The sequence below is a fragment of the Streptomyces sp. ICC4 genome (genome assembly GCF_003287915.1).
Classification (GTDB): Bacteria; Actinomycetota; Actinomycetes; order Streptomycetales; family Streptomycetaceae; genus Streptomyces; species Streptomyces tritrimontium.
This window is the reverse complement of the sequence record NZ_CP030286.1, coordinates 5,926,871-5,982,815: the sequence shown is the minus strand read 5'-3', so window position 1 is coordinate 5,982,815 and position 55,945 is coordinate 5,926,871. Positions and strand designations below refer to the sequence as shown.

Sequence of the window (55,945 nt, the reverse complement as noted above, 5' to 3'; positions counted from 1 at the left end):
GGCTGAGGTCATGGGCTCAGCGTACGATCCGGCTCCGCGCGCGGCCCGCGCCGTCCGCCCTTCGGAGCAATCCTTCGAACAGGCGCCCGCCCTCCGCTCGCATTGCGGGCAGACGATGTGGGACAGGTCGCCCGCGTGGGTCTGGTCGATATCGGACCGCCCGGAAGGGCTGTATGAGCCGGCCGGTTGAGAGCGGCGCGGGTGGGCTGGGCGTGGGGCGTTCCTGGATGCGTGGGCATGCCCGGGGGAGGGGCGGGCGCTGTGCCACCCGCCCCTCCCCCGGGGCCGTCGGTTCAGGCCGTCGCAGGCTGCTTCTCCGCCTCAGGCAGCGGCGGCGGCTTGAGGCGGCCGGTGCGGTGCAGCCCGTGCAGCGCGGCGGCGCACGCGAGGCCGAGGGCGGCCAGCGCGGTCCACGGCAGCGCGGACATTCCGGAGGCGCGGGCAGCGTCCAGGGCCGCGCCGATCCCCAGGTTTCCCAGGGCGATGCCGATGCCGCAGATGGTGTTGTACAGCCCGTAGTGGGTGGCGACGAGCCGGTCGCCGGAGAGTCGCACGATGGTGTCCATCTCGAAGGGGTAGGCGATCATCGTGCCCACGGCGAGCAGCAGCGCCGCGAGTGTCGAGGGCACGGCCGCGAGCAGCCAACGCCCTGCCCCGCCGTCCGGCACGGGGACGGCCGTGGCGATGAGCAGCGGTATGAACGCGGTGCCCATGGCGAGCAGTCCCCAGGTGAGCGCGCGGCCCGGTTCCATCCGGGCCTTGCACCAGGCCGTCACCTTGGTCTGGAAGAGGATCGTGCTGAGCCCGGATACGGCGAAGAGCATCGCCGCGGCGGCTGTACCGAACGTCCCGTCGCCGCCGAGGCGCCGGACTTCCAAGGGCAGGGCGAGATACACCTGGAACGTGAGCACGTACGAGCCGATCATGGCTACGGAGAAGAGCAGGAACGGGCGGTTGGCCAGGATGCCGCGCCACTGGGTGAGCACGCTCTCGCGCGGGCCCTCCGCCCGGTCCTTCGCGTCGTTGCCCCGGCGGGCGGGCAGGGCACGGATCTGCACGATGCTCAGCAGGGCGAAGATCGCGGCGGCGACCAGGCAGGTGACGCGGAAGTCGACCCCGGTCAGCACCATGCCCACCAAGGGGCCCAGCAGGATGCCGGCCTGGTAGAAGACGTTGAACAGGGCGAAGGCCTCGACTCGGCGTTCACCCGCGTCCGCGGCCAGGTACGCTCGGGTCGCGGGGTTGAACAGGGCCCCGGCCAGGCCTGTCGCGGCGGAGGCGGCGATCAGTGCGGGCACGGAGTCGACCATGCCGAGGGTTGCGAAGCCTACGATGCGCAGCGCGAGCCCGGCAATGATCATCGGCTTGTAGCCGAAGCGGTCGGCCAGTGTCCCGCCGATCAGGAACATGCCCTGCTGGCTGAAGTTGCGTACGCCCAGGACGAGTCCGACGACCCAGCCCGCCAGACCGAGCGATCCGGAGAGATGCTGCGCGAGGTACGGCATCAGCATGTAGAAGCCGAGGTTGATGGTGAACTGATTCACCATCAACAGCTGGACGCTGCGCTCATAGGAACGTACTTGTACCAGGGTGCTCCTCACCGGGCGTCCTCCTCCACCGCGGCGGAGTCCGGGTTCGCCTCGGACTCGTCGGTGAGGGTGAGCGGGTCGACCACGGTGGTGCACCGGGTCCAGCGGGTGACCTCCTTCTCGTCCATCCGGCCCACGGTCTCCGGCTCGAGGGCCGGCGGGCCGTCGAGCAGTCCGTGGGCGGCGCAGTAGTCGTCGTCGTACACCGTGCCCAGGTAGCGCTGCGGCCCGTCCGGGAAGACCGCCGCGATACGGGTGTCCGCCGGCAGCGTACGGGCAAGCCACCCCGCGACCAGGGCGACCGCGCCCACGCTCCAGCCGCCGGTGGCGTAGTGGGAGGCCGCGAGCTGCCGGCAGGTCCACACCGCTTCGCCCGGGGCGACCCAGTGCACCTCGGAGAAGTTCTCGTACGCGACATTGCGCGGGTAGATGCTGGAGCCGAGGCCGCGCATCAGGCGGGAGCGGGCCGGCTGGCCGAAGATCGTCGAGCCGATGGTGTCCACTCCCACGAGCGTCAGTCCCGGGTAGAGCTGCTGCAGGACGCGGGAGACACCTGCGGAGTGACCACCGGTCCCCACACTGCACACCAGGACGTCGATGTGGCCGAGTTCGGCCGCCAGCTCCAGTGCCAGCGGGGTGTACGCGGTGGTGTTGTCGGGGTTGTTGTACTGGTCCGGGCACCAGGAGCCCGGGTGCTGCTGCATCAGCCGGGTCACCCGGTCGCGGCGGGCCTGCTGCCAGCCGCCGGTCGGGTGGGGTTCGGAGACGAGGTTGACCTGGGCGCCGTACGCGGTCAACAGCCGGTTCATGGACATTTCGAGCCCGGGGTCGGTGACCAGGGTGACCGAATGGCCGTAGACCATGCCGGCCAGGGCCAAGCCGAGGCCGAGGGTGCCGCTGGTGGATTCGATGATCCGGGCGCCGGGGAGCAGATCGCCGCGGGCACGGGCCCGCTCGACCATGTGCAGGGCCGGACGGTCCTTGATCCCGCCGGGGTTGAAGCCCTCCAGCTTCGCCCAGAAACCGCGGCCTTCCCGGGTGAACGGCTCAGTTACCCGGAGGAGCGGTGTGTTGCCGACCAGCCCGGACAGGGAGGACCGGGCGGACGGGTTGTCAGCAGTGGGAAGAGTGGTCATCTTCTCGGCTCTCATGCGTAGATGGCTGCTTCTGTGCGCATCTCGCCGGCTGCTGCGGTCAGAGGCGGGAGGGCGATTCCTCCAGCGTCCAGCGGGCAGCAACGGGCGGCGGCCGGTAGGTGCGGCCGCACGAATGAGCTCTAGATTCGCCACCGACAGACGCTTATTGATCCGAAACGCTTTGAGTTCAGGCTCGTTGACGGTGTGTGAGTGATCTGGTGGGGGATGCGCGGGCCTGGTCGCCGGATGCGCAGGAGGCCGCGCGGTTGCTGGCGGTGTCCGCGCTGGTGGTTCCTCGACCTGCTCCGCTCCCGCCCCGCCGGCCGCGAACGCCTCACCTGGCTCGCCCGCACCCCCTCCTTCGCCCCCATGGAGTACTCCAAGCTCGGCCTGGAACACTTCACCCCCGACTACACCCGCTACTTCCACGCCCTGCCCGAACCGGTCCGCGACCGGCTCGTCCCCGCCCAATGGCAACTCCACAAGGGCATCGACACCGACACCATCGCCGCCATCCACGAAGAGCTCTACCGCCGCACCCTCGACGGAGGCTGGCCCGACGCCGTCCTCACCCCCGGAGTCAGCGTCCGCACCGCAGGCCGAGTCGCCACCACCAAGGTCGAACTCCACCTCGAACACGTGGAACAAGGCACCCGCTCCCGCCTCACCACCGACGCCGTCGTCCTCGCCACCGGCTACAAGGAGCGCCCCCTCAGTCGCCTCCTCGCCGGCCTCGACCCCTACCTGCGCAAGGACTCCTCCGGCCGCCCCCGCATCGACGACCGCTACCGGATGGTCCTCGACCCCACCGTCACCGGCAGCATCTTCGTCCAGAACGGCGAACGCCACACCCACGGCGTCGGAGCCCCCGACCTCGGCCTCGCCGCCTGGCGCAGCGCCGCCATCCTCAACACCCTCACGGGCAAAGAGGCCTACCCCCAGCCCACCCGCACCGCCTTCACCACCTTCGGCCTCGAACAGCGGGAGCACACCCGCCCCCAACCCCTCGGCGAACTGCTCCCGCTGGTCGAGCACCCCTAGGAAGAAACGTTTAGAAGACAGGTATCCCGGCCCGGGTCAGCCGCCAGTCCACTGACGCGAACTGCGCCGGGTCCACCGTCCCCTTCGCCTTCACCCACTGGATGATCGTGTTACGGATCTCATCCGAATTCGCCCACAACTGCTTCGCCTGCGGCACGTGCGGGAAGTTGCCGCCACCCGAAGCCCGGTAGTTGTTCACCGCCAACACGAACTGCGCCGCCGGATCCACCGGCTTGCCCTGGAACGACAACCCCGTGATCCGCGAACCCACCGGCTCCGACACGTCGATGTCATAGGTCAGCCCGTACACGGCGTCGTAGTTGTAGTCCGGCGTGCCCTCCGCGTTCGTCAGCTTCGCCGGATCCACCACCTCACCCGGAGCCGTCCGCACGAAGTACCTCGCCGAATACTCCAGATACGCCTTCACCTGCGCACCCGTCAGCAGCCGCGCCTCCAGCGTGTTCTCGAACGGATACAGGCCCGCCGCATCCTTGAGCGTCACCTGGCCGGCCGGGATCGACGCCGTCCGCGAGAAACAGGAAGCCTGCGACAGCACCGGCAGCCCCGCCCACTCCGTACCCGCCAGCGCACCTTTCACCGTCTCCGCCTGCACATGGCTGATCAGATCGATGATCGCCACGTCCTTGACCGGACCCTCCGCCGAAGACATCGCCTGTGTCGACGTACCGATCACCTGGTTCACATACGCCACGACCTTGCGGTGCTCGTCCGACAGCAGCCGCACGATCTTCGGGTCCTCCACCGCCGCATTCGAGTTCACCACCCGGGCCGACACCTTCGCCACCGACCAGCAGCCCTTCGCCCACGTCAGCTCGAAGTCGAACAGCGTCAGCCGCTGACCCCACTTCAACGGCTCCGACAGCACCACGTCCTTGCCGGTCGCCTTGTTCCGCACCCGGTACTCCGGGATCTCCGTGTGCGCGTGCCCCACCAAGATCGCGTCGATCCCCGGCACCTGCTCCGCCACCAGACCCGCCGCGTTCTCGACGTACGGAAGCTGGTCCCCGTAACTCGACGTACCGCTCGACCCCGAATGCGCCGACACGATCACCACGTCCGCCCCCAGCGACCGCAGCCGCGGCACGTACTTCGCCGCCTGCTCCTCAAGACCCGGGAACGTCATCTTCCCCTGCACGTTCGCCTTGTCCCAGATCGCGATCCCCGGATTCGTCAGCCCCAGCACCGCCACCTTCACGTCCCGCCCGTGCGGAGTCCGCAACCGGTGCATGCTGTACGGAGGGAACGCCGGCCGCAACGTCTTCGCATCCAGCGCGTTCGCCCCCAGCAGCGGGAAGTCGCACTGCTCCTCGAACTTGCGCAGCACCGGAATGCCGTAGTTGAACTCGTGGTTCCCCAGCGCCGCCGCGTCATACCCGATCGCGTTCATCGCCTGCGCCATCGGATGCACCGGACCACGCCGCGCGGTGATCGGATCCACCTTCGCGTAGTAATACGACAACTGCGTGCCCTGAATGGTGTCACCCGCATCGATCAGCAGCGTGTTGCGCCGCCCCTTCTGCGCCCGCACCTCATTGACCAGCGTCGAGATCTTCGCCAGACCGATGTCGTTGTGCGCCTTGTCGTCGAACTCCTTGTCCGTGAAGTAGTCCCAGTTGAAGACGTTCCCGTGCAGGTCCGTCGTCCCCATCACCGTGAACGCGTACGTCTTCGGCCCCCCGGCCGAAGCCGCGCCCGCGACCCCGTCAGCCGCGGCGGCCGGGGTGCTCGTGGCCCCCGCCAGCGCCACGGCCGCACCCGTGGCAGCCGAAGTGCCCAGGAATGTCCTACGGTCGAATGCCATGCCATCTCCCCTTGTGAGGTGCGCGCGTACAGGTAGTGCAACGCGCGTAGATTCTGACCCAGCAGTAACAAGCCGCAACACCCCCCACAGGTTTCGATCCGATGACCACACCCCCACGAGCGTCAGTGCGACAGTGAAGCCATGACCCAGGACGCATCGCAGCCCTACGGAACCCCCGAAGTCCCCCGCGTCGCAGTCCGCGGCGAAGCCCGCCTCGAAGTCGACCCCGAGATTGCCCGCATCGGCATCACCGTCAGCGCCCGCGGCACCGACCGGCGCACCGCCCTCGAAGACCTCACCCGCCGCAACAACGCCGTCCTCGACCTCGTCAAAAGCTACGGCGACCCCGTCGAAAAACTCGAAACCGGCGCCTTCTCCATCACCCCCGAACTCACCCGCCACGGCCGCGGCGAACGCATCCGCGCCTACCACGGACGCGTACACCTCACCGCCGAACTCAACGACTTCACCACCCTGGGCGAACTCACCACCCGCCTCGCCGACCTCGAACTCACCCAGGTCGACGGCCCCTGGTGGGCCCTGCGCCCCACCTCACCCGCCCACGGCGAAGCCCGCCGCCAAGCCGTACTCGAAGCCGTCCAGCGCGCCCGCGAATACGCCACCGCACTCGGCGCCAACCTCGCCGCCCTCGTCGAACTCGCCGACCTCGGCGCCGAAAACACCCCCGCCCCCTTCCAAGCAGCCGGCGCCGGCATGCGCACCATGGCCTTCAGCGGCACCGAAGACGCAGGCCCCCCCGCCCTCGACCTCGAACCCCAGCGCCAAACCGTCTACGCACAAGTGAACGCACGCTTCACCATGACCCCTCCCCAGCTGTGAACCCCTGACCGCGAAACCCCAGCAAACCGGCGCCCGGGGGTGCTCATCAGAGCACCCCCATGCACATTCAACAATTGTCAACAACCTTTTGCTCAAAGGTTGTTGAGTGGACACCCGGAACCAATTTCCTACTCCCTGGTAGGGGCATACCCTCGCCCCATGCGCCGAGCGAAAATCGTATGTACCCTGGGCCCCGCCACCGACTCATACGACCAGATCAAAGCCCTGGTCGAAGCCGGAATGGACATCGCCCGCTTCAACCTCAGCCACGGCAACTACGCCGAACACGAGGAGCGTTACCAGCACGTCCGCAAAGCATCCGACGAAACCGGCCGCAGCGTCGGCGTCCTCGCAGACCTTCAAGGCCCGAAGATCCGCCTGGGCCGCTTCCGCGAAGGACCCGTACTCCTTGAACGCGGCGACGAATTCACCATCACCGTCGAAGACCACGAAGGCGACCGCCACACCTGCGGCACCACCTACAAAGGCCTCGCCGAAGACGTCACCACCGGCGAACGCATCCTCGTAGACGACGGCCGCGTCACCCTCGAAGTCACCGCAGTCGACGGACCCCGCGTCCACACCCGCGTCATCGAAGGCGGCATGGTCTCCGACCACAAGGGACTCAACCTCCCCGGCGTCGCAGTCTCCGTCCCCGCCCTCTCCGAAAAAGACATCGACGACCTCCGCTGGGCCCTGCGCACCGGCGCCGACGTCATCGCCCTCTCCTTCGTCCGCAGCGGCCGCGACATCGAAGACGTCCACCGCATCATGGACGAAGAAGGCCGACGCCTCCCCGTCATCGCCAAGGTCGAAAAGCCCCAAGCCGTCGAAAACATCGACGACATCGTCGCCGCCTTCGACGGCATCATGGTCGCCCGCGGCGACCTCGGCGTCGAAATGCCCCTCGAACAAGTCCCCATCGTCCAGAAGCGCGCCGTCAAGCTCGCCAAGCGCAACGCCAAACCCGTCATCGTCGCCACCCAAATGCTCGACTCGATGATCGAAAACTCCCGACCCACCCGCGCCGAAGCATCCGACGTCGCCAACGCCATCATCGACGGCACCGACGCCGTCATGCTCTCCGGCGAAACCAGCGTCGGCAAATACCCCATCGAAACCGTCCGCACCATGGCCCGCATCGTCGAAGCCGCCGAAGAAGACATTCTCGCCAAGGGCCTCCCCCCACTCACCGACCGCAACAAGCCCCGCACCCAAGGCGGAGCAGTCGCCCGCGCAGCCGCCGAAATGGGCGACTTCCTCGGCGCCAAATTCCTCGTCGCCTTCACCCAGAGCGGAGACACCGTCCGCCGGCTCTCCCGCTACCGCTCACCCATCCCCCTCCTCGCCTTCACCCCCGACGCCTCCACCCGCTCCCAGCTCAACCTCACCTGGGGCGTCGAAACCTTCCTCGGCCCCCACGTCGACTCCACCGACGCCATGGTCGCCCAAGTCGAAGAAGAACTCCTGCGCATCGGCCGCTGCGTACCCGGCGACATCGTCGTCATCACCGCAGGCTCACCCCCCGGCGTCAGCGGATCCACCAACCTCGTCCGCATCCACCACATCGGCGACGCCGTCCGCTGACACCCACCCCGACGACGACAACACCTCACGTATAAGACGCACCGCGTCGGGCAACTCCAACCGGATCCCACCCGAACCCGGGCAATGCCCGCCCGACGCGGTCACCCGCGCCTGCGCACCCAGCTCCCGCACACACCGCAACACGTGCTCACCGGTCTTCTCCCCGGTCACCGCGTCATCCGCCGCATGCACCACCCGGAACTCCCGCGCCGCCCTGCGGATCTTCCGCCAGTCGAACTCCGGAGTGAAGAACGGCGCCAGCGCCTCATACCCCACCTCCCCGGACATCGACGCCACGAACACCACCCCCGCGAACGCCCCCTCGGCCTCCGTGTCGTGCCGCTGAAGCAACCGCAGCACATTCACCCCGCCCAGGCTGTGCCCCACCAACACCGTCTCGCCCGCAGGCACACCCCCGGGGCCAGACGCCGCCTCCTCCTCCAACTCCTTCAGCCACACATCCGCCTCAGGCGCGAACGGCTCCGGGAAGTTCGGAATCCGCACCTCATGCCCCTCGGCGGCGAACTCCTCACCCACCGCCGAATACCAGTGGTCCCCGGCACCCATCCCGTACCCGTGCGCGATCACGATCTTGCCCATGGCTCCACCCCCTGATCAGCCCGCTCCATCAATCAAAACGCTACGCCGCGTTTTGATAAAACGGTAGGGCTTATCTTGAAGCCGTGTCAATCACTCCTTCGGGCAACCCCCGCACCGGCGGCCGCCTCCGCAACGAAGACGCCCACCACTCCGTCCTCGAAGCCACCGCCGCGCTCCTCGTCGAGAGCGGCTACGGAGCCCTCACCATCGAAGGCGTCGCCAAACGCGCCAACGTCGCCAAAAGCACCGTCTACCGCTGGTGGAAGTCCAAGCCCGCCCTCGTCATGGACGCCTACGCCCACGAAACCGCCACCCGCGTCCCCGAACCCGACACCGGCACCCTCGCGGGCGACCTCACCGCCTTCGTCACCGACCTCTACCGCATCGGCCACGACCCCGTCCGCACCAAAGCCCTCACCGGCCTCATGGCGGAAGCCCAACTCGACCCCGCCTTCGCCGAACCCTTCCGCGCCTGGGCCGCCACCCGCCGCGAGATCGTCGCGACCCTGTTGACGAGGGCCGTCACCCGCGAGGAACTCCCCGCCACCACGGACCTCGACCACGCGGTCGACTTGGTCTTCGGCCCGTTCTGGTACCGCCTCCTCATCGCTCACGCCCCCCTCGACCCAGCCGACGCGGAAGCCCACGTGACCACCGTCCTGCACGGCCTCACGGGCCGCGCGTGAGCGGGCCCAGGCCCGCGCCGGACATCGGCGGCCGACACGCCAAGTCACCTTGACCTCAAGGTGACTTGAGGTCGTAGGCTCGCAGTATGACGATCAAGGAATACTCACAGGACCAGCTCGCGGCCCAACCCATCGGCTACTGGGCCCGAGAAGCCGCCAACCTCGCCATAGGCGGCCTCCGCGCCGCCCTCGCCGAGGAGAACCTCACCCAGCCCCACTGGTGGACCCTCAACCACGTGGCCGCCACCCCCGCCCAGTGGAAGCGCGCCGCCCTCACCGAGAAGCTGACCCCGTACGACGACCAGGACACCGACTTCGATGCCGTCTACGACGACCTCACGGCCCGAGGCTGGCTCACGGAGGCGGACGGCACCCTCACCCTCACCGAAGCGGGCGAAGCCGGCCGCGTGCGCGCGCACGACCGCAACGCGAAGGTCCACGAGCGGATGCGGGAGGGTGTTGACGACGCCCAGTACGCGGCGACGATCGACGCCCTGCGGCGCGTGGTGGCCAACCTGGGCGGCAGCGGGGACCTGCCCGGCTAGTACTTCGGCCCGATGTGGGCGTCCATGAGCGCGACGGACGCCTTGCGGGCGATGGACACGTTGAAGGGGTCGCTTCCCCGGGCCAGGACCGTCCACTGGACGCCGACCTTGGCGAGGGTGTCGGTGCAGAGCTTCCGGATGTCGTCCGACTTGTTGGTGAAGAAGTACCGCGGGTACTCGTAGCGCTTGCCGTTACGGACGGTCCAGTTCGTGATCCGACACCCGTCGGAGTGGATCAGCCCCCGCACGAACTCCCACGGGTGGGCATCGACGATGCCCTGCTGTCAGTCCTCGAGGACGATGCGCCGCTCATGCTTCTTGCCGGGCGCGTGCTGCGGGAACAGGCAGGTCCAGTGGTGGGTGTAGGACTTGACCTCGACGCAGCCTTGTCGGTGGCGGCGACTCACGCTGGGCAGGGGCATGACGAGGCGCATGGCTTCCTCGGCGGCATCGATGAGGCCGGTCCACGCGGCATCGCAGAAGACGGACAGGTGGTGCTGCTTGCGCTTCGAGATGATGTGGCCGTCGCCGAGGTAGAGGCCGAGGAGATAGGCGTACGCGCCTTGGTCGAGTTCTCGGCCTGTGCACCTCGGGCAGTCAGTCGGCGCTGTGTATGTTTCGCCCCGGCGTTTTCGGTCCTCATGGAGCCACCAGCCCACGGTTCCGCGGGGGACCGAGAGGTGCTCGGCCACGGCTCGGTTGGTCATGCCTCGGCGCAGCAGTACGACTGCGTGTTCGCGTATCGCGGGATTGTGCTCCACAGTCGGGAGCATGCGACGTCATTCGTCCGGTTGGTCGGTAATCGAAGTTTCGTTCACCGTGACGAGTGAAGATCGCCATATCGCTTGGCGACCTTGAAATTGAAGGAGAAGTGCCCCGAGTCGGATTCGAACCGACGCTGAATGGGTTTTGAATCCATGGCCTCTGCCGCTGGGCTACCGGGGCCCCTTCGAAACGAAGGATACCGAAGACCCTCCGTGTCACAAACATACAGGAGCTAGGTAGGCTCGTGGGAGCTGAACCGCCTTGCAACGAGGAGCACCCGTGACCGCCGAGCACGAGTCGACGCCCACGCCCGACGCCGACCAGTCGCACGTTCCGCCGCTGACGACGCGCGTCGTCATCGCCGAGGACGAGGCGCTCATCCGTCTCGACCTCAAGGAAATGCTCGAAGAAGAGGGCTACGCCGTCGTCGGCGAGGCCGGCGACGGGCAGACCGCCATCGAGCTGGCCCGGGAGCACCGCCCCGACCTGGTGATCCTCGATGTGAAGATGCCCGTCCTGGACGGGATCTCCGCGGCCGAGAAGATCGCGGAGGAGTCCATCGCCCCCGTGCTGATGCTCACCGCGTTCTCGCAGCGCGACCTCGTCGAGCGGGCCCGCGACGCCGGTGCCATGGCGTACCTGGTGAAGCCCTTCAGCAAGAGCGATGTCGTCCCCGCGATCGAGATGGCCGTCTCCCGCTTCGCCGAGCTCCGCGCGCTGGAGAAGGAGGTCGCCGACCTCTCGCTCCGCCTGGAGACCCGCAAGCTCGTGGACCGCGCGAAGAGCATCCTGCAGACGCAGTACGGGCTCTCGGAGCCGGCCGCCTTCCGCTGGATCCAGAAGACCTCCATGGACCGCCGGATGTCCATGCAGCAGGTCGCCGAGGCGGTCATCGAGGACGCCGAGGAGAAGAAGGCCGCCGCCAAGGGCGAGTAGCACCCCGCAGCGCGTACGAGTGAGGCCCGCCTCCGGATCCAGGATCCGCAGGCGGGCCTCACTCGTGTGGAGGGGACTGCTCAGTCCTCGCCGAGGTACGCCTTGCGGACGTCCTCGTTGACCAGGAGCTCGCGGCCCGGGCCCGACAGGACGACCTTGCCGATCTCCATCACGTGGCCCCGGTCGGCCAGCGACAGCGCGGCCTGGGCGTTCTGCTCGACCAGCAGGATCGTGGTGCCCTGCGACTTGAGCTCGGCGATGGTCGCCATGATCTTCTGCATCATGATCGGCGAGAGGCCCATCGAGGGCTCGTCGAGCATGAGCAGCTTGGGCCGGGACATGAGCGCGCGGCCCATGGCCAGCATCTGCTGCTCGCCGCCGGAGAGGGTGCCGGCGGCCTGCTTGCGGCGCTCTCCCAGGATCGGGAAGAGGTCGTAGGCGCGCTGGACGTCCTTCTGGATGCCGTCCTTGTCCTTGCGGAGGAAGGCGCCGAGGAGGAGGTTGTCCTCGATCGTCATGCGCGGGAAGATGTGCCGCCCCTCGGGGGAGTGGGCGAGTCCGAGCGCGACGATGTCGTGCGCGGGGATCTTCTTGAGCGACTTGCCCTCGAACTTGATCTGGCCGCCGCGCGGCTTGATCAGGCCCGACAGGGTGCGCAGGGTCGTCGTCTTGCCGGCGCCGTTGGTGCCGATGAGGGTGACGATCTGGCCGGCGTCGACGCTGAAGGAGATGCCCTTGACGGCTTCGATCTTGCCGTAGGCGACACGGAGGTCTTCGACCTCGAGGAGTGCGGTCACCGGTCTTCTCCGTCCGTGCTGGTGCTGCTGTGTGCCTCCGCCGCTTCGACCTCCGCGACTTCTTCGGCGCCGGGGGCGCCTTCGAAGGGTTCGCCGAGGTAGGCGGCGATGACGCGCTCGTCGCCCTGGACCTCGGCGGCGGTGCCTTCGATGAGCTTTTCGCCCTGGACGAGGCAGGCGACGCGGTCGCAGAGGTTGAAGATGAAGCGCATGTCGTGCTCGATGACGAGGACGGCGATGCCCTGGTCGCGGATGGCGAAGATGAGTTCTTCGGTCGCGCGGGTCTCCTGCGGGTTCATGCCGGCGGTGGGCTCGTCGAGGAGGACGAGGCCGGGGTCGCTGGCCAGCGCGCGGGCGATTTCGAGCTTGCGCTGTTCGCCGTAGGGGAGGTTGCGGGCGAGGTGTTCGGACTTGTGGGCGAGGCCGATGAACTCGAGGAGTTCCATGGCCCGGTCGCGGCTCGCCGCTTCTTCCCGGCCGAAGCTGGGGAGGCGCAGGAGGGAGGCCCAGAGTCCGACCTTGGTGCGGGTGTGGCGTCCGACGAGGACGTTTTCCAGGACCGTCATGTTGTTGAAGAGACGGATGTTCTGGAAGGTGCGGGCCACTCCGGCCTCGGTGACCTTGTACGACTTGGGGGGCAGGACCTTGTCCTTGTACCGGACTTCACCCTCGGTGGGGATGTAGAGGCCGGTGAGGCAGTTGAAGAAGGTGGTCTTGCCGGCGCCGTTGGGGCCGATGAGGCCGACGATCTCGCCGCTGCGCACGGTGAGGTCGACGTTCTTGACGGCGGTGAGGCCGCCGAAGCGCATCGTGACGCCGCGTGCGTCCAGGACGGTCTCCGCCGTGGTGGCGGCGGGGGTGTCGGTGGTGGTGGTCGTCATGGGTCAGACCCCTGCCTTGCCGAGGACCGTGGGCGCTTCCATGTCCTTGTGGAGTTCGAGCTGGTTGCGCCGGTTGGGGATGAGGCCTTCGGGGCGCAGGCGCATCAGGACGATGAGGGCGATGCCGAAGACGAGGAGCTGGTATTCGCCGAGGAACTGGAGCTTGTTGGGGATCAGGAAGAGCAGCGAGCCGCCGATCAGGGGTCCCGCGATGGTTCCCATGCCGCCGAGGACTACCGCGGCGAGCAGGAACGCGGAGTTCGGGGGTACGGCCTCGGCGAATTTGTACTGGTCGGGGGTGACCGTGTACTGGACGTGTGCCTGGACCGCGCCGGCGAGGCCGGCGAGGGTGGCGCCGAGGGCGAAGGCGATGAGCTTGACGCGGAAGCCGTTGATGCCCATGGCTTCGGCGGCGGTCTCGTCTTCGCGGATGGCGACCCAGGCGCGGCCGATGCGGGAGTCCGCGCTGCGGCGGAAGACGAGGATCACGATGAGGGTGATCGCCAGCATCAGCAGGAAGTAGTTCGCGAAGCGGCCGATGGTGAATCCGGCGATGGTGTGTGATGCGCCGAAGTCGAATCCGAAGAGGTTGACGTTCGGGATGTTCGCGATGCCGTTGGGCCCGTTGGTGATGTCGGGTCCGGAGGTGCCGTCGAGGTTGTTCATGGAGATGCGGAAGATCTCACCGAAGCCGAGCGTCACGATGGCGAGGTAGTCGCCGCGCAGGCGCAGGGTGGGTGCGCCGATCAGGACGCCGAAGACCATGGAGGCGGCGGCGCCGATGAGGATGGCGGCCCAGAAGGGGAGCTGTACGCCGAAGGGCGAGTTGGGGGAGCCGGAGACCAGGGCCGCGGCGTAGGCGCCGACGCCGAGGAAGGCGACGTAGCCGAGGTCGAGGAGGCCGGTGAGGCCGACGACGATGTTCAGGCCGAGTGCGACGGTGGCGAAGATCAGGATGTTGACGCCGAGGTTCGCGTACTGGTCGTCGGTCTGGGTGAGGGGGAAGGCTGCCGCGGCTGCGAAGGCGCCGACGAGGGCGACGTTGCGGTGGCGGGTGGTGAGGGCGGTGGCGCGGGCGAAGAGGCCGGCCTTGTTGAGGGCTGCGGCACCGAATCCGGCGGTGAACAGGAAGCCGATGAAGAGTTCCTGGTACGGGGTGGTGATGCCGTAGGTGAAGACGGTGAGTGCGAGGCCGAGGATGGCGGCGATCAGGAGGATCTCGGTCCAGGCCGGGAGGGTGCGGGCGGGCTTGAGGGGTCCGGTGGCGAAGGCGGCCCTGAGGGTCGTCCAGCGGTTGCCGGCTTCGTGCTTGAACTTCTCCCATTCGCTGTCGTCGGGGTCGGGGCCTTCGAGTGCGGGGCGCTCGAAGGGGAGCGCGAAGGCGCCGATGACGGCGAGGAGGCTGACGAGGGCTGCGATGCCGGCGCCGGGTTCGAGGTCTACGAGGGCACCGAGTTCGGTGACGATGGAGACGACGGTGTACCAGGTGGTGGCGAAGGCGGCGAGTGCGGCGAGTTTGATCGCGGCGTCGGCGCCTGCGGGGGTGAGCCAGCGCAGGCCCTTGGTGCCGTAGGAGGCGAGGCCGAAGAGGGTGGTGAGGGCTCCGCCGATGAGGACGAGCCACTGGAGGCCGCCGGGGTAGCCGTAGACGGTGAGGTCTCCGGGGTAGGCGGTGGTCCAGGTCCAGGCGAGGAACGCGGAGACGATGGTGAGTGCGCCGCCTGCGGTGGCGAGGGCGCGGGCCGTCTTCTCGGGGAGGGGGATGAATCCCTTGGCCGGTGCGGTGGTCTTCGCGGTGTCCGCGGTGATGGTCGTCATGGAGGTCACACCCTGTCCGCCACGCGCTGGCCCAGCAGGCCTTGTGGCCGGAAGAGGAGCACGAGGATGAGAAGTACGAACGCCCAGGTGTTGCCCCAGGACTGGCCGCCGAGCTGTTCGAAGCCGGGGATGTCGGCGACGTAGACGGTGGTCAGGGTTTCGGCGAGGCCGAGGACGAGGCCGCCGACCATGGCGCCGTAGATGTTGCCGATGCCGCCGAGGACGGCTGCGGTGAATGCCTTGAGGCCGAGGAGGAAGCCCATCTTGAACTGGACTTCGCCGTACTTGAGGCCGTAGGCGACTGCGCCGATGGCGGCGAAGACGGCTCCGAGGGCGAACGCGGTGGTGATGATGCGGTCGGTGTTGATGCCCATGAGCTTGGCGGTGTCGGGGTCCTGGGCGGTCGCCTGCATGCCGCGGCCGGTGCGGGTCTTCTTGACGAAGAAGCCGAGGATGGCCATGGAGATGGGGGCGGCGATCAGGAGGAAGACGTCACCGGTCTGGATGGTGATGCTGCCGAGGTGGAAGGGTCCGCCGGGGATCTCGGGGAAGATCAGGGAGGATTCGGCTCCCGGGTACCAGGCCCATACCGCCTGCTGGAGGGCGATGGAGAGGCCGATGGCGGTGATGAGCGGGGCGAGCCTGGGAGCGCTGCGCAGGGGTCGGTAGGCGAAGCGTTCGGCGCCGACGGCGATCAGTGTGGCGACGATGACGGCGCCTATGATCATGAGCGGGAGGGCTATCCACATGGTGGTGCCCCCGGGGAGCATCAGCCAGACGGTGAGGGCTCCGAAGCCGCCGGTCATGAAGATTTCGCCATGCGCGAAGTTGATGAGCTGGACGATGCCGTAGACCATGGTGTAGCCAATGGCGACGAGCCCGTACATGGATCCCAGTAGCAGGCCGTTGACCAGCTGTTGCGGCAGTTCGTGCACCGCAGGTCCTCCGAGTCTTTCGACGGATGTGACTCCGCGCGGGGCGCTTTTTGTGCGCGCCCCGCGCGGCAGGTTGGTGGTGCCCCGTGGCCGGCCGTTCGAGCGGACTACCGGCTACGGGTTGGTGACTGGTGGAGCTCAGCCCCCGAGGGTGCCGGACTCGACGGACTTCCAGTCGTTGCCCTCGACCTTGTAGACGGTGAGCTGCTTGTTGGTGGCGTCACCGAACTCGTCGAAGGAGACCTTGCCGGTCACGCCGTCGAAGGAGACGCCCTGGACTGCGGCGAGGACCTTGGCGCGGGCGTCGGCGGGGAGCTTGCCGTTGTTGCCGTCGACGGCGGCCTTGACGGCCTCGATGATCGCCCAGGCGGAGTCGTAGGAGTAGCCGCCGTATGCGGCGAAGGGCTCCTTGTATCCGGCCTTGGCGTAGTTGGCGACGAACTCCTTGGCGGAGGGCAGGCTCTCGACGGGGGCGCCGACCGAGGTGGCGAGGTCGCCCGCGGCGCCGGCGCCGGCGAGCTCGACGTACTTCTTGTCGTAGATGCCGTCGCCGCCGATGAGCGGGATGGCGGTGCCGGAGGCCTTGATCTGCTTGGAGAGCGGGCCGGCCGCGGGGTACTCGCCGCCGTAGTAGACGACGTCGGCGCCGGAGCTGCGGACCTCGGTCACGACGGCGGAGAAGTCCTTGCTCTCCGGGTCGATGTGGCCTTCGCCGACGACCTGGCCGCCGAGCTTGGTGAATTCGCCCTTGAAGGTGCCGGCGAGGCCTGCGCCGTAGGTCTTCTTGTCATCAATGATGAAGACCTTCTTCTTGCCCGCCTTGTTGAAGAGGTACTGCGCCGCGAACGGGCCCTGGACGGCGTCCGTGGTGGCGGTGCGGAAGTAGCTCTTGTAGGTGCGGACCTTGTCGCCGGTCGCCCACTTCGGCCCCTGGGTGAGGGAGGGGCTGGTGTTGGCGGGGGAGATCTGGGCGAGCTTGGCGTCGTCGAAGACCTTCTGCATGGACTCCGAGACCGAGGAGTTCAGCGGGCCGACGACTCCGAGGACCTCCTTGTCCGCGACGAGCTTGGTGGCGTTCTGCTGGCCGGAGGAGGCCTGGGCCTGGTCGTCGAGGGCCTGGATCTTGAAGGTGACGCCCTTGACGTACTTCTTCTCGTTGGCCTGCTTGGCGGCGAGGTCGGCGGAGTTCTTGATGCCGAGGCCGAGGGCCGAGAGGTCGCCGGTCAGGGGGGCGTCTACGCCGATGACGACGGTGGTCTCGCCACCGTCGCCGGTGCCGCCGGCCTTGTCGTCACGCGAACCGCAGGCGGTGAGGGTGAGGGCGCCCGCGGCGAGGGCGGCGGTCACGGCAATGAGAGAACGCTGACGCACGATCAGTCCTTTCCTGGCACTGCGTCCCCCGTGGGACGCACCGTGTCGAACGCGGGGAACCGAACTGATGGGAATCCGGCTGGTCGCGGTGACTGGCCGTGACTCTAAGCGGGTCTGAGGACGTTATGGAGGGCTGAGGCCAATGATGTGACTCTCTTGTTATGCCACGGCGTAATAAATAACGGATCTCTGGGGGTGGAACGGGGGAATTCCGGCCGGTTCGTCTTGTCCGCATGGTGAGACGCGTGAGGACCGTCTGGTGATGTGGGTCCTGTCCTGCCAGGACTCTGGGCCCTTTTGGTCATGACGGCAGAGGGGTGCCCTCGTCTCGCTTCTCGGGACAGGCCCTGGTCAGAGCCGTGGAAAGATCTCTGGCATATCGGTCACCGGGGATGTAGCTGTGCTCTTCTTTCTGGAATCCATTACTCAGGGTTACTTCCAGGAGGGGGAGTCCAGAATTCCGTGCTACATGCATGCAGTCGGCCACCTGAATGCGGACGACGAGGTCGCGCGTCTCACCGGCCGCCACGGTGGCCGGAAGGGATGGCTCGATCTCGACGGTCAGCGCCCGCGAAGGCTGCGTCAGCCGCTCCAGGGTGACGGCCGGCCCGGACGCGGTCCGCACACGCACGGTGAAGGCGAAGGCGCTGCCCGGGGGAGCCGGCCCGGCCGGATCGACGTAGACGAGGGAGAAGACCTGCGAGGGGGCGGGCGGCGTGTACGGGGCGGGCCGCGGTCGGGCGGCGTAGAGCGCGGCGCCGGTGGCGATCACGGCCGAGGCGCAGGCCAGGGCCGCGGTGGCCAGGACGGCCCGCCGGTGGCTCGCGTAGAGCTCGCGGGCCCACCGCGGGCCCGGGGGCGTACGGGGTCCCTGCGGCGGGCCCTCCTGGGCCTCGGTGCCCTCGCCGGGCTCGATCGGGCTGATGCCTGCGCTCACTGCCAGGGACCGCCGGTCGGGACGCCGGAGCGGTGGCGCTCGGCGCAGCGGCGCAGCGCCTCCCGGGCGGTGAGCTCGCGGGCGGCGTCCGGGCCCTTGGCGCGCTGTTCGGCGCGGGCGTCGGTGAGGACGGCGAGGAGGATCTCGTACTGGCCGCCGGACAGGCCCATGGCCTGGTAGTCGAGGCGGACGGCGTCCTCGCCCTCGCCGGCGCCGAGGATCACGCCGGCCCAGTGGGTGATCAGGTCGGTGCACAGCTGCTGGGGCGGGGTGGGCCGGGGGGTCTCGGCGGTCGTCGGCGGCGTCAGATGGGTATAAGAGGCAGATACTGGAGGCATGCGGTTGACGATTTTCTGGGAGCGGATGGCCGAGCACTTCGGCGCGGGCTACGCGGACTCCTTCGCGCGGGACCACGTGATGACGGAGCTCGGGGGCCGCACGGTCCACGAGGCGCTGGACGCCGGCTGGGAGGCCAAGGACGTGTGGCGCGCGGTGTGTTCGGCGGTCGGTGTGCCCGCTTCGCTGCGCTGATCGAGGGCAGGGGCCCGCAAGGTTCCTCGCACAGGCGGCCGGTGGGACAGACTTGGACCCGTGGCAGCGACTGAAGAGACGACGACCGGCCGGCCGCCCGAAGAGGTTCCCGAGGGCCCGGGCGGCGATGGCGGGACCGGCGCCGGCGGCCCCGGGGGCGCCCCCGGAAGGGCCCCGGGAGGTCCGCCCGGCGGCGGCGCGCCCGCGGCCCCCGCGCCCGCGGACGCGCGGATGCCGCGCTGGCTGCCGCGCGCGGTGGTCCTCGTACTGGCCCTCGTCGCCTGTTTCCAGCTCGGCAGCTGGGCCTTCCACCAGCTGATCGGGTTGCTCGTCAACATCCTGATCGCGTTCTTCCTCGCGCTCGCCATCGAACCGGCCGTGGCCAGGATGGCGGCCCGGGGCGTGCGCCGCGGGCTCGCCGCCTTCCTGGTGTTCCTGGGGGTGTTCGTCGCGTCCGCAGGCTTCGTCACCCTGCTCGGCTCGATCCTCGCCTCGCAGATCATCGACCTCGTGGAAGGCTTCCCCGGCTATCTCGACTCGTTGATCGGCTCGATCAACGACACCTTCCACACGCACCTGTCCCGGCTGGACATCCAGGACAGCCTGCTGCACTCGGACTGGCTGCAGAAGTACGTGCAGAACAGCGCGAGCGGCGTGCTCGACGTGTCCGGCGCGGTGCTGGGCGGACTCTTCAAGCTGCTGACCATCGGCCTGTTCTCCTTCTACTTCGCCGCCGACGGGCCGCGGCTGCGCCGCGCGCTGTGCTCCGTACTGCCCCCGGCGAAGCAGGCGGAGGTGCTGCGGGCCTGGGAGATCGCCGTCACGAAGACGGGCGGCTACCTCTACTCGCGCGGGCTGATGGCGCTGGTCTCCGGGGTCGCGCACTACATCTGCTTCGTGGTGCTCGACATTCCGTACGCGCCCGCGCTCGCGGTGTGGGTGGGCCTGGTGTCCCAGTTCATCCCCACCATCGGCACCTACCTGGCGGGCGCGCTGCCGATGCTGCTCGCCTTCACGGTCAACCCCTGGTACGCGCTGTACGTGCTCGGATTCGTGGTGGTGTACCAGCAGTTCGAGAACTACGTGCTCCAGCCGAAGCTGACCTCGAAGACGGTCGACATCCACCCGGCGGTGGCCTTCGGATCGGTCATCGCCGGCACCGCCCTGCTCGGCGCGGTCGGGGCGCTCATCGCGATCCCCGCCGTCGCCACGCTCCAGGCGTTCCTGGGCGCGTACGTGAAGCGGTACGCACTGACCGACGACGCGGACGCCTCTACTTCGCGGTCCCGTCCGAGGCGCCGAGTACGGCTGCCAGGGCGTCGTTGACCCAGATCTCGACGGCGTCCTTGTCCACGCCGAGGCCGCTGAGCGGACCCGTCCCGTTCTCCAGCTCCAGGAGCGCGAGCAGGACGTGCTCGGTGCCCACGTAGCTGTGGCCCAGGCGCAGGGCCTCGCGGAAGGTGAGTTCCAGGGCCTTCTTCGCGGAGACGTCGAAGGGGACCAGCTCGGGGACGTCCTCCACGGCCGGGGGCAGGGCGGTCGTCACGGCGGCGCGTACGTCGTCGGCCGCGATCCCCTGGGCGGCGATGGCGTGGGCGGCGAGGCCGTCGGGCTCGGCCAGCAGCCCGAGGACGAGGTGCTCGGTGCGGATCTCGGTGTTGCCGGCGGCGCGGGCCTCGTTCTGCGCGGTCACCACCACGTTGCGGGCGCGGGGGGTGAAGCGGCCGAAGCCCTGCTGGGGATTGAGTCCCGCGTCGCCCTCCTTGTCGGCCTTGGGGACGAACCGCTTCTGGGCGGCCTGGCGGGTGACGCCCATGCTGCGGCCGATGTCGGTCCAGGAGGCGCCGGAGCGGCGGGCCTGGTCGACGAAGTGGCCGATGAGGTGGTCCGCGACGTCCCCGAGGGCCTCGGCGGCGACGACGGCGCCGCTGAGCTGCTCCAGGGTGTCGGTGTGGACCTTCTTGATGGCCTCGATGAGGTCGTCGAGGCGTACCGGATTGGTCATGCGGACAGGTTCCACCGAAGGGTTCGTCATGGACGCAACCCTAGGTTGACAGTCAGAAGAGTGTCAACCCGTGGTTGTCACTTTCCCTTTCCGGGTGCGCGCAGGGGAAACCTCGCGCGCTCGCGCCAGGCCGTGCCGTCGTACACCACCAGCTCCACCGAGCGGACGCGGGCGGTGAAGGGGAGCCGCCCGGCGAGGTCCGCCTCGGCGGCGTCCTCGGCCGCCGCCGGTGCGCGCTGGGCCACGGTGAGGTGCGGGGCCGGGTCGGGGTGGCGGCCGCCGTAGGGCGGGGCCTCCGGCCAGCGCTCGGCGGCCGCCAGGGTCAGCCGGCGCAGCGGGGCGTCCGGCTCGGGGGCGAGGTACAGCAGCCCCGGGAGCCGGCCGGTCCGCTCGAAGCGAACGTCGAAGGCGGGGTGGGGGCACAGGACCGCGGTGAGGTCGGCGAGGGTGGAATCGTCGATCCGGCTCTCGTCCAGGAACGGGTAGAGGACGCTGACGTGCGCCGGGACCCCGGTCCGGGCGGCGGGGTCGAGCCGGTCCCGCCAGGCGCCGACGACGGGGTCGGCCTCGGGTATCCGCACGATGAGCGCGGTCCGGCCGGCGGGGAACATGCTGGAGGTGTCGTCCGTCATGGCAGTGGATCATGCCACCGCGGGCGTGGCGGACGGGTCCGGCGTGGCGCGCTTGACAGGGAAATCGAACACGCATTCTCATGGGTTGTCCACAGTCAAACCGGACGTGGGACCGCGTTGTCAGTGGCAGGCGTTAGCGTCAATGGCGTGAAGCGATCGACTCAAGCAAATCGGGTGGAACCCATGGCAGGCACCGACCGTGAGAAGGCTCTCGACGCCGCTCTCGCACAGATTGAACGGCAGTTCGGCAAGGGCGCCGTGATGCGTCTCGGCGACAAGCCGAACGACCCCATCGACGTCATCCCGACCGGGTCGACCGCGCTGGACATCGCGCTCGGCGTCGGCGGGCTGCCGCGCGGCCGCGTGGTCGAGGTGTACGGGCCGGAGTCCTCCGGTAAGACCACCCTGACCCTCCATGCCGTCGCCAACGCGCAGAAGGCCGGCGGCACCGTCGCCTTCATCGACGCCGAGCACGCGCTCGACCCCGAGTACGCCAAGGCCCTCGGTGTCGACACCGACAACCTCATCCTGTCCCAGCCGGACACCGGCGAGCAGGCGCTGGAGATCGTGGACATGCTCGTCCGCTCCGGCGCGCTCGACCTCATCGTCATCGACTCCGTGGCGGCGCTCGTACCGCGTGCGGAGATCGAGGGCGAGATGGGCGACTCGCACGTGGGTCTCCAGGCCCGTCTGATGAGCCAGGCCCTCCGGAAGATCACCGGTGCGCTCAGCCAGTCCAAGACCACCGCGATCTTCATCAACCAGCTCCGCGAGAAGATCGGTGTGATGTTCGGCTCGCCGGAGACCACCACCGGTGGCCGCGCGCTGAAGTTCTACGCCTCCGTGCGCCTCGACATCCGCCGCATCGAGACCCTCAAGGACGGCACGGACGCGGTCGGCAACCGCACCCGCGTCAAGGTCGTCAAGAACAAGGTCGCGCCGCCCTTCAAGCAGGCCGAGTTCGACATCCTCTACGGCCACGGCATCAGCCGCGAGGGCGGCCTGATCGACATGGGCGTGGAGCACGGCTTCGTGCGCAAGGCCGGCGCCTGGTACACGTACGAGGGCGACCAGCTCGGCCAGGGCAAGGAGAACGCGCGCAAGTTCCTCTGCGACAACCCCGACCTCTCCGACGAGATCGAGCGGAAGATCAAGGAGAAGCTGGGCGTCGGTGTCCGCAAGGACGCCGCTGCCACCGCCGTCGCTGCCGAGGCCGGCGCGGACGCGTCCGCCGAGACGCCGGCCGTGCCCGCCCCCGCGTCGAAGGCCAAGACGGCGGCCAAGGCCGCCGTCGCCAAGAGCTGATCCGTGTTGGAGCAGGAAAGGGGCGATGGCGCAGACGGCCGGGAAGGCCGTCGTGAGGGCCGCCGTGCGGGCAGTCGTGAAGGCCGGCGCGGGGGCGCCGGCCGGGAAGGCCGTCGCGGGGAAGACCGCGCCGGCCGTCAGGAGCTGCCGCCCCAGAGTCCCGAGGAGCAGGCGCGGGCGATCTGTCTTCGCCTGCTCACCGGGATGCCGCGCGCCCGGCGGCAGCTCGCGGACGCGCTGGCCAAGCGGGACATCCCCGAAGAGGTGGCGGAGCAGGTCCTCTCCCGGTTCGAGGAAGTGGGCCTGATCGACGACGCCGCGTTCGCCGGGGCCTGGGTCGAGTCCAGGCACCGGGGCCGGGGTCTGGCCCGCCGGGCGCTCGCCCAGGAGCTGCGCACCAAGGGGGTGGACGCCGTCCTCGTACAGGACGCCCTGGAACAGCTGGACTCCGACCAGGAGGAGGAGACCGCCCGGGAGCTCGTGGAGCGCAAGCTCCGCTCCACCCGGGGCCTGGAGCGGGACAAGCGGCTCCGGCGACTCGCCGGGATGCTCGCCCGCAAGGGGTACCCGGAGGGCATGGCCCTGCGGGTGGTCCGCCGCGCCCTGGAGGCGGAGGGCGCCGAGGACTCCGACGCCGACGACCTGGGGTACCCCGGGGGCTGAGCCCGCTCCGGGAGGGGCCGGCCCCCGGGGCCGGGACGGGTCGGGACGTGCTGGGCCGGGACGTGCCGGGGTCAGGACGTGCCGGGGTCAGGACGTGCGGTCACCGGGAGGCCTGCCGCGCGCCAGGCCTGGAAGCCGCCCGTGAGGTCCGTCGCGCGGGAGAGGGACAGCGCGTGGAGGGAAGCCGCCGCCAGGGTGGAGGCGTAGCCCTCGTTGCAGATGACGATGACCCGGATGCCGTGGTCCGTGGCCTGCGGCAGGCGGTGCGAGCCTTCCGGGTCCAGGCGCCACTCCAGCTCGTTGCGCTCGATCACCAGCGCGCCCGGGATCAGCCCGTCCCGCTCGCGCAGGGCCTGGTACCTGATGTCGACCAGCAGGGCCCCGGCCAGGTGCTCCTCGTGCGCCTGGGCCGGCTCCACCCGCGTGTAGGTGGTGCGCAGCCGGTCCACGAGGGCGTCGATGCCGGTCACTGCCAGTCCGCCGGGCGCTCGACCTGCTCCAGCGTGAGCACCGGGCCGGTGCGGCTGTAGCGGCGGATCAGGGGGAGCGGCGGGTGGTAGGCGTGGACCGAGATCGCGTGCTCGGTCCCGGACTCGTTCAGCACCTCGTGCACGTGGTGCTCGCCGAAGGCCCGCCCGGTGCCCGGCCCCAGCGCGCGCGTGCGGTCCACGTCCGGAGCCAGGGAGAGGGAGTGCCAGCCCTCCGCGGGCAGCCGCACCGTCAGGGAGTTCTCCGTGAGGCGGCCCCGCGCGGTGGTGAACGCGCCCCGGGACTCGGCGTGGTCGTGCCAGCCGGTGCCGGTGCCCGGCGGCCAGCCGATCAGCCAGGCCTCGCTGCCGCCCGGGCCGTCGAGCCGGATCCAGGTCCGGCCCTCGGGGTCCAGGGGGAGGGAGGCGATCAGCTCGGGGTCGGAGGCGACGTGCCGGGTGAAGGCGAGGAGTTCCGCGGCCGTGATCGCGGGCGCGGCGGCGGGGGCGTGGGTGGGCGCAGACATGGAGGGTGACCGTCCTGGGGGTTCGCGAGAGCGCGCGGCACACGAGGGGCGCGCGGAGGAAGGCGAATCAGCAGGAAGGGCGACACACGCAGCCCGCGTAGCGGAGCAGGTCCATATGGACCCTCCGCCACAGGCGTACGTCGTTGCCGGTCATGTCGGCGAGTGAAGCACGAGTCGGGCGGCCGGTCAATCGATCACGGGTGCGGGCGTGGGCACGGGGGCCGCGGAACCGGACGCCGAGGGCGCCCCGTGGCGGACCGCGTCGGCGGCCTCGTACAGCTCCGCCGGGCGGACTCCGGCGAAGGTCGCCGCGAGATGGCCGTCGGGCCGCACCAGGAGCACGGTGTGCGCCGGCGCCCCCGGGTAGCCGTCGGCGACGAGCAGTTCCGTGCGGACCGGGAGCGCGCTGACCGCCGCCGCGAGGCGGGGCATCAGGCCGGCGCCCAGCCAGTGGCGCCGGTCCCAGACCCCGGTCCCGGGGGCGACGAGGACGACCAGCAGCCGGCCCCGGCCCAGCTGGTCGCGCAGCGGCACCGTCGAGCCGTCGGGCGCGGTCACCGGGACGTTCGCGACGGGCCCGCCCGGCTCGGTGGCGGTGGGGACCTCGCGCACGGCGACGGGCGGGGCGTACACCGGCTCCGCGCCCAGCGGCCCGCGCCCCAAGTGGCCGTCGGTCAGGAGGGATTCGGCGGACCGCGCGGCCCCGGGGAGGTAGGTGCGCAGCCCGCCCCCGGCGCGCAGTGCGGGCATGGCCTGGTCGGCGGCGCGCAGCCGGGCGGCCACCGCCCTGCGGCGCTCGGCCTCGTAGCTGTCGAGGAGTTCCTCGGAGGCCCCCTGGTGCCAGGCGATGGCGAGCTTCCAGGCGAGGTTCTCGGCGTCCCGGAGGCCCTCCTCGACGCCCTGGGTGCCGAGCGCGCCGAGCAGGTGCGCGGCGTCCCCGGCGAGGAAGGCGCGGCCGTCGCGCCAGCGCCGGGCGAGCCGGTGGTGCAGGGTGTGGACCCCGGTGTCGAGGAGCTCGTACGGGGGTGTCGTGCCGCCGCACCACAGGGCGAGGGTGTCGCGGATGAGGGTCACCAGCGCGTCGGGGGTGACGAGGTCCCCGCGCGCGGGCAGCAGCCAGTCCAGCCGGTACACCCCGTCGGCCAGCGGTCTGGCGGTGACCTCGTCCACCCCGTTGGCCTGGCCGCGGTGCAGCAACGCCTCTCCGGGCCAGGGAAGTTCGGTGCGCAGGGCGGCGACGGCGTGCCGTTCGACGGCGGTGCGGCCGGGGAAGCGGATGCCGAGGAGCTTGCGCACGGTGGAGCGGGCTCCGTCGCAGCCGACCAGGTAGCTGCCGCGCCACCACGTGGTCTCGGCGCCGCGGGTGTGCGCGGTGACCCCGTGGCCGTCCTGCTCCACGGAGTCGAGCCTGCTCTCGGTGACCAGCTGGACCAGGGGGTGGGCGAGGGCGGCGTCGCGCAGTCCGCGGGTCAGCGCGTGCTGGGGCAGGTGGGCCGGGGCCGGGCCGTCCTCGAAGGTGATCCGCTGCGCGTCGCGGCCGCGCCGCATGGTGCGCCAGGCGGCGAAGTAGGTGCCCTCGTCGCGCAGGGTCGCGCAGCCCAGCCGGTGCACCATGGCGGCGGTGTCGGCGTGCAGGGCGACGGTGCGGGCGGGGCGGAGTTCGTCCTTGCCGGGTCCCTCGTCGAGCAGGACGCAGGGCACGCCCTGGCCGGCCAGGGCGAGGGCCATGGACAGCCCGACGGGCCCCGCGCCGACGACGATCACCGGGTCCATGATGTGGCTCCCGGTGTCCGGTATGTGATCACAGAACGTATGCAACCCACTGGAGGTGCCTGCGTCAAGTGACGCCGGGCCGGACAATGCCGAGTGGTGCGGCGGATGAGTTCCGCCGCACCACACGTGTCCCGCCAGTGTACTGACCGTCTGTCAGCCCGGTTGCCGGAGGCCGGTCCGAGCGCGTGTCCGAATATTTCGCCGGGGGTCCGGTCAGATGCCGCCGGCCGAGTTCGCGCCCGCGTCGAGGGTGATCGGGACGGTCGCGTCCGTGGTCCGCTTCGACTTCCGCAGCCGGCCCTCGAGCCAGGAGGCGAAGGAGGTGAGGCCGAAGTTCACCACGATGTAGATCGCCGCGATCACCACGAGGGCCGCGATGGTGTTGCTGTAGTTCGCCGAGATCTGCCGGTTCATCGACAGCAGTTCGCCCAGGCCCAGCACCGCTCCGCCGATCGCGGTGTCCTTGAGGATCACCACGAGCTGGCTGACCAGCGCCGGCAGCATCGCCGTGACCGCCTGCGGGAGCAGGACGTAGGTCATGACCTGGCCCTTGCGCATGCCGATCGCCTTGGCGGCGTCCGTCTGGCCGCTCGGGAGCGACTGGACGCCGGCCCGGACGATCTCGCCGATGACCGCGGAGTTGTAGAGGACCAGCCCGGTGACCACCGCGTACAGCGGCCGGATCTCCGAGGCGACGCCCGTGTACTGCACGAAGAAGGCGGAGCCGAAGAGCATCAGCATCAGCACCGGGATGGCCCGGAAGAACTCGACCCAGGTGCCCACGGCGGTGCGTACCCACGCGTGGTCGGAGAGCCGGGCGATGCCGAGCAGGGCGCCCAGCGGCAGCGCTATGACCATGGCGATGAGGCCGGCCTTCAGCGTCTCGCCGAGGCCGGGCAGCAGGAACGTCGTCCAGACCTTGCCGTCGGTGACGAAGGGGCTCCACTTGTCGGCGTCGAGCTGGTTCTTGTCCGCGAGGGCGGACAGCACCCACCACAGGACGGCCGCGGCCGCCACGACGAAGATGCCGCTGTAGATCCAGTTGCGGGCCTTGGCCTTGGGGCCGGGGGTGTCGTACAGCACGGAGGTCATCGCTTCACCGCCACTCGCTTGGCCACCCAGCCGAGCAGCAGGCCGGTGGGCAGGGTCAGGAGGACGAATCCCAGGGCGAAGACCCCGAAGATCGCGAAGAGCGCGTCCGCCTCGTTCTCGATCATTTCCTTCATCAGCAGGGCCGCTTCGGCCACGCCGATGGCCGCCGCCACCGTGGTGTTCTTGGTGAGGGCGATCAGTACGTTGGCGAGCGGGGCGACGACCGCCCGGAACGCCTGGGGGAGCACGATCAGGGTGAGCACCTGGAAGAAGCTCAGGCCCAGTGCGCGGGCCGCCTCCGCCTGGCCGACCGGGACCGTGTTGATGCCCGATCGCAGCGCCTCGCACACGAACGTGCCGGTGTAGGCGATGAATCCGAGGACCGCGAGCCGGAAGCCGATGTCCTTGAAGGTGCCGCCGCCGAGCGTGACGCCGAGGGTCTGGTTGAGCCCCAGTGAACAGCCGATGATCAGCACGGTCAGCGGGGTGTTGCGCACGAGGTTGACGTACGCGGTGCCGAAGCCCCGCATCAGCGGAACGGGGCTGACCCGCATCCCGGCCAGGACGGTGCCCCAGACCAGGGACCCGGCGGCCGAGTAGAGGGTGAGCTGAACCGTCACCCAGAAGGCTCCGAGCAGGTCGTACTGCCCGGAATCAAGAAAATCGAACACGATGGCCTGCGCTCTCCCCAGGATGGCCAGATTGGCCGGCGGGGCACGGCGCCGCCCGTGACAGGCGGGCGGCGACGTCCCTCACCGATTGGATCGGCCGGCGGACCGGCCGCCGGGTCAGCTGCCTTCGGTGACCGCGGGGGCCGGCTCGTTCTTGTAGTTGGCCGGGCCGAAGTTCTTCTTCACGGCCGCCTCCCAGGCGCCGTCCGCCTCCATCTTCTTGATGGCGGCGTTGACCTTGGTCTGGAGCTCCTTGTCGCCCTTCTTCAGACCGATGCCGTAGTTCTCGTTGCTCAGGTTCAGCCCGACGAGCTTGAACTTGCCCTTGTTCTTGTCCTGCGAGGCGTAGCCGGCCAGGATCGAGTTGTCCGTGGTCAGGGCGTCGACGGCCTTGTTCTCCAGGCCCGTCAGGCACTCGGAGTAGCCGGCCTGCTCGAGGAGGTCGGCCTCGGGGGCCAGCTTCTTCTTGACGTTCTGCGCCGAGGTGGAGCCGGTGACCGAGCAGAGCTTCTTCTTGTTGAGGTCCTCGGCCTTGGTGATCGAGGTGTCGTCCGCGCGGACCAGCAGGTCCTGGTGGGCGAGGAAGTACGGGCCGGCGAAGTCGACCTTCTGCTTGCGCGTGTCGGTGATCGAGTAGCTCGCCACGACCAGCTTCACGTCACCGTTGGAGAGCAGGTTCTCGCGCTCGGCGCTGACGGCCTGCTTGAACTCGATCTGGTCCGGCTCGTAGCCGAGCTCCTTGGCCACGTACGTCGCCACGTCCACGTCGAAGCCCGTGAACTTGCCGTCGGGGGTCTTGAGGCCCACGCCCGGCTGGTCGAACTTGATGCCGATGACGATCTTTTCCTTCTTGGTGCCGCCCGACGCGCCGGCGTCGCTCGCGGGCTTGTCGCTGTCGCCGCCACAGGCGGTCGCGGTCAGGGCGAGAGCAACGGCGATGGCAGCGGCCGCGCCGACCTTGGAGAGCTTCATGGTGGACTTCCCTCGAAGTGAGACGTGAGACAGAAGTGAACTGAGACGTGCTGGACGACGATCCGTCACCGGATCACTACCAGACGCGAAGGTCAGTGGTGCAGGATCTTCGACAGGAAGTCCTTGGCGCGGTCGCTTCGCGGGTTGCTGAAGAACTGGTCGGGCGTCGCCTCTTCGACGATCTTCCCGTCGGCCATGAAGACCACCCGGTTGGCGGCGGAGCGGGCGAAGCCCATCTCGTGCGTGACGACCACCATGGTCATGCCATCCCGGGCGAGCTGCTGCATGACCTCCAGCACCTCGTTGATCATCTCCGGGTCGAGGGCCGAGGTGGGCTCGTCGAACAGCATCACCTTCGGGTCCATCGCCAGCGCGCGGGCGATGGCCACGCGCTGCTGCTGGCCGCCGGAGAGCTGGGCCGGGTACTTGTCGGCCTGCGAGCCGACACCCACGCGCTCCAGCAGGGACTTCGCCTGCTCCAGTGCGGCCGCCTGGCCCATCTTGCGGACCTTCAGCTGGCCCAGCATGACGTTCTGCAGCACCGTCTTGTGCGCGAACAGGTTGAAGGACTGGAAGACCATGCCCACGTCGGCGCGCAGCTTGGCCAGCTCGCGCCCCTCGGACGGCAGTTGCTTGCCGTCGACCGTGATCGTGCCCGAATCGATCGTCTCCAGGCGGTTGATGGTCCGGCACAGGGTGGACTTGCCCGACCCCGAAGGGCCGATCACCACGACGACCTCGCCGCGGGCGATGCTCAGGTCGATGTCCTGCAGCACGTGCAGCGCGCCGAAGTGCTTGTTGACGTTGTTCAGCACGACCAGGCCGTCCGCGGCACCGCCCGCGTCCCGCACGTCCTTGGTCACTGATACTCCGCTCATCGGCTTCTTGCTCCGTCCTCCTCGGTTGGGAGGACAGTAGTGAGGTGGCGCGCACAGCGTCAGCACATCTGAGGGAGAATTGAGGATAACGATCCGGCCTCGCACCGATACGCTCCGTACGCGAGGCCACCCGGCACCGGCCGCGGCCGTACCGGGTGCGTAACGGAAGCCCCGTCCGGCCGGAACCGCCTTGACGTGGGAGTCCGCATCGGCGTGGATGCTTGGATGCCGTCAGGCAAGTGACGCACGAGTGAAGAAGAGGAGAGGGGGACGACATGAGACTGCTGCTCGTCGAGGACGACGACCACGTCGCCGCCGCCCTGTCCGCGATCCTCGCCCGGCACGGCTTCCGGGTGACCCATGCGCGCAGCGGCGAGGAGGCCCTGCAGGCACTGCTGCCCGCCGGATCCCCGCCGCACGTCACTCCGTACGGGGTGATCCTGCTCGACCTCGGCCTGCCCGACCAGGACGGGTACGAGGTGTGCGGCAAGATCCGCAAGCGCACCGCCACGCCCGTCATCATGGTCACCGCGCGGGCCGATGTGCGCTCCCGCATCCACGGCCTCAACATGGGCGCCGACGACTACGTGACCAAGCCCTACGACACGGGCGAGCTCCTCGCCCGCATCCACGCCGTCGCCCGCCGTACGGGAGCCTCCGAGGAGGCCGCCGCGGGCGCCGGGTCGGGCGAGCCCGGGGTCGTCCGCCTCGGCTCCGTCTCCATCGAGCTCTCCACCCGCCGCGTCGGCGTGGACGGCGCCGACGTCGCGCTCACCCGCAAGGAGTTCGACCTGCTGGCCCTGCTCGCGCAGCGCCCCGGGGTCGTCTTCCGCCGCGAGCAGATCATCAGCGAGGTCTGGCGCACCAGCTGGGAGGGGACCGGCCGGACCCTCGAGGTGCACGTGGCCTCGCTGCGCTCCAAGCTGCGCATGCCGGCCCTCATCGAGACCGTCCGCGGCGTCGGCTACCGGCTCGTCGTGCCGCCGGTCCCGCCGGCCTCGCCGGCCCAGCCCGCGCCGCCCGCGCCCTAGCGGGGAGCCGCCGTGCGCGCCCGCCTGCTCCCGCTGCTCGTCGTCCTGATGGCGGGCGTCCTGCTCGCCCTGGGCTTCCCGCTCGCGGTGGCCCTGGCCGCCGGGCAGCAGCAGCGCGTGGTCGTCGACCGGATCGACGACAGCGCCCGCTTCGCCGCCCTGGCCCAGTTCGTCATCGACGCCGAGGGCTCCAACTCCAGCGGAGTGGACGAGCGCCGCGTCACCCTCCAGCTCGAACTGGCCCGCTACCAGGAGCTCTACGGCATCCGCGTCGGGATCTTCCGCCGGGACTACAGCGCCATCGTCCGGGCCCCCGGCTGGTGGCAGCTGCCCGAGGAGGGAGAGGGCCGCCGCGCCTTCGAGGAGGCCCTCGCCGGACGGCGCAGCCACGACCCCGGACAGGTGTGGCCCTGGCAGACCGGCGGCAGACTCCTCGTCATCTCCCCGGTCGTCCTGGACGGAGACGTGGTCGCCGTCGTCGCCACCGAGTCGCCCACCGACCAGATGCGCGGCCGGATCCTGCGCGGCTGGCTGATCATCATCGGCGGACTCGGCGCCGCCATGCTCGTCGCCTTCGGCGCCGCGCTGCGGCTGACCAGCTGGGTGCTCAAGCCCGTGCAGACCCTGGACACCGCCGCCCACGGCATCGCCACCGGGCGGATGAACTCCCGGGTGGCGGCGGCCGGCGGACCCCCGGAACTCAGGCGCCTGGCCCGCTCGTTCAACGAGATGGCCGACAACGTCGAAGAGGTGCTGGAACAGCAGCGCGCGTTCGTCGCGGACGCCTCCCACCAACTGCGCAACCCGCTCGCCGCGCTGCTCCTGCGGATCGAGCTGCTCGCCCTCGAACTCCCCGAGGGCAACGAGGAGATCGCCTCGGTGCGGACCGAGGGCAAGCGGCTGACCCAGGTCCTGGACGACCTGCTGGACCTGGCGCTCGCCGAGCACGCCACCGCCGAGATCAGCCTCGTCGACATCGCGGGTCTGGCCGCCGAACGGGTCACCGCCTGGAGGCCGTTCGCCGAGGAGAAGGGCGTGCGGCTCACCGGGACGGGGCGCACCGCCGCCACCGGCTGGGCCGATCCGATCGCGCTCTCCAGCGCGCTGGACGCCGTCATCGACAACGCACTGAAGTTCACCCCGGCGGGCGAGGACGTCGAGGTCGGCCTCTCCGTGGTCGGCGACCAGGTGCGCATCGTGGTCGCCGACCGGGGGCCCGGCCTCACCGAGGAGGAGCTGCTCCGCGTCGGCGACCGGTTCTGGCGCAGCGGCCGCCACCAGAACGTCAGGGGCTCGGGCCTGGGCCTGTCCATCTCCCGCACCCTGCTCGCCGCGGGCGGCGGGTCCCTCTCCTACGCGACGAACCCGCCGCACGGGCTGCGCGTGACGGTGGCGGTCCCGCGCACCGATCCCACCGTCCTGCCCGAGTGAACCGCGGGGCCGCCGCGCGTCAGCGGGACCCGGTCCAGACGAGGGTGGTGCGGGCGGGGGCGGAGACGGCGTACAGCTCGTCCACGGAACGGACTTCGAACACCGCCGCCTCCTCCCGGCCGGCGCGCTCGACGGCCGGGAGGTAGAGGGCGGTGCCGCACGTGCCGCCGAGGAAGCGGCGGGCTCCGTCCGGCAGGATCCGGGACACCTCGTAGTGGCGGACGCGGCCGGCCGGGCCGGCCGGCCGCCGCCAGGACAGCCGCAGGGCCGCCGTGCCGGACTGCTGGGCCGAGGCGGTCACGGCGGGCGTCCCCGGAGTACCCGGGCGGGGCCGCGCGGCCGCGTCGCGTACCGTCAGGGCGCCGAGCCGCCAGCGCACCGGCTCCTTCCCGAGCCGGGTGATCCGTACGGCCAGTCCGTGCGCGGTCCCGCCCGCCAGATCCGCCAGCCGGACCCGTGCCGTGCGCCAGCCCCGACCGGCGCCCGGGCTCCGCACCGGCAGCCAGGTGTACGGGACCTCCAGCCCAGGGGCGGCCGGCTCGCGCGTGGCCACCCCGAGCTCGACGGCCACGGGACCCGACTCGGTGGCGTGGACCAGCTCGACGACCGTCCCGCGGGTCAGCGGCAGCCGGGTGCGGTGCAGCCCCACGGCGGCCGGAGCGGTGACCTCGCCGCGGACGAGGAGGCTGGAGCCGCCGCGCCAGGCCCCGGCGAAGTCGAGGGTGACCTCGGGGCGGGGCCCGGCGGTGTCCACGACCCAGCGGCGCCCCGGGAGCCGGTCCTGGAGGCCGAGGTGGTTCCACGCGCTGTCGGAGACGGCCTCGCCGTCCTCGTACCAGCGCTCGCCGTGCCCGGTGTTGAAGGAGCACGCGAAGGGCAGGGCGGTGACGGTGGACCGGTCGGCGACGACGGTGGCGGGCGCCCGCCAGCCGGCCCCGGGGGCGGGCCGGGCCGGGTCCAGGGACTCGCCCGTCCAGAACCGGTCGTCGGCGCGGTGGAAGGCGCCGGGGGAGCGGTCGGTGAGGTGGTCGCGCGTCCACTCGGGCCGGTAGAAGCCGTAGGAGACGACGTGGTCGCCCTCGCGCGGGACGATCGCGTCCCAGTCCACGTCCGTGTTCCAGCCGCTGGACCCGGTGTCCACGGCCGCCCACAGCTCGTGGCGGTCGCGCCCGAGCCGGTCCGCGAGCGCGCCCGACGCGGCCAGCTTCGCCGCGGTCCAGCGGAAGTCCACGAACACGGTGTCCGCGACCCGGCCCCGACGGTCCTCGAAGAACTCCTGGTTGAGCTCGTTCAGCGCACCCTGCCAGCCGACCCCGCCGGTGGAGTTCATCGCGTCGTACCAGGTGATGCGCAGCCCGTGCGGTGCGCCGGCGGAACGCAGCGCGCGCAGGAACCTCTGGACGAGCGAGGCCAGTTCGCTGTCCCCGCCCTCGGTCTCGGCGTTGACGAACCAGCCGTCGAACCCGTACGTCCGGGCCACGCGCACCAGCTGCTCGGCGACGGGGAAGCGGCCGAGGGGGTCCCGCTGGACCAGGTCCCGGGTCCAGCGCAGGTCGCCGCCGTAGGCCACGGGCGGCAGGAACACGTTGCCCAGCACCCGGACGCCGTTGCGGTGGGCCGCGTCGACGACGGGCGCGTTCGGGGCGAGCACGATGCCCTCGCCGGAGGAGCCGCCCCAGAAGACCAGCTCGTCGATGTACGCCCAGTGGGTGAGGGCGTAGTAGTCCGCGGTGGGGGAGCCCTGGGAGGGGTTGGCGGCGGTGCTCCCGAAGGAGACGAGCGAGGCGATGCGGGCCTGGCCGGCGCGGGCGGCGGAGTTCGGCGGCACCGGCGTGAAGCGGGGCGCGAGCGGCACGGTCGAGGTGTTGTGGGCCAGGTCGGGATCGGACCCGGGGCTCCACCGCAGGAGGGACCGGAAAGGTCCACCGGGTCGCGGCGCCCGGCACGGCACCTCGCCGCGTTGTCGGACCACCGAAGTACGTCCAGTACAAGCGGCGGCCCTCCGCCCGGGGGCCCCTCCCGGCGGTAGCTGGGGGAGAGGCACCGCACCGGACACCGAAACCTTCCCGGCCACAGCACTAGACACCCGCGCCAGAAGAAATTTGGAGTCATCTTGTCGGAATGGCTCGTCCTGTCCCTCGCGATGGCCGCCGCGTGCGCCGTGGTGCTGTCCATCGCCTTCTTCAACCAGCGCAGGATCGGCGAGGACGACGATCCCAGCGAGACCCCGGACGTCATCGAGTACATGACGATGATGATCGGAGTGATCTACGCGATCGTGCTGGGCCTGGCGATCGCCGGCGTCTGGGAAGGCCGCAGCGCCGCCCAGGAGTACGTGCGCCAGGAGTCCCAGGCCCTGCACGAGATCAGCGTCCGCTCCGAGGTCTACCCGGCCGAGGTGCGCAAGAAGATCCGGTCCGACGTGGACGCGTACGTGACCTTCGTCGTGGACACCGAGTGGAAGGCGATGGCCGAGACCGGCGATCTCACCGACCGCAGCGCCGAACTGCTGGAACGCATCCGCCGCGACGTGACGGACTACGAACCGCAGACCGACCACGAGGGCCAGGCCTACCAGCCGCTCGTCGACCAGGTCGCCGTGGTCGACGACGCCCGCAACGCCCGCGGCCAGAGCGCCGGGGCCACCATGCCCGGGGTGGTCTGGTTCGGCCTGATCGCGGGGGCCCTGGTGACCGTGGGGCTGATCTTCACCCTGCAGATCAGGCGCTCCTTCCGGGAGCTGCTCCTGGCGGGCCTGTTCAGCGCGCTGATCGCCTTCCTGCTGTTCCTCATCTGGGACTTCGACGCGCCCTTCGGCCGGGGCATCGCCGCCACCGCCGAGCCGTTCTTCTCGCAGTTCCCACATCTGGGTCAGCGCGACTGACGCCGCGTCGTCCCCGCGGAGTCCGGCAAACCGGGGGCGGGCCTCCCGTCCCCGGTTCGGCCTACCGCCATGCCCCATTCGCCCGTTCCTGATCGCGGGCCACCGTGCCCGCGCCTAGCGTGGCGGACATCGAGGCGCACGACCCCCCACGTGCGGAAACCGTTCCGCGGCTGCTCCTCGGGGATCCGGAGAATCAACCATGGGCGCGATACGCACCTCCCCCACGGCTCTGCTGGGCGCCGCCGCCGCGAGCGCCGTCCTCGCGACCGGCGTGCTCGCCGCACCCGCCGCGAGCGCCGCCGAAGCGGCGCCCATCACCTCCTTCGGCTTCACCATCACCCCTTCCACGGTCGCCCCCGGCGGCCAGACGGTGCTGTCCGTGACCGGCTGCAACGCCGCCTTCGCCACCGCCTCCTCCGGGGTCTTCGACACCGTGAGCATCGAGCGGGGCAAGACCGCGCGGGTCACCGTGGACCGGGACGCCCGGCGCGGAGCCCAGTACTCCGTCTCCTTCACCTGCAACGGCGAGAACGGGTCGGCCGATCTGACGATCACGGGCGGCGCGGGCCGGCCCACCACCAGCTCCACCGTCGGAACCCGTACGGGCGCCAGCCCGGGCCCCGGCAGGAGCGCGGGCACGGGCACCGGCACGGGCGCCTCGAGCCGGGCCACCGGCCCCGTCCGCGGCGGCCTCGGCGGCAGCGTGGCCGGGCTGAACCCCCTGGAACTGGGCGCCGGCGCGGGGCTCGTCCTCGGCGGGCTGGTCGGCCTGGGGTTCGCCCTGCGCCGCCGCGACATCCGCCGCATCCACTGAGACCGCCGGTCGCCCCGAGTCCTGGCCAGGACTCGGGGCGACCGGCGGTTGTTCGGGCTGACCCTGGAGGTCGGCCGGTCAGGCCCGGCCGCGGATCGGGCGGCGACGGCGCATCACGTGGGCGCCGGCACCCAGGGCGGCGGCGCCGACGAGGCCCGCGCCGATGGCGGTCTCGGTGGCGGACGGGCCGAAGGAGCCGCCGAGGCCGCCCTGCGCGCCGTTGCCCTCGAGGACCGTGAAGCGGTGCGTGGCGACCAGGCTGTTGTCGTGGCACTTGACGGACAGCGTGTGGTGGCCGGGCGAGGCGTGGTTGAAGATCCGGACGGTCGCGAACCCGATGGAGCCGGCCGACAGGTTCGTCTGCGGAAAGTTGCCGTGGGAGAAGACGATGCCGCCGTGGCCGCAGCCCGCGGCGCTGACCTGCATCGAGGCCCCCTGGTGCACGGAGTACGGGTTGACCGTGACGTTGCTGGGCCCACCGCCACCCGGTGGGTTTGCGACGGCGATCGGTGCGGCGAGGCCGATGGCGGCGAACGCCGCCGCGGTGACGGCGAGGGCGCGAGAAGCACGCATGGTGGAACCTCCAGCGGGAAGCGCCCCGGAGCGGTGGCCCGGGCAGATCGACGAGAACGCCTCCCATCACGAACCCTCCGCGCGGTCCGCAACCAGCGCATTTCCGCCTTTGGGCCGCAAGGTTGAGCGACACGCCGAGGCGCGGACGCGTTTGCTGACGGATCCGCAGGTCACGACCCGTCAGGCATTTATGTGACGATTACCTGGATGGGCGCACCCCTTCCGGCCCCACCACCCGTTCGCCCTTCCCCGATCGCCGTCCCGCGCGCACCGCCTTAGCGTGCGTGAAGTAGGGCGTACAGGGGTGGGAACAAGAACGCGGGTCGGGACCCCCGCGTCGGGAAGGGAGAGCCATGACCGAGGACGAGAGTGAGCGGCCATCGAGGAGGCGCTCCCCCTGGGGCGCCATCGCGCTGGTCATGCTCAGCGGCCTCGCCATGATGCGCAACGGAGCCGATGTCGACGCGGGGCCTCCGCAGCCGGCCGCCGCGGCGGCCGTCGGAGCGGCCGCGACGGTCGGATCGCCGGCCGACCAGACACCCGCCGAGCCGCCCGCGCCGCCGCCGGACCTGGAGGTGCTGGAACACTCGTCGGTCCAGCGCGTCCGGATCCCGTCGATCAGCGTGGACGCGCCGGTGATGACCGTCGGGCTGGACGCGACGGGCTGGATCGACGCGCCGCCCGCGCAGGAGAGGAACCTGGCGGGCTGGTACCTCAACGGCATCTCGCCGGGCCAGCAGGGTTCGGCGGTGATCGTGGGCCACGTGGACAACGCGCAGGGCCCCGCGGTCTTCTACGGCCTGGGCGCGGTGCAGAAGGGCAGCCGCATCGAGGTGGCGCGCTACGACGGGCGCACGGCGGTGTTCGAGGTGTACGGAGTGGAGGTGTTCGCCAAGAACGCGTTCCCCGGAGCCCGGGTGTACGGGGACACCGGCCAGCCGGAACTCCGGGTGATCACGTGCGGCGGCGGCTATTCGAAGGCGGGGGGCTACGACGGCAACGTCGTCGTCTTCGCGCGGATGGTGGAGGCCCGCTGACCGATCGTTTCCTCAGCGCGGCGGCAGCGCCGGCAGCGTCATCCGGTAGCCGCGCCCGAGCAGTTGCGGCAGGTAGCTCGCCAGCGCCTGCACGCTCTGCGAGCGGTTGCCGCCCGCGTCGTGGTTCAGGACGATCACGCCGGGCGCGGCCCCTTTCAGCGCCCGCGACACGATCGCGGAGGTGCCCGGCTCCTTCCAGTCCAGGGTGTCCACGGTCCAGGCGAGCGGTTCCATGCCGAGTTCCGCGCCGATCTCGAAGGCGGCCCGGTTCCATGCCCCGTAGGGCGCCCGGAACCACAGCGGTGCCTCGCCGACCGCCTCGTGCACGACCTCGCTCGTGCGGCCGATCTCGGAGGCGAGGGCGGGCCGGCTGAGCTTGGGGATGAGCGGGTGGGTCCAGGTGTGGTTGCCGATGACGTGGCCCTCGGTGACCATCCGGCGCAGCAGGTCGCGGTTGTCGGTGGCCATCTCCCCGCAGACGAAGAACATGGCCCGTACGTCGTGGCGGGCCAGTGTGTCGAGGATGCCCGGGGTGTAGCGGGGGTCGGGGCCGTCGTCGAAGGTGAGCGTCATGGCGCTCGCCGGCGCGTCGGGAGGCAGTGCGAGCATCGGCCGGGTCCGTACGGCGGGCTTCGCCGCGGGCACCCGCTCCGGGGCGCCGTCGGAGGTCATCGGCTGGAGCCGGTACGCGGCCCCGCGCGGACTCTGCGGCCGCGCGCCGGGGGCTCCGGCGAGGGGTCCCGGCCCGGCGGCTCCGCCGGGTCCCGGGCCGAAGGGCGGTTCGGCTCCGCCCCCGACCCCGGGGGCGGCGGCCGGCAGGCCGGGTTCGCCACCGGTCAGCAGTCCCGCGGCGGCGGCGACTCCGAGGAAGACGGCGGAGCGCAGGAGCACGCGTCGCCCTACTGTCGGCTCGTCATTTTTCATTACTACTACGTATCAACGACATCGCCGCAGATGTCGAGAGGCGCGGACGCGCCCCCTCGCGCTCACCCGGTCAGCGCACAGTCCGGCAGGTCACCCCCGCCGCACCAGCGGGAACGGCAGCGTCTCGCGGATCGTCAGACCCGTGAGGAACATGACGAGGCGGTCCACCCCGATGCCCAGTCCGCCGGTCGGCGGCATCGCGTATTCGAGCGCGTCCAGGAAGTCGTTGTCGATCTCCATCGCCTCCGGGTCGCCGCCCGCCGCGAGCAGCGACTGCGCGGTGAGCCGGCGCCGCTGCTCGACGGGGTCGGTCAGCTCCGAGTAGGCGGTGCCCAGTTCGGTGCCGAAGGCCACGAGGTCCCAGCGCTCCGCGAGCCGGGGGTCCTTGCGGTGCTGCCGGGTGAGGGGGGAGACGTCGGTGGGGAAGTCCTTGTAGAAGGTGGGCAGCTTGGTCTTCTCCTCGACCAGCCGCTCGTACATCTCCAGGACCACGTCGCCCCGGGTGTTGTCGGGCGTGTGCGGCACGGCCGCGCGGTCGCACAGCCGCCGGAGCACGTGCTCCTGGGTGTCGGCGTCGACCTCCTCGCCGAGTGCCTCGCTGATCGCCCCGTACATCGTCTTGACGGGCCAGGGGCCGGAGATGTCGTGGACGACGAGCTTTCCGTCCGGGCCGGCCTTGTGCGCGACGGGCGAGCCGAAGGCGGCGGTGGCGGCGCCCTGGATGAGCTCGCGCGTCAGGTCGAGCATCACGTCGTAGTCGGCGAAGGCCTGGTAGGCCTCCAGCATCGTGAACTCGGGGTTGTGCTTGTAGGAGACGCCCTCGTTGCGGAAGGTCCGGCCCATCTCGAAGACCTTCTCCATGCCGCCGACGCACAGGCGCTTGAGGTACAGCTCGGGGGCGATGCGCAGGTAGAGGTCGAGGTCGTAGGCGTTGATGTGGGTGCGGAAGGGCCGGGCGTTGGCGCCGCCGTGGATCTGCTGGAGCATCGGGGTCTCGACCTCCAGGTAGCCCCGGTCCAGCAGCCCCTGCCGCAGGGCCTGGACCGCGCTGGAGCGGGCGCGTACGACGTCGCGCGCCTCGGGGCTCGCGACAAGGTCGAGGTAGCGGCGCCGGACCCGGGCCTCCGGGTCGGCGAGTCCCTTGCGCTTGTCGGGCAGCGGGCGCAGGCACTTGCCGGTGAGCTGCCAGGAGTCGACGACGACGGACGGTTCGCCGCTCTTGCTCGCGCCGACCTGGCCGCTCGCGACGACGTGGTCGCCGAAGTCGACCTGGGTGGTGAAGGTGTCGAGCACGCCGGTGCCGGCCTCGTCGCGGGTGAGCATCAGCTGGATGTCGCCGGACCAGTCCCGCAGGACGGCGAAGACCACGCCGCCGAGGTCGCGCACGACCATCACGCGTCCGGCGACGGTGACCGGCGAGCCGGTGCGGGCGCCGGGCGGGTGGCCGGGGTGCGCGGCCTTCAGCTCGGCGACGGTGTGCGTGCGCCGGCGGATGCCGACGGGGTACGGGTCGGTGCCGGACGCGCGGATCCGCTCCAGCTTCTCGTGGCGGACCCGGACCTGTTCGGGCAGCCGTTCGGCGGGCGCCGTCTCGCCCTCCTCCCCCACGAGGTCCAGCCCGAGGGAGTCGATGGGCGGCAGGCCCGCCGTGGTGGCGGGGGCGGTGAGCCCGCGCGGGTGCCCGTTGCCCCACAGGGTGCGCATGCTGGGTACGGAGACGAAGCCCTCGGCGATGCCGGAGGCGAGGCTGACCCGGGCGAGGGAGCCGGCGTCCTGGTAGCAGAGGAACCGCGGGTACCACTCGGGGCCGTACTTGACGTTCGAGCGGTACAGCGCCTCCAGCTGCCACCAGCGGGAGAAGAAGAGCAGCAGTTTGCGCCAGAGCTTGAGGACGGGGCCGGCGCCGATCCGGCCGCCCTCCTCGAAGGCGGAGCGGAAGACGGCGAAGTTGAGGGAGACGCGGCGCACGCCCAGACCCGGGGCCGCGGCGCAGAGTTCGGCGACCATGAACTCCATGACCCCGTTGGGGGCGGAGCGGTCGCGGCGCATCAGGTCGAGGGAGATGCCGTCCTTGCCCCAGGGGACGAAGGAGAGCAGGGCGATGAGCTCGCCCTTGTCGTCGAAGGCCTCGACGAGGAGGCAGTCGCCGTCGGCGGCGTCGCCCAGGCGGTCCAGGGCCATGGAGAAGCCGCGTTCGGTCTCGGTGTCGCGCCAGGTGTCGGCCCGGTCCACGATCATCTGCATCTCGTCCTCGGAGAGGGCGGAGTGGCGGCGGATGACGGTGGTGGCCCCGGTGCGCTTGACCCGGTTGACGGCCTGGCGGGTGACGCGCATGTCGCGTCCGTCGAGGTCGAAGTGGGCGACCTGCAGGATCGCCTCGTCGCCGAGCTGGAGGGCGCTGAGCCCGGAGCGGGCGTACGCGGTCGCCCCGTCCTCGGAGGCGCCCATGACGGCGGGCTGCCAGCCGTAGCGGCGGGCCACGGCGAGCCAGGCGTCGATGGCGGGGGTCCAGGCGGCCGGGTCTCCGACGGGGTCGCCGCTGCCGAGGCAGACGCCGGCTTCGACGCGGTAGGTGACGGCGGCCTTGCCGTTGGGGGCGAAGACGACGGCCTTGTCGCGGCGGGTGGCGAAGTAGCCGAGGGAGTCGGCCCGCCCGTACGCGCCGAGCAGGGCGCGGATGCGGGGCTCCTCGTCCCCGTGCAGGGCGGCGGTCAGCCGCTGCGAGCGGAAGAGGGTGGAGGCGGCGTTCAGCAGGGCGAGGGCGCCGAGGAGGCCGAGGAGGAAGTACAGCGGGCGGGGCGGGCGCCCGTCGAACTGGCGGGCCGAGAAGAGTCCGCCGAAGACCTGCTTCGCGGCCCAGTCCAGCCACTGCCCCTTGGGAAGGGTGCCGGGGAACAGTGCGACCAGGCCCCAGCCGAGGAAGACGGCGGCGAGCAGGCCGAGGCCCAGCACGAGCATGGCCCGCCAGAGGGCTCCGGGGCGGGAGGCGGCGTTGAACTCCTTGCGGGCCGCGATCAGGAGCGCGAGGGCGGCGACCGCGACGGCCATGGAGGCGAATCCGAACCAGTATTCCTCGGCGGCGACGGTGAGCACGTCGACCAGCAGCAGCAGGGCCAAATAGGTGACGACGATCCACCAGGCGACCTTCTTGCGCATGCCGAGTGCCGCGGCGAGCAGGAAGAGGAAGACGGCGTAGGCGAGGTTGGCGCTGACCGGCACCACGATCGCGTCGAGGAAGCTCACGATGGGCCGCAGGAGCCGCCGCAGTGCCGGGGACAACGACAGGAGCGCGCAGAGCAGCCCCAGTGTTCCGAAGAACGCGCCGAAGGCGTCGGGCACCCGGTTCAGCATGCGGTTCCGGGTTCCGCGCGGCTCCTCCACGGTGGCAGTCATGGTTCGCACTGTAGGGAGGACCGCGCCCCTTCGCGCGTCGAGCGGGTTACCGTCGGAAGGGTGACCGAGCACGTGAACACGGGATTCGAGCGCGGTACGGACGGCCCGAAGGTGATCCTCGCCGGGGTCGACGGGTCGGAGTCCTCGCTCCGCGCGGCGGCGTACGCGGCGGGGCTGGCGCGCAGGCAGAACGCGCTGCTGGCGCTGGTGTACGTCCAGCCGGTGATGGCGGCGGGGGCCTCGCTGGGCGCGCCGGTGGGCGGGGCCACGCAGGAGATCGCCGAAGGGCTGGTGGCCGAGATCCGGGAGTGGGCGGAGCGGCTGAAGGGCGTCTACGACGTGCGCTGGCAGTTCCACACCTTCCGCGGCGATCCGTACGCCGGCCTGGTGAGCGCGGCGCAGGAGCTGACGGCGGACGCGGTGGTGGTCGGGGCCTCGGAGCAGGCCGGGCACCGGATCGTCGGCTCGGTGGCGGTCCGTCTGGTGAAGGCGGGGCGCTGGCCGGTGACTGTGGTTCCCTGAGTCGTTCGCTGTTGCAACCTGATCTCTGTAGACGGTGGACCGGGGCGTGGCTTATCTTCGTGCGATTCGGGCTGCCCGTCGGGCGGCCCGTTTTCATATGTCACGTCGCACATGTTCCCGTGGGGGGTACTTCGTCATGTCCTTGAGCACGCCCAGCCAGTCACCGCAATCGGCCCATGTCCTGCAATCCCCGCAGGGGTTGGCCACGGCCGCGACCGCGCTGTTGTCCGTGGGGGCCGCCGTGGATCTCTTCTCGTCCGGGGTGAGCCTCTACACCTGGAACCTGATGAAGGACTTCGTCGGCGCTTCCACGCCCTCCGACCCCGTCGACCCCCTTTCCGACGACCTCGCCTCCGCCGACTCCCTCTCCACCGGCGCCGACCTCGTGCAGGCTCCGCTCTACCTGGCCACCGGCTTGGTCTTCATCCTCTGGTTCCACCGCGTCCGCTGCAACGGCCAGGTCTTCCGGCCCGACGGTTTCAGCCAGTCCGCCGGGTGGGCCATCGGCGGCTGGTTCGTCCCGCTCGCGAACTTCTTCTTCCCGTACCGGACGGCGCAGGAGACCTGGGACGCAAGCACCCAGAACAGGTCCGACGGCTCCTTCCGCCGGGTCTCGGGCGCCCCCGTGGTCGCCTGGTGGGTGATGTTCATCGCCAGCTGCCTGCTGACCTGGGGCGCCTCGAGGAAGTACCGGGCGGCCGAGACGACCGAAGCGGTCCGCGCCGCCGACCTCTTCGCCGCCGTCGCGGACCTGACCAGCGTCGCGGCCGCCTTGCTGGCCGTCGTCTTCGTGCGGAAGCTCACCGCCATGCAGCACACGAAGGCGACCCAGGGGCCGAACGCCGCGGTCTGAGGTCTCCCGCGGCCCCGGCCCTACTGCGCCGCCGTCAGCCCGTCCTTGGCCGCGCCGCGACTGAGGACGGCCTCGGTGATCTCGTCGCGGGCCTCCTCGTAGTCCTCGCGGCCGGGGTGCGCGGCGAGGGCGGCGGGGAGGTTGACGACCCGGCCGGCTCCGAGATCCATCATCTGCGGGACGAACTCGGCCTTGGCGACCTGCCAGCGCTGCCCGGGGGCGGCCGGCGGGGCGAAGGTGAACCGGCCGATGGAGCCGTAGTTGCCGCGCATGTCCCGGGCGCCGGTGTGGTTGAACATCTCGCCGGCCACCTGGTCGCCCATGCCGTAGATGATCCAGGTCCCGTTGACCTTCTCGTACGGCTGCGGGACGTGGGCGTGGGTGCCGAGCACGAGGTCCACGTCGGGGCGGCCGCCGGTCTGCGAGGCGGTCAGCGCCTTGCCGAGGGCGAGCTGCTTCCCGTCCGGCTCGGTCTCCCATTCGGTGCCCCAGTGGAGGCTGACGAGGACCACGTCGGCGCCCGCCTTCCGGGCGGCCCGCGCGTCCGCGACGATCTTCTCCTCTTCCATCAGGTTCACGGCCCAGGGCTGCCCGTCGGGCATCGGGTAACCGTTGGTGTCGTACGTGTACGCGAGGTGCGCCACCTTCGCCGATCCGGCGGTGTACATCGTCACGGCGCCGGCCTCGGCCGCCGTGCGGGCCGAACCCGCGTGCTTCAGGCCCGCCTCGTCGAAGGCGTCGAGGGTGCGCTTCAGTCCGGCGGCGCCCCCGTCGAGGGTGTGGTTCGAGGCGGTGGAGCAGCCGTCGTACCCGGCGTCCTTCAGCCCGGCGGCGATCTCGGGCGGCGACTGGAAGGCGGGGTAGCCGGTGAACGGGCCGCCGTCCGGTCCGTAGACGGTCTCCATGTGGCAGATGGCCAGGTCCGCGGCCGAGACGACCGGCTTGACGCCGGAGAACATCGGCCGGAAATCGTATCCGTCGCCGTCCGCGTCGGAGGCGGCCCGGCGGATGACGGACTCGTGCGGCAGCACGTCGCCGCTCGCGACCAGGGTGAATCCCTTCGCGGCGGGGGCCGTGGTGGATCCGGGAGCTCCGGAGGGTGCCTGCGCCGCCGGGGAGCCCGCGAGGCGGGCCGGCGCCCGGTCCCCGCCGGCGGAACAGCCGGCGACGGCCGCGAGCGCGACGGCCGACAGGAGTGCGAGGGCTTGGCGGGTGCGTGCGGTCATCGGTCCCGGCTCTCCTCAGATAAGTACTACTAACTGATCACCTGTCAATTCATAGAAAGAGACGCACCAAGTCAAGAGACGGCTCCGCGGCCGGCCTTCCGCTCACCCCAATGGCCGTTCGGCGCGCCGTTCGACCGTTCACCGCCCCGCGCGGCCGCCCACCGGACGACCCGGGCGCTTGGGCGCACCGGCTCCACCGGACGGTTCCCGGTCGGCTCCGTGCAGGTCAGGGTGGATCCGTCGAGCTCGAACGGAGTCTCGAACAGACCCCGAACGGACCCCCGGAAGGAGCCTCTCGTGCCCCTGGCCCCCACTCTCCGGCGCACGGACCCCGAAGCGCTGGCCGAACTGCAGCGCGAGCACGGGAGGGCTCTGTTCGGTTTCCTGCTGAGCCTCACGGCCGGGGACGCGCAGCGCGCGGAGGACCTCGTGCAGGAGACCCTCCTGCGGCTCTGGCAACACCCGGAGGTCCTGGCCAGCGGGCACGAGTCCCTGCGCCCCTGGCTGTTCACGGTGGCCCGGCGGCTCGCCATCGACGCCCGGCGGGCCCGCCTGTCGAGGCCGCTGGAGGTGGACCCCGAGGGGATGGAGCACGCTCCGGCGCCGGGGGACGCGGTGGCGGGCTCGGTGACGGCCATAGACGTGCGGCGGGCCGTGGGCTCACTGGGGGCGGAGCACCGGGAGGTGCTCATGCAGGTCTACTTCCAGGACCGCTCGGTGGCCGAGGCGGCGGCGGAGCTCGGCATCCCCGCCGGAACGGTCAAGTCCCGTACGTACTACGCCCTGCGCGCCTTGCGCAAAGACCTCCAGGGATACGGGTACGGCCTCGGGGCCTAGGCCGCCGGCGCGGCGGCTCCGCCGTCGGCCTGGGGCATATGCGCCAAGGAATGGCCTGAACGCTCACAGACCGGACATGAATCGCATCGAAATCGGCATGGAACCGTTCAAGTTGAGTAAACACCCCCCACTCCGCGATCCGTGCAAGGAAGGCTCGTGGCCGACGGCGGGGACGGCTCGACGCGTGCGGGAGAAGGTGGAACGGTGCAGCCCGAGGGTTCGAACGGCACCAGTGACGGCGGGGGCGGCCTGGCGGTCCCCATGGCGTGGCTCTACTCGGAGTACATCGCCGACGAACTGCTGCGCACGGGCCGGCTGATCCCGGTCAGCACCCTGGAGTTCCGGGCCGGGCGCGACACGCTCGCGCTGACCATCTACCTCTCGGACGCGGCCGGCGAGCTCTCCGGGATCCGGGTCGTCTCCCAGCTCGACGAGTGGATGTCGCTGACGGCGTACGGGCACCCGTGGCGGGACTGGGTCCACACCCGCTTCCTGGCCCTGGGCGAGGAGGCCCGCGAGCTCGGCCGCGGCGAGGACCCGGACCTGGAACTGGCCCGCGCGGCCTGGCGCTGGCTGGACCACACGGAACTGTTCGCCACCAACCTCGACCCGGGCCGCCACGGCCACGCCGACACCCCGCCGGGCCTGGACGAGAACGCCCGGGTCTGGACCCCTGCCTGGCAACTGGGTCTCCCGTTGGGCCACTTGGCGATGCACCTGTTCTGACCCGCTTCTGACCCGCGGGACGCCCGGAGCCCGGGCGAGGGCCAGGGCCGGGTCCCCCGCCGGGGGCCCGCTACTCGGTCCGGCGCGGGCCGGGCGCCTCCGCCGGATCGGTGACCAGGCCGGTGAAATCGGCCTCGTTGCGCTCGGCCCGGACCACGTACGCGCGGGCGACGAGCCACATCACCGGGTACACGAGCACGCCGAGCACGACCCACACCAGCGGCCCCGAGGCCACGCGCGGGAGCAGGAACAGCAGCGGCAGCAGCCCGACCAGGGCCGCGAGCGCGGCCAGCGCGCAGAGCCCGGCGCGGAGCTGGCTGCGCATGAGGGCCCGGACGTACGTGGCGCCCAGGGTGGTCTGCTCGGAGATCTCGGACCGGGCCGGGGTGTGCGCGGGCGGCCGGCGGCGGGCACCGCGCGGCACCCCGGTGACGACCTCCCGCCGGGGCGTCTGCGCCTGCTGCTCCTCGGCCACGGGCCGCAGTCTACGTCGACCCCCGGCGGCTACTTGAGCAGTTTGGACAGCCGGCGGTCGGCGAGCGGCTTGCCACCGGTCTGGCAGGTGGGGCAGTACTGGAGCGAGGAGTCGGCGAAGGACACCGAACGGACGGTGTCCCCGCACACCGGGCACGGCTCGCCCGCCCGGCCGTGCACCCGCAGCCCGCTCTTCTTCTCGGCCTTGAGCCGGCCGGCGGCCACCCCGTGCGCCCGCTCGACCGCCGAGCGCAGGGTCTCCCGGACGGCCGCGTACAGGTGGTCCGCCTGCGCCTCGTCGAAGGACGCGGCCAGCTTGAAGGGCGACACCTTCGCGTGGTGGAGGATCTCGTCGCTGTACGCGTTCCCGATGCCCGCGATGACGCCCTGGTCGCGCAGCACGCCCTTGATCTGCCGCCGTTCACCCGCGAGCAGCGCGCCGAAGGCCGCCCGGTCGAAGCCTTCGGCGAGCGGGTCGGGGCCGAGGCGGGCGATCCCCGGGACCTCCAGGGGATCGTGGACCACGTACACGGCGAGCCCCTTGCGGGTCCCCGCCTCGGTCAGGTCGAAGCCGCCGCCGTCGCGCAGGACCAGGCGCAGCGCGAGCGGCCCCTTGCCGGGGCGCGGCGGCTGCGCCGGGACCTCGTCCATCCAGCGCAGCCAGCCGGCCCGGGCGAGGTGGGTGACGAGGTGGAGCTCGCCGATCCGCACCGCCAGGAACTTGCCCCGGCGGTCCGTGGCCCCGGCCCGCTGCCCCTCGAGGGCGCTCAGGGGCGGCTCGTACGTCTTGAGCACGCTGACGGCGAGCGGGAGGACGCGCTCGACCACCCGCCCGGCGAGGTGCTCGTCGAGGAACTCCCGCAGGGCCTCGACCTCGGGCAGCTCGGGCATGCCCCCAGCCTGCCGCGCCCCCGGGCGAAGCGCGAGCCGGGGACGGGTCCGCCGGAGCCGGTCCGGTCGCGGGGCCGGGGCGGGGGCCGCGGTCGCGGGGGCCGGTGAGCCGGTCCGGGGCGGTCACGCCATCACGAACTCGCACCACACGCATTTGCCGCTCCCCCGCGATTCCACGCCCCACACGTCCGCCAGCCGGTCCACCAGCATCAGGCCGCGTCCCGACACTCCGGACTCGCCCGCCTCCCGCCGCCTCGGCAGGGCGCTGGAGCGGTCCTCGACCTCCACCCGGAGCCGGCGCTCGGAGCCGGCCAGGACCCGCAGCGTCACGATCGCCGGGCCGTCCGTGTGCATCAGGGCGTTCACGATGAGCTCGTCGGCGACCAGTTCGATCTCGTCGGCCCGCTCCCGCGCCCCCCAGGCCCGGACCGCCGCGCCGATCATGTGGCGGGCGGACACCAGGGCCTCCGGATCCCCGGGGGCCACGTGCTGCTGGAGGCGGCCGCCGCCCTGCGGGGGGTCCTTCGCCTCGCGGCGCAGCAGGAGCAGCGCCATGTCGTCGTCGCCGCCCCGGTCGTCGACGACCTCGCAGAGCCGGTCCGCGAGCTGCGCGAGGTCCCCCGGTCCGGTGCGGATGAGGGAGGCGAGGAGCCGGATGCCGTCGTCGAGGTCGGCGCCGGGCTGTTCCACCAGGCCGTCCGTGCACAGCAGAAGCGTTTCCCCCGGACCCAGCTCCACCGTCGTCACCGGGTACTCCAGCCGCCCGAACTCGGCGGACAGCCCCAGCGGCATCCCGCCTTCCAGCGCCAGCTGCCTGCAGTCCCCGTCGCGGGTGCGCACCAGGGGGTCGATGTGGCCGGCCCGGACCAGTTGCAGCACCCCGGTCGAGAGGTCCGCCTCCGCGTAGGTGCAGGTCGCGAAGCGGTCGGTGTCCAGTTCGTGCAGGAAGACGGAGGCGCGCGCCATGACGGTGGCCGGCGAGTGCCCTTCGGCCGCGTAGGCGCGCAGGACGATCCGCAGCTGTCCCATGACCGCCGCCGCGTGCGTGTCGTGGCCCTGGACGTCGCCGATGACCGCGCCGACCCGGCCGCCGGGCAGCGGGATGACGTCGTACCAGTCCCCGCCGATGTCCTGGCCCATCCGGGCGGACCGGTACCGTACGGCGATCTCCGCGCCCGGCACCGAGGGGATCCGGCGGGGCAGCATCGCCTGTTGCAGCCCTTCCGCCAGATCGTGCTCCTGCTCCAGGAGCATCGCCCGCTGCAGGCTCTGCGCGATGCTGCTGCCGAGCGCGACGAGGAGGTTGCGCTCGTCCTGGGTGAAGCCGTCCTTGTCCTGGTAGAGCAGCCCGATCGCGCCGATCGGGCGTGCCTGGGCGATCAGCGGCAGGTAGGCGGCCGCCGAGATGCGCATGTACGAGATCTTCGCCCAGAGCCCGGGATAGCCGGCGGCGAACTCGGCCGCCGAGTCGAGGAAGCGCGGCTGGAGCGAGCGGACGACCTCGCTCATCGGGTACTGCTCGTCGATGCGGGTGTAGCGGGTGCCGGGGACGAAGCTGCCGGCCGGGCCCTCGGCGACGAGGTGGATCCGGCCGGCTTCGACCAGGCCCATCACCATGCCCATGGAGCCCAGCCGTTCCAGGCCGTGGGCATCGCCCAGCGCGTCGATGACGTCCTGGACGGTGCGGGCGTGCGCGAGCGCGGCGGTGGTGCTCTCGACCACGGAGGTCTGGCGGCGCCGCTCCTCGTCCAGTCCGAGGCGTTCGGCGGAGTGGCTGAGCTCCTCGGTGGCGTCCCGGACGATGCCGATGATCCTGAACGGGCGGCCGTCCGGGCCCCGCATGACCCGGCCCTGGGTGTGGGTCCAGCGCAGCCGGCCGTCGTGGCAGCGGATGCGGAAGTAGGCGCCGTAGCTGTCGACACCGCTCTTGAGGGCGGAGGAGACCAGCGCGTCGAGCCGGACGGCCTCGGCGGGCGGTACGCGCGGCGCGAGGGTCTCGGGCCGGCCGTCGTACTCCCCGGGAGTGGTGTCGAAGACGTCGAGGGCGGCCACGTCCATGTGCATGAGACCGGTGACCAGGTCCCAGTCGAAACTGCCCATGCGATTCAGCGCGAGCGACCGGTCCGGATGTGCGGGCCAATCGTCCGGCAGCGATACGGCGGTCGGCACCGGTCCACCATGACACACGGGCCGGTCAGGCGCTCTCCAGATACTGGCCGTCGTAGGGAGCCGAGGGCTGCTGGTCGGGGACGGAGTACGGGTCGCCGTAGGGGTCGCCGTACGGGTCCGCGTACGGGTCGGACGGGTCGGACGGGTCGGACGGCGTGTACTGGTCGTTGGGCTGCGGCGACGCCGCGTCCGGGCCCACCGGGGCGCCCGGGTCGGACGGGACGTCCGTGGGCAGGTCCGAGGGCAGGTCCGAGGCGGGCGGCGGGGCGGTGGGCTGTCCCTGGGGTGCGTCCAAGCCGCCGGGCCCAGCTCCGCAAGAGCTTCGAGGACAGCCTGGCCCCCGTGCCCGCCGGCAGCGCGGCCTGACCGTACGGATGGCGCTCCGGCGGCGGGCCCGTCGCCGGCGGCGCCATCCGTGCGCCGGCTCTCCCGGGCCGGGCCGGCCCGCGGCTTCCGCCCGGCTGGCCCCGGGAGGGTTCCCGACCGGGCGCCGCGCCGCGCCCTCCGCGCGCCACCGGGTCCGGGCGCGCGGACACGATCCGGCGCGCAGGATCGCGCTGGCCGCCTCGGCGCGGCTGCGGCGGGCCGGTGTGCCCGCGCGCGTGGCGCCCGTACTGCGGCTGCGGCGGGCGGTGGCCGACCAGGCGGGCCTGGGGGCGCCGGAGCGCCGGGAGAACCTCGCGGGGGCCATGGAGGCCGGGCCGGACGCCGTGCGGGTGACGGCCGGGGCGGCCCGGATCGTGCTCGTGGACGATCTCGTGACCACCGGGGCCACGCTGGCGGAGGCCGCGCGGGCGCTGCGCGCGGCCGGGGCCGGACCCGTGTGCGGGGCGGCCGTGGTGGCCGCCACGGCCGGTTCCTTCGGCCGTCCCGGCGCGCCCGGACGGGACCGGTCCGATCCGGGCGGATCCGGTCCGCAACGCGTACGGGGCAAAAAACTTGTGAATAGATTTGGAACTGGCGGGGAAGGCGCATCGTTGCAGGTAGTAAGAGGGAACAGCCACCTGAACGGAGGTACGTTCCGGTAGCGGGTGCCGACAACCGCCATAGAGGGATATGTTCGGTTGTAAGGAACTGGCGAGCCTTGGGCCCCACGCATCGGATCGCATGTTCCGAGCGTTCGTACGTTTCGGAATCTTCGTGTCAGAGGCTGTCTCTCGACTCCGAAGTCGGTGGGGTGTTGATCTTGCCGATGGGGGAGGAGGAGGTGAAAGTCGCCAAGTCCGAGGCTCCGGTGTTCACCGGAGTCTGGTGCGAAAGGGAGACGCTTCGCCCCTGGGCGTGGCTATCCGGGAACGGAGTTCTGCGTGGACATCGTCGTCAAGGGCCGTAAGACCGAGGTGCCCGACCGGTTCCGCAAGCACGTGGCCGAGAAGCTGAATCCGGAGCGGATCCAGAGGCTCGACGCCAAGGTGATCAGCTTGGACGTCGAGGTGTCCAAGGAGCACAACCCGCGCCAGGCCGACCGTTCCGACCGCGTGGAGATCACCCTGCGTTCGCGGGGCCCGGTGATCCGGGCCGAGGCCGCCGCCGCCGACCCGTACGCGGCGCTCGACCTCGCTCAGGACAAGCTGGAGGCCCGGCTGCGCAAGCAGCACGACAAGCGCCACACCCGGCGCGGCAGCGGACGGCTCTCGGCGGCCGAGGTCGCCGACGCGGTTCCGGACGCCGCGACCCTGAACGGCAACGGCGAGCCGGTCAACGGCGAGAAGACGGACGCGGTCCCGACCACCCGGATCGGATCGCTCGAAGTGCAGGGCGAAGGCCCGCTCATCGTCCGCGAGAAGACCCACTCGGCCGCACCCATGTCGCTCGACCAGGCCCTCTACGAGATGGAACTGGTCGGCCACGACTTCTACCTGTTCGTCGATTCCGACACCAAGATGCCGAGCGTCGTCTACCGGCGCCACGGCTACGACTACGGCGTGATTCACCTGAACCCGGACGCCTCCGGCTCGAACGAGCTCGACGGCGCGGGAGCGGGAGGCGCGCTCGGCGGCTGACGCCGCGCCCTACCGGATGTCCGTGCGGTGCCCCCGCGTTCGCTTCGGCGGGCGCGGGGGCACCCGTACGACGCGATGGCCGGTAACCGTCGGCCGGTATTCACCGACCCCCGAATCGTCGCGCGGGCATGGAATCATGTCGGGCAGTCAGCCGTCGGCCGCTCCCGTCGGATTGACCCAGCAGCTCAGCACATGCGGTGCAGGGGGAGGAACGATGGCGGACAGCTTCGGGCCGGTGCGCGAGGACGACGGTGCGGGCTGCCGTGAGGAAGGACGGGCCGCAGAGCCGATCCGGGTGCTCGTGGTCGACGACCACGCGCTGTTCCGGCGCGGACTGGAGATCGTCCTCGCGCAGGAGGAGGACATCCAGGTCGTCGGCGAGGCCGGGGACGGTGCGGAGGCCGTCGACAAGGCGGCGGACCTGCTGCCGGACATCGTGCTGATGGACGTGCGGATGCCCAGGCGCGGCGGGATCGAGGCGTGCACCTCGATCAAGGAGGTGGCGCCCTCCGCGAAGATCATCATGCTGACGATCAGCGACGAGGAGGCGGACCTCTACGACGCGATCAAGGCGGGTGCCACGGGGTACCTCCTGAAGGAGATCTCCACGGACGAGGTCGCCACGGCGATCCGGGCGGTGGCGGACGGGCAGTCGCAGATCAGCCCGTCGATGGCGTCGAAGCTCCTGACGGAGTTCAAGTCGATGATCCAGCGGACGGACGAGCGGCGGCTGGTGCCGGCGCCCAGGCTCACGGACCGGGAGCTGGAGGTCCTCAAGCTGGTGGCCACGGGGATGAACAACCGCGACATCGCCAAGGAGCTGTTCATCTCCGAGAACACCGTGAAGAACCACGTGCGCAACATCCTGGAGAAGCTGCAACTGCACTCCAGGATGGAGGCGGTGGTGTACGCGATGCGGGAGAAGATCCTCGAGATCCGCTAGGGCGGGTCCCGCACCGCACCGCACCGCACCGCGCCGCACCGCACCGCACCGCGCAGTGCTTCGGCCCGGGCCCCGCCCGTCAGAGGGCGGCCAGCTCCGAGGTCACCGCCGCCCATTCCGCGGGGGAGGCGGCCCGCTCGACGCGGACCGCGTCGCAGCCGACCCACTCCGCCGCCTCGCGCAGGGCCCGCGCCATCGCGCCCGCCGCCTTCGGGGTGGTCAGGGAGAGCTGGCGGGCCACCAGGGTCGTGCCCTCGCGGCCCGGGTCGACGCGGCCCTGGAGGTGCCCGCCGGCCAGCAGCGGCATCGCGAAGTACCCGTGGATCCGCCGGGGCTTGGGGACGTACGCCTCCAGGCGGTGCGTGAAGCCGAAGATCCGCTCGGTGCGCGGACGCTCCCAGACCAGGGAGTCGAAGGGGGAGAGCAGGGTGGTGCGGTGGCGGCCGCGCGGCGCGGTGGCCAGGGCCGCCGGGTCGGCCCAGGCGGGCTTCCCCCAGCCCTCCACCTCCACCGGGACCAGGCCCGAGTCGGCGATCACCGCATCGAACTGCGAGCCGGTCAGGCGGTGGTAGTCCGCGATGTCCGACCGGGTGCCCACGCCCAGGCTCCGGCCGGCCAGGTCCACCAGGCGGCGCACGCACTCGCGGTCGTCCAGGTCGTCGTGGAGCAGCTCGTCGGGGACCGCCCGTCCGGGCAGGTCGTAGACCCGCTTCCAGCCCCGCCGCTCGGTGCAGACGACCTCGCCGATGTCGAGCAGCCACTCCACCGCGATCTTCGTCTCGGACCATTCGAACCACTCGCCGCCGTTCTTGGCGCCGCCCAGCTCGGTGGAGGTGAGCGGCCCCTCGGCAGCCAGGCGGTCCAGGACGGTCTTCGTCGAGCGGTCCTTGTCCTCCAGGACGTGCCAGCGGTGGCCGCGGGCCTTGCGGGCCCGGCGGCGGAAGGCGAAGTGCGGCCACTCCTCGATGGGCAGGATGCAGGCCGCGTGCGACCAGTACTCGAAGGCGTGCTGGTCCGACCAGTACGCCGCCTCGACGCCGGCCCGGCCGACCGCGCCCAGGCGCGCGTACGGGATGAGCTCGTGGGAGCGGGCCAGTACGGAGATGGTGTCCAGCTGGACGGCGCCCAGGTGGCGCAGGATTCCGCGTACCCCGCCGCGGCGGTCGGGGGTTCCGATGAACCCCTGCGCGCGCAGCGCGATGCGGCGGGCATCGTCGGCGGACAGGGAGGCGGTCGGCCTGGGCCCGGGCGTGGCGGTCGTCATGACGGCACCCTAGACCGCCCCTCTGACAACGGGGCCGGGCGCGGACGCGAGGGCCGCCCGAGGACGCCGGGCCCGTTCGTCGGCGGGTGCGGGCAGGTACGGGAGACGGGAGGGGAGGCCGAGGTCCGAGGGGAGCATGGCGCCGATCCAGCAGTCCCGCAGGGTCCCGCGGTGCTCCATGGCCGCGCGCTGGACGCCCTCGATGGTGAAGCCGGCCTTCTCGGCGACCGTGCGGGAGGCGTCGTTGCCGACCCCGGCGCGCCAGACCATCCGTACGCAGCCGAGTTCGGTGAAGGCCCAGCGCACCACGGCGGGCAGGGCCTCGGTCATGTAGCCGCGGCCGCGGTGCCCGGGGACGGTCCAGTAGCCGACCTCGTGCGCGTGCGCGCCGTCCGGGACGACGCCCATGCAGGCGACGAGCGGGCCGTCGGCGCCGAGCCGGACCGCGATGTTGTACTCCGAGCCGTCCTGCCACCCGCCCGGGGACCGGGCCGTGAAGGCCTCGGCGTCCGAGCGCCCGTACGGGAGGGGCACGGGGATCCAGCGCTGGATGCCCAGGTCCTGGCACGCCGCGTACACCTCGTCGGTGTCGGAGGGGGCGAGGGGGCGCAGCACCAGGCGCTCGGTGGTCAAGTCGATCGGGTCCATGCGCGGATTCTGCTGCCCGCGAAGCCACGCGGCGAACAGATTTCGGGAAGAGGGGCCGCCGGTGGCGGCACCTTCGGCACCCTCCGCACGTTCTCATTCCGGGCACTCGTGCCCCGCGGATGGTACGGACCTCCCGACGCGACCGCGTCCTCGCTTACGATGGCCGTTGCGGTGGGGCCCACCCTCCGTGCCCGTGTACGAACCAGTGCCAGGCCCGACCGGCAAGGAGACAAACCTCGGTGTCCGTCTTCAACAAGCTCATGCGTGCAGGCGAAGGCAAGATCCTCAAAAAACTGCACCGCATCGCGGACCAGGTCAACTCCATCGAAGAGGACTTCGTCAACCTCTCCGACGCCGACTTGCGTGCGCTCACGGACGAGTACAAGCAGCGCTTCCAGGACGGCGAGACCCTGGACGACCTGCTTCCCGAGGCCTTCGCGACCGTCCGCGAGGCCGCCAAGCGCGTCCTCGGCCAGCGTCACTACGACGTCCAGATGATGGGTGGCGCGGCGCTGCACCTCGGCTACGTGGCCGAGATGAAGACCGGTGAGGGCAAGACCCTCGTCGGCACGCTCCCCGCGTACCTGAACGCGCTGTCCGGCAAGGGCGTCCACCTGATCACGGTGAACGACTACCTCGCCGAGCGCGACTCCGAGATGATGGGCCGGGTGCACAAGTTCCTCGGCCTCGAGGTCGGGTGCATCCTGGCGAACATGTCGCCGGCGCAGCGCCGTGAGCAGTACGCCGCCGACGTCACGTACGGCACGAACAACGAGTTCGGCTTCGACTACCTCCGCGACAACATGGCGTGGTCGCAGGACGAGCTCGTCCAGCGCGGCCACAACTTCGCCGTGGTCGACGAGGTCGACTCGATCCTCGTCGACGAGGCCCGTACCCCGCTGATCATCTCCGGCCCGGCCGACCAGGCCACCAAGTGGTACGCGGACTTCGCGAAGCTGGTCACCCGCCTGACCAAGGGCGAGCCCGGCCAGCCCCTCAAGGGCATCGAGGAGACCGGCGACTACGAGGTCGACGAGAAGAAGCGCACCGTCGCCATCCACGAGACCGGTGTCGCGAAGGTCGAGGACTGGCTCGGCATCGAGAACCTCTACGAGTCGGTGAACACCCCGCTCGTCGGCTACCTGAACAACGCCATCAAGGCGAAGGAACTGTTCAAGAACGACAAGGACTACGTCGTCATCGACGGCGAGGTCATGATCGTCGACGAGCACACCGGCCGCATCCTGGCCGGGCGCCGCTACAACGAGGGCATGCACCAGGCGATCGAGGCGAAGGAAGGGGTGGACATCAAGGACGAGAACCAGACCCTCGCCACGATCACCCTGCAGAACTTCTTCCGCCTCTACTCGAAGCTGTCGGGCATGACCGGTACGGCCATGACCGAGGCCGCCGAGTTCCACCAGATCTACAAGCTCGGTGTCGTCCCGATCCCGACCAACCGCGACATGGTCCGCATCGACCAGGCGGACCTGATCTACC

At 71.0% G+C, this 55,945-nt stretch carries 54 protein-coding genes, 1 tRNA gene and 3 pseudogenes (2 of these 58 cut by a window edge); 23 read left to right on the top strand and 35 right to left on the bottom strand.

Going from position 1 to position 55,945, the window contains the following annotated elements:
* The 3 genes from DRB89_RS27900 to DRB89_RS27890 all read right to left on the bottom strand — a co-directional run.
* Positions 1-12 carry the beginning of a DUF6153 family protein gene (locus DRB89_RS27900; RefSeq protein ID WP_112452170.1) on the bottom strand. The gene continues 402 nt to the left of window position 1, outside the view, so the window shows 12 of its 414 coding nt (coding positions 1-12); it begins with the start codon at positions 10-12; its stop codon lies beyond the left edge, outside the window.
* A gap of 281 nt (positions 13-293) precedes the next feature.
* Positions 294-1,601, bottom strand: coding sequence for an MFS transporter (locus tag DRB89_RS27895; RefSeq protein WP_112452169.1), 1,308 nt, complete (start codon positions 1,599-1,601; stop codon positions 294-296).
* On the bottom strand, positions 1,598-2,740 hold the full coding sequence (locus DRB89_RS27890) for a PLP-dependent cysteine synthase family protein (protein ID WP_112452168.1): 1,143 nt from the start codon (positions 2,738-2,740) through the stop codon (positions 1,598-1,600). The genes DRB89_RS27895 and DRB89_RS27890 overlap by 4 nt, the downstream gene beginning before the upstream one ends.
* A 276-nt stretch (positions 2,741-3,016) precedes the next feature.
* Here DRB89_RS27890 and DRB89_RS27885 point away from each other — a divergent pair.
* A pseudogene (locus tag DRB89_RS27885) lies at positions 3,017-3,766 on the top strand (SidA/IucD/PvdA family monooxygenase); the annotation flags it as partial.
* 10 nt (positions 3,767-3,776) lie between these two features.
* Here DRB89_RS27885 and DRB89_RS27880 read toward each other — a convergent pair.
* Positions 3,777-5,588 carry a 5'-nucleotidase C-terminal domain-containing protein gene (locus DRB89_RS27880; RefSeq protein WP_112449767.1) on the bottom strand — a complete coding sequence of 604 codons (1,812 nt, stop codon included), beginning with the start codon at positions 5,586-5,588 and terminating at the stop codon, positions 3,777-3,779.
* 141 nt (positions 5,589-5,729) lie between these two features.
* On the opposite strand from DRB89_RS27880, the gene DRB89_RS27875 reads away from it, so the two are divergent.
* Together DRB89_RS27875 and pyk are read left to right on the top strand one after the other, a co-directional pair.
* Positions 5,730-6,428, top strand: coding sequence for an SIMPL domain-containing protein (locus tag DRB89_RS27875; protein WP_112449766.1), 699 nt, complete (start codon positions 5,730-5,732; stop codon positions 6,426-6,428).
* Positions 6,429-6,587: 159 nt separating this feature from the next.
* Positions 6,588-8,015 (top strand): pyruvate kinase, encoded by a 1,428-nt coding sequence (pyk, locus tag DRB89_RS27870; protein ID WP_112449765.1) that lies wholly within the window; start codon positions 6,588-6,590, stop codon positions 8,013-8,015.
* On the opposite strand, the gene DRB89_RS27865 is transcribed toward pyk, so the two are convergent.
* A complete protein-coding gene (locus tag DRB89_RS27865) occupies positions 7,947-8,615 on the bottom strand; it encodes an alpha/beta fold hydrolase (RefSeq protein WP_112449764.1) in 669 nt (222 codons plus the stop codon). The two genes, pyk and DRB89_RS27865, sit on opposite strands and share 69 nt — an antisense overlap.
* 83 nt (positions 8,616-8,698) lie before the next feature.
* Here DRB89_RS27865 and DRB89_RS27860 point away from each other — a divergent pair, with 83 nt between their 5' ends.
* Positions 8,699-9,301 carry a TetR/AcrR family transcriptional regulator gene (locus DRB89_RS27860; protein WP_112449763.1) on the top strand — a complete coding sequence of 201 codons (603 nt, stop codon included), beginning with the start codon at positions 8,699-8,701 and terminating at the stop codon, positions 9,299-9,301.
* An 86-nt stretch (positions 9,302-9,387) separates the two neighbouring features.
* Positions 9,388-9,846, top strand: coding sequence for a MarR family transcriptional regulator (locus DRB89_RS27855; RefSeq protein WP_112449762.1), 459 nt, complete (start codon positions 9,388-9,390; stop codon positions 9,844-9,846).
* Here DRB89_RS27855 and DRB89_RS27850 read toward each other — a convergent pair.
* Positions 9,843-10,553: pseudogene (locus DRB89_RS27850) on the bottom strand (helix-turn-helix domain-containing protein). The gene DRB89_RS27855 and the pseudogene DRB89_RS27850 sit on opposite strands and share 4 nt — an antisense overlap.
* A gap of 165 nt (positions 10,554-10,718) precedes the next feature.
* Positions 10,719-10,791, bottom strand: a tRNA-Leu gene (locus DRB89_RS27845).
* Between the two features lie 99 nt (positions 10,792-10,890).
* Between DRB89_RS27845 and DRB89_RS27840 the strand changes: the two genes are divergently transcribed.
* Positions 10,891-11,547 carry a response regulator gene (locus DRB89_RS27840; protein ID WP_112449761.1) on the top strand — a complete coding sequence of 219 codons (657 nt, stop codon included), beginning with the start codon at positions 10,891-10,893 and terminating at the stop codon, positions 11,545-11,547.
* 80 nt (positions 11,548-11,627) lie between these two features.
* On the opposite strand, the gene DRB89_RS27835 is transcribed toward DRB89_RS27840, so the two are convergent.
* The 7 genes from DRB89_RS27835 to DRB89_RS27805 all read right to left on the bottom strand — a co-directional run bounded on the left by DRB89_RS27835 (position 11,628) and on the right by DRB89_RS27805 (position 18,624).
* Positions 11,628-12,344 carry an ABC transporter ATP-binding protein gene (locus DRB89_RS27835; protein WP_112449760.1) on the bottom strand — a complete coding sequence of 239 codons (717 nt, stop codon included), beginning with the start codon at positions 12,342-12,344 and terminating at the stop codon, positions 11,628-11,630.
* Complete coding sequence (locus tag DRB89_RS27830) at positions 12,341-13,225, bottom strand: ABC transporter ATP-binding protein (RefSeq protein WP_112449759.1); 885 nt, start codon at positions 13,223-13,225, stop codon at positions 12,341-12,343. Before DRB89_RS27830 ends, DRB89_RS27835 begins: the two co-directional genes overlap by 4 nt.
* A 3-nt stretch (positions 13,226-13,228) precedes the next feature.
* Positions 13,229-15,052, bottom strand: coding sequence for a branched-chain amino acid ABC transporter permease (locus DRB89_RS27825; RefSeq protein ID WP_239516361.1), 1,824 nt, complete (start codon positions 15,050-15,052; stop codon positions 13,229-13,231).
* Positions 15,049-15,978: a branched-chain amino acid ABC transporter permease gene (locus DRB89_RS27820; RefSeq protein ID WP_112449758.1), complete on the bottom strand. Its 930-nt coding sequence runs from the start codon at positions 15,976-15,978 to the stop codon at positions 15,049-15,051. Before DRB89_RS27820 ends, DRB89_RS27825 begins: the two co-directional genes overlap by 4 nt.
* Before the next feature lie 138 nt (positions 15,979-16,116).
* The gene (locus DRB89_RS27815) at positions 16,117-17,349 is read right to left on the bottom strand and encodes a branched-chain amino acid ABC transporter substrate-binding protein (RefSeq protein WP_112449757.1); all 1,233 of its coding nucleotides are present in this window, start codon (positions 17,347-17,349) and stop codon (positions 16,117-16,119) included.
* Positions 17,350-17,650: 301 nt separating this feature from the next.
* Entirely contained in the window at positions 17,651-18,286 is a 636-nt protein-coding gene (locus DRB89_RS27810; protein ID WP_112463460.1) for a Tat pathway signal sequence domain protein, read from the bottom strand.
* A complete protein-coding gene (locus DRB89_RS27805; protein ID WP_162688747.1) occupies positions 18,283-18,624 on the bottom strand; it encodes a hypothetical protein in 342 nt (113 codons plus the stop codon). The genes DRB89_RS27810 and DRB89_RS27805 overlap by 4 nt, the downstream gene beginning before the upstream one ends.
* Here DRB89_RS27805 and DRB89_RS27800 point away from each other — a divergent pair.
* Both DRB89_RS27800 and DRB89_RS27795 read left to right on the top strand, forming a co-directional pair.
* Positions 18,623-18,817: a DUF3046 domain-containing protein gene (locus tag DRB89_RS27800; protein ID WP_112451158.1), complete on the top strand. Its 195-nt coding sequence runs from the start codon at positions 18,623-18,625 to the stop codon at positions 18,815-18,817. The genes DRB89_RS27805 and DRB89_RS27800 overlap by 2 nt on opposite strands.
* 60 nt (positions 18,818-18,877) lie before the next feature.
* Positions 18,878-20,143, top strand: coding sequence for an AI-2E family transporter (locus tag DRB89_RS27795; RefSeq protein ID WP_112451159.1), 1,266 nt, complete (start codon positions 18,878-18,880; stop codon positions 20,141-20,143).
* Here DRB89_RS27795 and DRB89_RS27790 read toward each other — a convergent pair.
* Together DRB89_RS27790 and DRB89_RS27785 are read right to left on the bottom strand one after the other, a co-directional pair.
* Complete coding sequence (locus DRB89_RS27790) at positions 20,091-20,852, bottom strand: Clp protease N-terminal domain-containing protein (RefSeq protein ID WP_112451160.1); 762 nt, start codon at positions 20,850-20,852, stop codon at positions 20,091-20,093. The genes DRB89_RS27795 and DRB89_RS27790 overlap by 53 nt on opposite strands.
* 47 nt (positions 20,853-20,899) lie before the next feature.
* Positions 20,900-21,454: a 2'-5' RNA ligase family protein gene (locus DRB89_RS27785; RefSeq protein WP_112451161.1), complete on the bottom strand. Its 555-nt coding sequence runs from the start codon at positions 21,452-21,454 to the stop codon at positions 20,900-20,902.
* Positions 21,455-21,637: 183 nt separating this feature from the next.
* Between DRB89_RS27785 and recA the strand changes: the two genes are divergently transcribed.
* A complete protein-coding gene (recA, locus tag DRB89_RS27780; RefSeq protein WP_204357839.1) occupies positions 21,638-22,759 on the top strand; it encodes a recombinase RecA in 1,122 nt (373 codons plus the stop codon).
* Positions 22,760-22,762: 3 nt separating this feature from the next.
* On the top strand, positions 22,763-23,422 hold the full coding sequence (gene recX, locus DRB89_RS27775; RefSeq protein ID WP_239516360.1) for a recombination regulator RecX: 660 nt from the start codon (positions 22,763-22,765) through the stop codon (positions 23,420-23,422).
* Between the two features lie 71 nt (positions 23,423-23,493).
* Here recX and DRB89_RS27770 read toward each other — a convergent pair whose 3' ends face one another.
* The 8 genes from DRB89_RS27770 to DRB89_RS27740 all read right to left on the bottom strand — a co-directional run bounded on the left by DRB89_RS27770 (position 23,494) and on the right by DRB89_RS27740 (position 29,802).
* Positions 23,494-23,898, bottom strand: coding sequence for a rhodanese-like domain-containing protein (locus DRB89_RS27770; RefSeq protein ID WP_112463894.1), 405 nt, complete (start codon positions 23,896-23,898; stop codon positions 23,494-23,496).
* A complete protein-coding gene (locus DRB89_RS27765) occupies positions 23,889-24,416 on the bottom strand; it encodes a cysteine dioxygenase (protein WP_112463458.1) in 528 nt (175 codons plus the stop codon). The genes DRB89_RS27770 and DRB89_RS27765 overlap by 10 nt, the downstream gene beginning before the upstream one ends.
* Positions 24,417-24,483: 67 nt before the next feature.
* Complete coding sequence (locus DRB89_RS46390; RefSeq protein ID WP_311314449.1) at positions 24,484-24,531, bottom strand: hypothetical protein; 48 nt, start codon at positions 24,529-24,531, stop codon at positions 24,484-24,486.
* A gap of 71 nt (positions 24,532-24,602) precedes the next feature.
* Complete coding sequence (locus DRB89_RS27760; protein WP_112451922.1) at positions 24,603-26,189, bottom strand: FAD-dependent monooxygenase; 1,587 nt, start codon at positions 26,187-26,189, stop codon at positions 24,603-24,605.
* A gap of 213 nt (positions 26,190-26,402) precedes the next feature.
* Entirely contained in the window at positions 26,403-27,281 is an 879-nt protein-coding gene (locus DRB89_RS27755; RefSeq protein WP_112451921.1) for an amino acid ABC transporter permease, read from the bottom strand.
* Entirely contained in the window at positions 27,278-27,952 is a 675-nt protein-coding gene (locus tag DRB89_RS27750) for an ABC transporter permease subunit (RefSeq protein ID WP_112451920.1), read from the bottom strand. Before DRB89_RS27750 ends, DRB89_RS27755 begins: the two co-directional genes overlap by 4 nt.
* Before the next feature lie 117 nt (positions 27,953-28,069).
* Complete coding sequence (locus DRB89_RS27745; RefSeq protein WP_112451919.1) at positions 28,070-28,924, bottom strand: glutamate ABC transporter substrate-binding protein; 855 nt, start codon at positions 28,922-28,924, stop codon at positions 28,070-28,072.
* A gap of 92 nt (positions 28,925-29,016) precedes the next feature.
* Complete coding sequence (locus DRB89_RS27740) at positions 29,017-29,802, bottom strand: amino acid ABC transporter ATP-binding protein (protein ID WP_112451918.1); 786 nt, start codon at positions 29,800-29,802, stop codon at positions 29,017-29,019.
* A gap of 275 nt (positions 29,803-30,077) precedes the next feature.
* On the opposite strand from DRB89_RS27740, the gene DRB89_RS27735 reads away from it, so the two are divergent.
* Entirely contained in the window at positions 30,078-30,833 is a 756-nt protein-coding gene (locus DRB89_RS27735) for a response regulator transcription factor (RefSeq protein ID WP_112451917.1), read from the top strand.
* Positions 30,834-30,845: 12 nt separating this feature from the next.
* On the top strand, positions 30,846-32,264 hold the full coding sequence (locus DRB89_RS27730; protein ID WP_112451916.1) for a HAMP domain-containing sensor histidine kinase: 1,419 nt from the start codon (positions 30,846-30,848) through the stop codon (positions 32,262-32,264).
* A gap of 19 nt (positions 32,265-32,283) precedes the next feature.
* Here DRB89_RS27730 and DRB89_RS27725 read toward each other — a convergent pair whose 3' ends face one another.
* Complete coding sequence (locus DRB89_RS27725) at positions 32,284-34,359, bottom strand: endo-beta-N-acetylglucosaminidase (protein WP_112463893.1); 2,076 nt, start codon at positions 34,357-34,359, stop codon at positions 32,284-32,286.
* An 18-nt stretch (positions 34,360-34,377) separates the two neighbouring features.
* Between DRB89_RS27725 and DRB89_RS27720 the strand changes: the two genes are divergently transcribed.
* Complete coding sequence (locus DRB89_RS27720; protein WP_112451389.1) at positions 34,378-35,148, top strand: DUF4239 domain-containing protein; 771 nt, start codon at positions 34,378-34,380, stop codon at positions 35,146-35,148.
* A gap of 199 nt (positions 35,149-35,347) precedes the next feature.
* On the top strand, positions 35,348-35,962 hold the full coding sequence (locus DRB89_RS27715; protein WP_112451388.1) for a hypothetical protein: 615 nt from the start codon (positions 35,348-35,350) through the stop codon (positions 35,960-35,962).
* A 78-nt stretch (positions 35,963-36,040) separates the two neighbouring features.
* Here DRB89_RS27715 and DRB89_RS27710 read toward each other — a convergent pair whose 3' ends face one another.
* Positions 36,041-36,535 carry a hypothetical protein gene (locus tag DRB89_RS27710; RefSeq protein WP_112451387.1) on the bottom strand — a complete coding sequence of 165 codons (495 nt, stop codon included), beginning with the start codon at positions 36,533-36,535 and terminating at the stop codon, positions 36,041-36,043.
* 353 nt (positions 36,536-36,888) lie between these two features.
* Between DRB89_RS27710 and DRB89_RS27705 the strand changes: the two genes are divergently transcribed.
* The gene (locus DRB89_RS27705) at positions 36,889-37,572 is read left to right on the top strand and encodes a class F sortase (RefSeq protein ID WP_112451386.1); all 684 of its coding nucleotides are present in this window, start codon (positions 36,889-36,891) and stop codon (positions 37,570-37,572) included.
* A gap of 12 nt (positions 37,573-37,584) precedes the next feature.
* Here the strand turns inward: DRB89_RS27705 and DRB89_RS27700 are convergent, their stop codons facing one another.
* Together DRB89_RS27700 and lysX are read right to left on the bottom strand one after the other, a co-directional pair.
* Entirely contained in the window at positions 37,585-38,496 is a 912-nt protein-coding gene (locus DRB89_RS27700) for a polysaccharide deacetylase family protein (RefSeq protein ID WP_112451385.1), read from the bottom strand.
* 90 nt (positions 38,497-38,586) lie between these two features.
* Positions 38,587-41,889 carry a bifunctional lysylphosphatidylglycerol synthetase/lysine--tRNA ligase LysX gene (gene lysX, locus DRB89_RS27695; RefSeq protein ID WP_112451384.1) on the bottom strand — a complete coding sequence of 1,101 codons (3,303 nt, stop codon included), beginning with the start codon at positions 41,887-41,889 and terminating at the stop codon, positions 38,587-38,589.
* Between the two features lie 60 nt (positions 41,890-41,949).
* Between lysX and DRB89_RS27690 the strand changes: the two genes are divergently transcribed.
* Together DRB89_RS27690 and DRB89_RS27685 are read left to right on the top strand one after the other, a co-directional pair.
* Positions 41,950-42,411 carry a universal stress protein gene (locus DRB89_RS27690; RefSeq protein ID WP_112451383.1) on the top strand — a complete coding sequence of 154 codons (462 nt, stop codon included), beginning with the start codon at positions 41,950-41,952 and terminating at the stop codon, positions 42,409-42,411.
* 241 nt (positions 42,412-42,652) lie between these two features.
* On the top strand, positions 42,653-43,264 hold the full coding sequence (locus DRB89_RS27685; protein WP_162688746.1) for a DUF4328 domain-containing protein: 612 nt from the start codon (positions 42,653-42,655) through the stop codon (positions 43,262-43,264).
* Positions 43,265-43,284: 20 nt separating this feature from the next.
* On the opposite strand, the gene DRB89_RS27680 is transcribed toward DRB89_RS27685, so the two are convergent.
* Entirely contained in the window at positions 43,285-44,490 is a 1,206-nt protein-coding gene (locus DRB89_RS27680) for a CapA family protein (protein WP_112451381.1), read from the bottom strand.
* 297 nt (positions 44,491-44,787) lie between these two features.
* On the opposite strand from DRB89_RS27680, the gene DRB89_RS27675 reads away from it, so the two are divergent.
* A complete protein-coding gene (locus DRB89_RS27675; protein WP_112451380.1) occupies positions 44,788-45,327 on the top strand; it encodes a sigma-70 family RNA polymerase sigma factor in 540 nt (179 codons plus the stop codon).
* Between the two features lie 261 nt (positions 45,328-45,588).
* A complete protein-coding gene (locus DRB89_RS27670; RefSeq protein WP_162689004.1) occupies positions 45,589-46,053 on the top strand; it encodes a hypothetical protein in 465 nt (154 codons plus the stop codon).
* Between the two features lie 70 nt (positions 46,054-46,123).
* On the opposite strand, the gene DRB89_RS27665 is transcribed toward DRB89_RS27670, so the two are convergent.
* From DRB89_RS27665 to DRB89_RS27650, 4 genes are all read right to left on the bottom strand, one after another.
* Positions 46,124-46,528, bottom strand: a complete 405-nt coding sequence (locus tag DRB89_RS27665) for a hypothetical protein (RefSeq protein WP_204357850.1) — start codon at positions 46,526-46,528, stop codon at positions 46,124-46,126.
* A gap of 29 nt (positions 46,529-46,557) precedes the next feature.
* Complete coding sequence (locus DRB89_RS27660) at positions 46,558-47,418, bottom strand: DNA-formamidopyrimidine glycosylase family protein (protein ID WP_112451379.1); 861 nt, start codon at positions 47,416-47,418, stop codon at positions 46,558-46,560.
* A 123-nt stretch (positions 47,419-47,541) separates the two neighbouring features.
* A complete protein-coding gene (locus tag DRB89_RS27655) occupies positions 47,542-49,518 on the bottom strand; it encodes a SpoIIE family protein phosphatase (RefSeq protein WP_239516359.1) in 1,977 nt (658 codons plus the stop codon).
* A 94-nt stretch (positions 49,519-49,612) separates the two neighbouring features.
* Complete coding sequence (locus DRB89_RS27650; protein WP_112463457.1) at positions 49,613-49,882, bottom strand: hypothetical protein; 270 nt, start codon at positions 49,880-49,882, stop codon at positions 49,613-49,615.
* 205 nt (positions 49,883-50,087) lie between these two features.
* Between DRB89_RS27650 and DRB89_RS27645 the strand changes: the two are divergent.
* The 3 genes and pseudogenes from DRB89_RS27645 to DRB89_RS27630 form a co-directional block, all read left to right on the top strand.
* Positions 50,088-50,615, top strand: a pseudogene (locus DRB89_RS27645) (ComF family protein); the annotation flags it as partial.
* Between the two features lie 279 nt (positions 50,616-50,894).
* Entirely contained in the window at positions 50,895-51,590 is a 696-nt protein-coding gene (raiA, locus tag DRB89_RS27635; protein WP_112450019.1) for a ribosome-associated translation inhibitor RaiA, read from the top strand.
* Between the two features lie 214 nt (positions 51,591-51,804).
* The gene (locus DRB89_RS27630; RefSeq protein ID WP_112450018.1) at positions 51,805-52,533 is read left to right on the top strand and encodes a response regulator transcription factor; all 729 of its coding nucleotides are present in this window, start codon (positions 51,805-51,807) and stop codon (positions 52,531-52,533) included.
* 79 nt (positions 52,534-52,612) lie between these two features.
* Here the strand turns inward: DRB89_RS27630 and DRB89_RS27625 are convergent, their stop codons facing one another.
* A complete protein-coding gene (locus tag DRB89_RS27625; RefSeq protein WP_112450017.1) occupies positions 52,613-53,797 on the bottom strand; it encodes a crosslink repair DNA glycosylase YcaQ family protein in 1,185 nt (394 codons plus the stop codon).
* A gap of 9 nt (positions 53,798-53,806) precedes the next feature.
* Positions 53,807-54,445: a GNAT family protein gene (locus DRB89_RS27620; RefSeq protein WP_112450016.1), complete on the bottom strand. Its 639-nt coding sequence runs from the start codon at positions 54,443-54,445 to the stop codon at positions 53,807-53,809.
* Positions 54,446-54,684: 239 nt separating this feature from the next.
* Here DRB89_RS27620 and secA point away from each other — a divergent pair, with 239 nt between their 5' ends.
* Positions 54,685-55,945, top strand: the start of a protein-coding gene (gene secA / locus DRB89_RS27615; RefSeq protein ID WP_112450015.1) for a preprotein translocase subunit SecA. 1,514 nt of this gene lie beyond the right edge of the window; only the first 1,261 of its 2,775 coding nucleotides appear in the window; the start codon lies at positions 54,685-54,687; its stop codon lies beyond the right edge, outside the window.

Excerpts from the sequence above, each read along its gene's own strand:
- lysX (WP_112451384.1), bottom strand. The coding sequence starts at position 41,889 with ATGACTGCCACCGTGGAGGAGCCGCGCGGAACCCGGAACCGCATGCTG.
- DRB89_RS27805 (WP_162688747.1), bottom strand. The coding sequence starts at position 18,624 with ATGCCTCCAGTATCTGCCTCTTATACCCATCTGACGCCGCCGACGACC.
- DRB89_RS27785 (WP_112451161.1), bottom strand. The coding sequence starts at position 21,454 with ATGACGGACGACACCTCCAGCATGTTCCCCGCCGGCCGGACCGCGCTC.
- DRB89_RS27680 (WP_112451381.1), bottom strand. The coding sequence starts at position 44,490 with ATGACCGCACGCACCCGCCAAGCCCTCGCACTCCTGTCGGCCGTCGCG.
- DRB89_RS27700 (WP_112451385.1), bottom strand. The coding sequence starts at position 38,496 with ATGAAAAATGACGAGCCGACAGTAGGGCGACGCGTGCTCCTGCGCTCC.
- DRB89_RS27760 (WP_112451922.1), bottom strand. The coding sequence starts at position 26,189 with ATGGACCCGGTGATCGTCGTCGGCGCGGGGCCCGTCGGGCTGTCCATG.
- DRB89_RS27625 (WP_112450017.1), bottom strand. The coding sequence starts at position 53,797 with ATGACGACCGCCACGCCCGGGCCCAGGCCGACCGCCTCCCTGTCCGCC.
- DRB89_RS27755 (WP_112451921.1), bottom strand. The coding sequence starts at position 27,281 with ATGACCTCCGTGCTGTACGACACCCCCGGCCCCAAGGCCAAGGCCCGC.
- DRB89_RS27745 (WP_112451919.1), bottom strand. The coding sequence starts at position 28,924 with ATGAAGCTCTCCAAGGTCGGCGCGGCCGCTGCCATCGCCGTTGCTCTC.
- DRB89_RS27865 (WP_112449764.1), bottom strand. The coding sequence starts at position 8,615 with ATGGGCAAGATCGTGATCGCGCACGGGTACGGGATGGGTGCCGGGGAC.
- DRB89_RS27735 (WP_112451917.1), top strand. The coding sequence starts at position 30,078 with ATGAGACTGCTGCTCGTCGAGGACGACGACCACGTCGCCGCCGCCCTG.
- DRB89_RS27655 (WP_239516359.1), bottom strand. The coding sequence starts at position 49,518 with ATGGGCAGTTTCGACTGGGACCTGGTCACCGGTCTCATGCACATGGAC.
- DRB89_RS27765 (WP_112463458.1), bottom strand. The coding sequence starts at position 24,416 with ATGTCTGCGCCCACCCACGCCCCCGCCGCCGCGCCCGCGATCACGGCC.
- DRB89_RS27890 (WP_112452168.1), bottom strand. The coding sequence starts at position 2,740 with ATGAGAGCCGAGAAGATGACCACTCTTCCCACTGCTGACAACCCGTCC.
- DRB89_RS27800 (WP_112451158.1), top strand. The coding sequence starts at position 18,623 with ATGCGGTTGACGATTTTCTGGGAGCGGATGGCCGAGCACTTCGGCGCG.
- DRB89_RS27790 (WP_112451160.1), bottom strand. The coding sequence starts at position 20,852 with ATGACGAACCCTTCGGTGGAACCTGTCCGCATGACCAATCCGGTACGC.
- DRB89_RS27715 (WP_112451388.1), top strand. The coding sequence starts at position 35,348 with ATGGGCGCGATACGCACCTCCCCCACGGCTCTGCTGGGCGCCGCCGCC.
- DRB89_RS27660 (WP_112451379.1), bottom strand. The coding sequence starts at position 47,418 with ATGCCCGAGCTGCCCGAGGTCGAGGCCCTGCGGGAGTTCCTCGACGAG.
- DRB89_RS27705 (WP_112451386.1), top strand. The coding sequence starts at position 36,889 with ATGACCGAGGACGAGAGTGAGCGGCCATCGAGGAGGCGCTCCCCCTGG.
- DRB89_RS27880 (WP_112449767.1), bottom strand. The coding sequence starts at position 5,588 with ATGGCATTCGACCGTAGGACATTCCTGGGCACTTCGGCTGCCACGGGT.
- DRB89_RS27630 (WP_112450018.1), top strand. The coding sequence starts at position 51,805 with ATGGCGGACAGCTTCGGGCCGGTGCGCGAGGACGACGGTGCGGGCTGC.
- recA (WP_204357839.1), top strand. The coding sequence starts at position 21,638 with ATGGCAGGCACCGACCGTGAGAAGGCTCTCGACGCCGCTCTCGCACAG.
- DRB89_RS27875 (WP_112449766.1), top strand. The coding sequence starts at position 5,730 with ATGACCCAGGACGCATCGCAGCCCTACGGAACCCCCGAAGTCCCCCGC.
- DRB89_RS27830 (WP_112449759.1), bottom strand. The coding sequence starts at position 13,225 with ATGACGACCACCACCACCGACACCCCCGCCGCCACCACGGCGGAGACC.
- DRB89_RS27620 (WP_112450016.1), bottom strand. The coding sequence starts at position 54,445 with ATGGACCCGATCGACTTGACCACCGAGCGCCTGGTGCTGCGCCCCCTC.
- DRB89_RS27855 (WP_112449762.1), top strand. The coding sequence starts at position 9,388 with ATGACGATCAAGGAATACTCACAGGACCAGCTCGCGGCCCAACCCATC.
- DRB89_RS27670 (WP_162689004.1), top strand. The coding sequence starts at position 45,589 with ATGGCGTGGCTCTACTCGGAGTACATCGCCGACGAACTGCTGCGCACG.
- DRB89_RS27740 (WP_112451918.1), bottom strand. The coding sequence starts at position 29,802 with ATGAGCGGAGTATCAGTGACCAAGGACGTGCGGGACGCGGGCGGTGCC.
- pyk (WP_112449765.1), top strand. The coding sequence starts at position 6,588 with ATGCGCCGAGCGAAAATCGTATGTACCCTGGGCCCCGCCACCGACTCA.
- DRB89_RS27710 (WP_112451387.1), bottom strand. The coding sequence starts at position 36,535 with ATGCGTGCTTCTCGCGCCCTCGCCGTCACCGCGGCGGCGTTCGCCGCC.